Origin of the sequence: Stenotrophomonas sp. Pemsol, from assembly GCF_003586545.1 — a bacterium.
GTDB classification, from domain to species: domain Bacteria; phylum Pseudomonadota; class Gammaproteobacteria; order Xanthomonadales; family Xanthomonadaceae; genus Stenotrophomonas; species Stenotrophomonas sepilia.
In genome coordinates, this window is sequence record NZ_CP025780.1 from 666,308 (window position 1) to 720,256 (window position 53,949).

Below are 53,949 nucleotides of genomic sequence, written 5' to 3' on the forward strand. Positions count from 1 at the left end.
CTGCCATGCTCGACGGGTGCGAAGCCGAAACTCTGCGCCGCTTTACCTGTAGCATGCAGAACATAGAACATGTGGCCAGGCCCGGAAGTATCAGGAGTGCCATCGGGCGTCAGCTGCTGCTTTCCCGAATCGGGATCGAGCAGTGGGGTGCCGGGTGCGGCAATGACAATGTCCAGGCTGTAGCGGGGCTTGTTCATGGAAACTCCTTCGTTCCTTCGAATGAATGGTGTCACTTCCCTGCAGGACGCGAGGCGTGCACGACTAGCCTTGCCGAATAGTCTTGCAGTCCTGATATGGCATGGACCGTTTGAATCTGCAGCCGGTATCTGCTGTCGAGCTCCAGCGGCAGCGCTGTCACGTTCAGGAGGTAGTTGCCGTCGCTGCCTGATGCGAGCGAGGCATAGCGCCAGCTCTCAGAGTGGTGCCACGAGGGGAGCGGCTCAACACCGTTGCGCGCGCGTGCCTGATAGCTGTCCTGTGTTGCAATCTCCTGCCAGGTAGTGCCTTCCCGACGCTGCAGGGATACTTCGAATGGGATGTTGATACTTGCTATATCGGGCGTGCCCGTTGTGGCTGGACTTCGCCGCTGCAGTTCCAGCTCCACCGCATATGTGCGGTAGCTGGCAAAATTGCGCGCCGTGGTTTCGAACTCGAACTGCACCTGCTGGCCGGGCGCGTCCACGGCGATGGGCTGTGAGAGTTCCAGCGGCTCTGGCGGTGGGGGCGGCCCCTTGTCGGCGCAGGCAGCAAGCAGAGCGGTCAGGCCGAGCAGGCTGATGCGCTGCCGGTGTGTGATGCGGGTGGTCATGCAGATTTCTCTGGCTCCTTGCCGTGGCCAATTGAACCCTAACGTTGGCGAGGCAGAGCCCGCAAGCGCAGGGACCGCGGTGTGGTGCATTCACATGTCGGCGCGCGAGGCGAGCTCCTGCGTCACCGTGTCGCAGGGGGCAAACCCTGAACGGGGTCCAAGGTTGGGCACAGGCCCGTAGAATGGCCGGGTGCGTCATTCTGTCCTCCACCGCCGGTTCCAGGCCCTGGCTTGGCTTGCCATGCTGCTGGTGCTGCTCGCCCCGCTGGTGAGCCGCTGGCTGGCGCATGGTCACGTGGCTGCCGCTGCGCCGGTGGCCGCCATGGACCACGCAATACACGCAGAGCATGCGCAGCACGCGATGGAAGGGCACCACGACCATCACGCGATGGCGATGCCGCACGGCGAGACCGCAAAGAAGCCGCCCGCCGATCCGCATGCCGATCATGAGATGGGCGTGGATTGTGATTACTGCCTGATTGCAGCGCGGTTGATCACCCTGTTGGTGGCGGCAGTGCTGCTGTTGATGCCGATGGCTCCGGTGTGCCGCGCGTTGCGCGGTGCCGTGCAGGCGTTGCCGCAACGAATCGGCGGCACATTGGGCGCGCGTGGGCCGCCGGCACTGATGGCTGCCTGAGCCGCACGCGCGCTGCATTGAACGTTCTTCCATGAGGTTGCCGGCCACGGCCGGTGCCCGCACGCGCGTGTCTGTCCCTTTCTGATTGCTGCCCTGCCATTGCGGGGTGGCCTTGCATGCCGTGAAAAAATGAAAACGAACCCCAACCCCGCGTGCCTGCGCCGGGCGACGCTGCCTGTCCTGTGCGCGCTGCTCCTGCATGCTGCGCCCCTGCTTGCCGCCGACGCGGCACCCCCGACCACGCTGGAGACCGTGCGGGTGGTTGACACCCGCAGCGGCGAGCTGTCCTCCATTGCCAGCGCAGGCTCTGCATTGGGCCTGAGCGTGCTGCAGACACCGGCCAGCCTGACGGTGATTTCGCGCGAACAGCTGGATCAGCGCGGCGACAGCAACCTCAACGATGCGATCAGCCGGGCAGGTGCGATCAGTGCGATGCCGCACCCGGGCAACGGTCTGAGTGCGCTGTCCAGCCGCGGCTTCACCGATGGCGCCTCGGTGATGCGGCTGTACGACGGGCTGCGCCAGTACGGCGGCGTGGGCATCACCTTCCCGTTCGATACCTGGTCGATCGAGCGCATCGAAGTACTGCGCGGGCCGGCCTCGGTCATCCACGGCGACGGTGCGATCGGCGGGGTGATCAACATCGTGCCGAAGAAGCCCTCGCGCGGTGCCATCGAAAACGAGATCAGTGTGACCGTGGGCAGCGAGGACACCGCGCGGCTGGGCTTCGGCAGTGGTGGCGCGCTGACGCCCGAGCTGGCCTACCGGCTGGATGTGAGCGGCAACTACAGCGGTGGCTGGGTCGATCGGGGACGCAACGGCGATGCCACCTTCTCCGGCGCGCTGCTGTGGCAGCCGCGCACCGACCTGCAGCTGACCTTGACCCACGCGCAGGGCCATCAGAAGCCGATGCGCTACTTCGGCACGCCGCTGGTGGAGGGACGTCAATTGGACGTGCTGCGCCATCGCAACTACAACGTGGACGACAGCGAGATCCGCTACCGCGACCGCTGGACGCAGCTCGATGCGCAGTGGACGCCGAACGCGAACGTTGACTGGCGCACGCGCGTCTACCAGATCGACAGCCAGCGCGACTGGCGCAACGCCGAGGCCTATGTCTACAACCCGCGCACCGGCCTGATCGATCGCTCGGGCAACACCCAGATCACCCACAACCAGGACCAGACGGGGCTGACCTCGACGCTGCGCGTGCAGGGCAGCGTGGGTGACCTGCAGAACAGTTTTGCCGTGGGCCTGGACGCCAACCGTGCGCACTTCAAGCACACCAACAACACCTATGCCGGCAGCTCGGGCCCGGTCGACCCGTTCCATCCGGTGCCGGGGCAGTTCGCCAGCGACGCGCCGAACCTGCCGCGCTACCGCAACGCCGCCGAGCAGTACGCGCTGTTCGTGGAAGACCGGTTGGCGCTGAGCGAGCGCTGGTCGGTGCTGGCTGGCCTGCGCCATGATCGCGCGCGCATCGATCGCACCGATCTGATCAGTGGCCAGAACGCGTTCTCGAAAACCTACAGCAGCACCGGCTGGCGCGCCGGCACGGTATTTGCGCTGCAGCCGACGCTGAGCCTGTATGCGCAGTACTCGCAGGCGGCAGATCCGGTCAGTGGACTGCTGATGATCAGCCCCGCGAATGGAGCGTTCGATCTAGCCAAGGGGCGGCAGATCGAGGTGGGCCTGAAGCAGGCGTTCGACGGTGGCGAGTGGACGCTGGCGGCGTACCGCATCCGCAAGACCGGGCTGCTCAGCCGCGATCCGCTGGTGCCTGATCGCCGCGTGCAGGTGGGCGCGCAGACCTCGCGCGGTATTGAAGCGTCGTTGACCTGGAATGTCGCGCCGCACTGGACGCTGGATGCCAACGCGACGGTGCTGAAGGCCGAATTCGAGGACTTCCTGGAAACCACGGGTTCGCCGGCGGTGCTGGTATCGCGTGATGGCAACGTGCCGCCTAACGTGGCCGAGCGCCTGGCCAGTGCGTGGCTCAGCTGGCAGTTCGCACCGGACTGGAGTGCGGCGGGGGGCGTGCGTTACGTCGGCAAGCGCTACGCCGACAACGCCAACACATTGGAGCTGCCCGGCTACAGCACCACCGACCTGGCGCTGACCTGGCAGGCGGCACCGCGCACGCGGGTGAGCGCGCGCCTGTTCAACGTGTTCGACAAGGCGTACTACGCCACCGCGTACTACACCAGTACGCAGTGGTTGCTGGGTGCAGACCGGCGCGTCGAATTCACTGTTGACCATCGCTTCTGAGGACGCTGGCGATGACGTTGCGATCCACCGCCAAGCGCTGGACCTACCTGGTGCACCGCTGGCTGGGCATCGGCGGATGCCTGCTGATGCTGCTGTGGTTCGTCAGCGGCATGGTGATGCTGTTCATTGGTTACCCGAAGCTGACACCCGGTGAGCGGCTGGCGGCGTTGCCGGTGCTGGGTGAGGCCCGCGACCTGCAGGGGCTGTCGGTACTGCCGGCTGCCGTGCAGGCCGAGCCGGAGGCTGTGGCATTGACCACACTGCGTGGCGAGCCGGCGTATGTGGTGCGAAGTGGCAGCAACGTGGGCGCCTGGTCTGCCGTGACCGGCCAGGCGCTGCTGCCGGTGTCGGCACAGCGTGCCGAAGCGTCCGCTGCACAGTTCGCGGGCGGCCCGGCCTTCGTGGGTGCGATGCGCGTGGACGAGGACCGCTGGACGCATTCGCGCGCTTTGGATGCGCATCGGCCGCTGTATCGCGTCGAGGTGGGCGGTGAGCAACCGGGCGACCTGTATGTGTCCTCGCGTACCGGTGAAGTCGTGCTGGACGCGCCGCATATGCAGCAGCGCTGGAACTATGTGGGCGCCTGGCTGCACTGGTTGTATTTCCTGCGCATGCAGTCGGTGGACCCGGTGTGGACGTGGGTGGTGATCGTGCTGTCCGCACTGTGCACGCTGGCGGCGGTCAGCGGCATCGTGGTGGGTGTGTGGCGCTGGCGTTTCCGTGGGCACTATCGTTCCGGTGCGAAGACACCGTACGTCGAGCCGTGGATGCGCTGGCACCATCTGATCGGTCTGGTGGCAGCGGCCTTCGTGTTCACCTGGATCTTCAGCGGCCTGATGTCGATGAATCCACTGGGCGTCTTCAGCAGCACGCATGCTGCGATCGACGGTGGGCGCTATCGTGGCGGCGCGGTGGCGGTGGATGGCGCGTTGGGCGATCCGGCGAAGCTTCTGGCGGTGGCCGATGCTGAGTGCTTCCGGCCAGTTGAGATCCAGTGGCGGCGCATCGGTGGTGAGCTGTTCGCGGTGCTGCTGGACGGGCAGGGCGAGACCCGCATCGTGTCCGGCAGCGACGAGCATCTGCAGGTTGCGCACTTGCTGCCGGCCGCGTGGCTGCAGCAGAAGGCGCGGGCGCTGTCCGCTGCGCCGATGCAGGGCTTCGTGGTGCAGCAGACAGCGGATGCCTACTTCTATCCGCGTGCACCGGAAGCCATGAACGGCGCAGCAGTGCGCCGCTTCCCGGTGGCAGTGGTGGACTTTGGCGATGCGGAGGCGACGCGCGTCTATCTCGATCTGGCGACCGGCGATCCGTTGCTGACGATGGGGCATCGCGAGCGGGTGGGGCGCTGGTTGTTCTACTTCCTGCACAGCTGGGACCTGCCGGCGATGCTGCGCCAGGAAGGTGTCCGGTTGGCGGTGTTGCTGCTGCTGAGCGCTGCTGGCACCGCGCTGTGTGCCACGGCGACGGTGATCGGCTACCGGCGCGTGCGGATGAAGCTGCGGCGCAGGCGGCGTTGATGCCCTGGGCTACACCCGCAGCCAGCGCGTGGACACCGCCACCAGCAACAAGGCCGTGGCCACGCCGACGAACGCGGCGATCAGGCCGAAATGGTCTGCGGCGAAGCCGATCAGTGCCGGTCCGGCAAGGATGCCGGCAAAGCCGAGCGTGGACACGGCAGTGATCGCCAGCGCGCCGGGCATGCGGGTCTGGTGACCGGCCAGCGAGAACAGCGCGGGCGCGATGTTGGCGCAACCGAGGCCGACCAACACGTAGCCGACCAGCGACGCCTGCCACGGCGTGACCAGGGTCAGCACCAGCACGCCCGCAGCGGCAAGCAGAGCACCGAAGACGATCGCGCGCTGGCGGCCCACGCGCGCCACCAATGCATCGCCGAACAGGCGCGCGACCGTCATGGTCAGGGTGAAGGTCACATAGCCGATGCCGGCGAGGCTGGCGTCGGCGCGACGAACGTCACTGAGGAAGACCGCGCTCCAATCCAGCATCACGCCTTCACCGAGGAAGGCGACGAACGCCAGCACGCCGATGAACAACACGATGCCGTGCGGCAGGGCCAGCATCGGTGTGTCGTGCGGCATGCGTTCGCTGTGCCAGTGCGCTGCCGACAACAGCATCACCAGCAGCATGGCGCCAACGGCGATCAGCACCGATGCCAAGGGCGGCAGCTGTGCGGACAGCAGCACGGTCATGGTGGCCGCGCCGAGGAAGCCGCCGATGCTGAAGAAGGCATGGAAGCCGGACATCATTACGCGCCGTGCTTCGCGCTCGACGATGACGGCCTGTACGTTCATCGTGCAGTCCATCGCGCCCACGGCGGCGCCGAACACGAACAGCACCAGCCCCAGTTTCCAGGCCGAGCCGGCCAGGGCCAGGCCGGGCACGGTCAGGCAGATCAGCAGGCTGCTGGCCACCATCACCCGCCGGCAACCGAGGCGCGCGGCCAGCACGCCGGACAACGGCATTGCCAGCAGCGAACCGGCACCGAGGCAGAGCAGTACCAGCCCCAGCGTGGCGTCGTTGATCCCGGTGCGTGCCTTGGCGAACGGCACCAGGGTGGCCCACAGCGCGGTGGCGAAGCCGGGAATGAAGAACGCAGCGCGGGTCGCGTGCTGTTCGGTACGCGCGCGGTTGGCAAGGGACATGAGCGATACGGTCAGGGGGGAGTGGGGTGTACCGCGATGCCGGCGGCGCGGAAGCGCGCCGCCAATGCGGGCGGCGCGGTGGTGGTCAGCACCAGGTCGTCGATCTCGTCGAGGCTGGCGATCTGCCAGTGGCCGCGGGCACCGAGCTTTTCAGTAGTGGCGGCGACGATGACGCGGCTGCTGCACGCGACCATCGCGCGCTTCAGCGTGGCCTCTTCTGCATCCATTGCCCATACACCAGTATCGCCGTCCACCGCGCAGGGGCCGGGCAGGTACACGTCGGCGCGCAGGCGCTGCACCTGGGCCAGTGCTTCTGCGCCGACCGCACCGCCACCGCTGGCCAGGCGGCCGCCGATCAGCTGCACCGAGGTGCCATCAAGCATGCTGGCGGCCGTGGCGATCTGTGGCGCATTGGTGATCACCGTCAAGCCGAGGGCGGGCGGCAACTGCTGGGCGATCGCCAGGTTGGTTGAACCGGCATCGAGCAGTACAACCTGATTGGGTTGCAGCAACGCGCAGACGCGGGCGGCCAGCTCGGCCTTGTCGCCGCGGTCGCGGGTCAGGCGCTCGCGCAGCGGGCGTTCCTTGGGCGGTGGCAGCACGGCGCCGCCGTAGACACGCTGGCACAGGCCCTGTGCGGCCAGCTCGCGCAGGTCGCGGCGGATCGAATCTTCGGAGACGGCATAGCGGCGCGCCAGTTCGGCAGCGACCACGCGGCCCTGCTGGCGCAGTTCTTCGAGGATCTGCCGAGTGCGTTGGGCGGGGAGGGGGCTGGGGTCTGAGCTCATGCCATAAGTCTGCACATTCGTGCATAAATGTGCAACAACGTGCAATTGGCATCGGGGACACAGCGCGGCTGGACTGCCGGTGAATCCTCCCGCGCCCACGTCTATGGATCGCCCTCGCGGCCCGGCATCATGGCGGGGCACCTGGCATGGAATCCACGATGTCCCCCACCGTTCACCGCAAGCTGCGCATCGGCGCGGACCAGTACACCGGCCAGAAAGTGGTCGACCAGCAGTTCCACGAATGCGATTTTTCCAGCGTGGACCTGACTGCCACCGAGTTCATCAACTGCAGCTTCTATGACGCCGAAAGCCGCAGTGGCTGCCGCTTCAACGGCGCCACGCTGAAGGAAGCCAGCTTCCGCAGCTGCGACATCAGCATGTGCCACTTCAATTTCGTCAAGGCATTGGGCCTGGAAATCAGCGAGTGCCGCGCGCAGGGCGCGGATTTCAGCAACGCCAGCTTCATGAACCAGATCACCCCGCGCAGCGGGTTCTGCAGTGCCTTCATCAAGAAGTCGAACCTGCGCTATGCCAATTTCTCGCGGGTGACGCTGGAAAAGTGCGAGCTGTGGGAAAACCGCTGGGATGGTGCGAACGTCAGCGGCGCCAGCTTCGCCGGCTCGGACCTGTCGGGCGGCCAGTTCGAGGGCATCGACTGGAGCAGCGCCAACTTCACCGGCTGTGACCTGACCCACTCGGAGCTGGGTGAGCTGGACCTGCGCAGCACCAACCTGCGCGGCGCCACGCTGGATGTGCAGCAGGTGGCGCTGTTGATGCAGCGCATCGGCATCACCGTGGTGCCGTAGGCATCACCCGGCGTACGCCACCCAGCCCCTGAAGCTGAAGCCTGCATAGAACAGCTCCACGCCGTCGAAGCCGGCCTCCTGCAGCAGGGCGACCTCCTGTTCGGGCGCCAGCAGCGGCAGCCGCTCGGCAATGGCGTCGATCGCGCGCTGCGCATCGGCGTGGGCAACACCCGAGGCTTCGGCGAACGCGGCGTAGCGCTGCAACCAGCGGAGCTTGCCGGCCGGATCCTGCGGCACGCTGTGGTGCGCCACCACCAGCGGCGCGCCGGGCTGCAGGCGCCTGTGCAGCTCGCGCAGCGTGTGCAGGCGCTGCGCGGCATCGAGGAAGTGCAGGGTGAGCAGGCAGCTGGCACCATCGAAGCGCGCGTCCGGGGCATCGTCGATGTAGCCTTCCAGCAGTTCGACGCGTGCGTTCAACGGGCCCAGTGTCTGCTCGGCCAGCGCGAGCATCGGCGCGGCCGGATCCACACCCAGCAACTGCCAGCCCGGCTGCGCCTCGGCGAAGGCTTTCAGCTCCAGCCCGCCCCCGGCACCGAGTACCAGTACGCGGCCCTGCGCAGGAACACGTTCGGCCAGCAGCAGGCGGCTCATCTGCTGCAACGCGAGGAACCCAGGCACCTGGCGCAGTGGCGCTTCGGCATAGCGGGCCACCGCCTGTGGGTCGGAGAACGTGGACATGCGCGGATTCCTTCGACGGGGACAGACCACTGTAGCGCGGCGCGCAAGAGGCATTGCGCGCCGCTGCCGCAGAGACAGCACAGGGCTCAGGCCGCTGTGGCCTCAAGCACGTCTTCCAGCCTCACCTCGCCGAGGAAGCCACCACTGCTGGTTGCCGGCTGCTGCGCTTCGATGGCGTGGGCGAACTGCACGCCCGCGTCGTCCTGCAGGCGTTCGAACAGCTGCTGCACCCTGGGGAACTCGCGGCGGTCGACGACCTGGTGAAAGTCGTTCCAGCGCGCGATGCCGGCGAAGTAGGCATCGGCGAAGCTGCGCTGTTCGCCCAGCAGCCACGGGCCCGTACCGATCATCTGCTCCAGCGCCTGGTGGGCGTGGCGCACCTTGGTCGTGCCATAGGCACCCAGCACCTCGGCTTCATCACCTTCCGCATGCTCCAGTGCGTGCCAGAGCGGCGCGTAGGCACCGAAGAAGCTGGTGTTGAGATAGGCCAGCCGGTGGTTGAGGCGATCGAAGCCAGCCGTGCCCTGTGCGAAGCCCAGCCCCTGCGCGATGCCCTTCGCAGCCAGGTGGTTGAGGATTGCCAGGCTCTCGCTGAGCAGCTCGCCCTGCGGGGTTCGCAGGGTCGGGGTTTCGCCCAGTGGATTGAGGCGGCGGTAGTCTTCGCCCTGCACCTGGCCGGGCATGTCGATGCGGCACAGCTGGTAAGGCTGGCGCAGCCACTCCAGTGCAACGATGGAGCCGAACGAGCAGCCCGAGGGCACGCCGTAGAAGAGGATCGGGGTCATGGCAGATTTCCGGTTCGAGCCGCGATGCGGCGGGTGAGGAAAGCGTGCCAGCATGGACATTGCCGCTGAAGCCGTCCGAATGGCATCCTGAAGTCCACACGTGTGGACGTTGCGCATGCTCAACCTCAATGATCTGGCCCTGTTCGTGACCGCAGTGGAGCAGGGTGGTTTCGCCGCAGGTGGGCGCCATCTGGGCCTGCCGCGCTCGACCCTTAGCAAGCGCGTGGCGCTGCTGGAAGAACACCTCGAGGTGCGGCTGCTGCAACGCAGTTCGCGCCGCTTCGCGCTGACCGAGGTCGGCCAAGAGTTCTTCGAACGCGCACGCGCGGCGTTGTCGGAGGTAGAGGCTGCGGAGGCCATTGTCCGCGACCGCCAGGCCGAACCCAGCGGCACCGTGCGCATCAGCGCTTCGATTCCGGTGGTGCAGGGCGAGCTCGCCGCGTGCCTGCCCGCATTGGCCCGCCGCTATCCGCGGCTGCGCATCGAAGTTGAAGTGAGTGATCGTTTCATCGATCTGGCGCAGGAGGGCATCGACATCGCCCTGCGCAGCCACTTCGGTCCGCTGCCGGATTCCGGGTTGGTGCAGCGAATGCTCGGTAGCGAACGCATCGTGCTGGTGGCGGCCCCTGGTTATCTGGCAGCCGCGCCGGCAGTGGACACGCCCGAGCAGCTACGCGCGCATGCCGGCCTGCTGACCGCGCGCCATGCAACGCGCTGGACGCTGCACAGCGCCGACGCCGGCACCGTGCAGGTGGAGCCGCAGGTGGCGCTGGTCGGCAATGAATCGCAGCTGCTGATCGCGGCGGCAGAAGCGGGTCTTGGCATCACCGTGCTGCCCTACAGCCTGTGTGCGGCGGCCATCGCTGCTGGCCGCCTGCAGCAGGTCCTGCCGGCGTGGCATGCCGGCGAAGTCACCACCAGCGTGCTGCTGCCGCATCGTCGCGGCCAGCTGCCGGGCGTGCGCGTGGTGGTGGATGCGCTGGTCGCGCATTACCAGCTCATCGCAGCGCGCGTGCCAGTACCTGCCAGATCCTCGGGTCCTGGCACTGCGAGACGTTGAAACGCACATAGTCGGCCGCGCGCTGCGATTGGCTGAACGCGTTGCCCGGGGCCAGCACGATGCCTTCGCGCAGGCACTGCCGGGCCAGCGCGGCGGAATCGCGACCATCGGGAAGTTGGCACCAGAGGAACAGGCCGGCTTCCGGTTGCAGCCACGGCGTGATGCCCAGCGTCTGCAGTTTCCGCAGTGTGTGCCGGCGCGCGTCGGCCAGCCGCGAGCGTATCGACTGCATGTGGCGTCGGTAGCCACTGTCGGTCAGCGCGATGTGCATCAGCTGCGCGGCCAGATGACCACCGCCGAAGCTGGTCGCCAGCTTCAGGTCGGTCAATGCTTCGATCCAGTCATGACGTGCAGCGATGTAGCCGCAGCGCGAAGCGGCCGACAGCGTCTTGGAGAAACTGCCGACGTGGATCACCCGTGACAGCCCGTCGAGCGCGGCCAGCCGGGGCGCCGGCTGCAGTTCGAAGTCGGCGAAGATGTCGTCCTCGACGATGATCAACTCGCTGCGTTCGGCCAGGCCCAGCAGGCGGTGCGCGGTGCTGGCCGAAAGTACCGCACCGGTCGGGTTGTGCAATCCGGAATTGGTGATGTACAGCCGCGGCGAATGGTCCTGCAATGCACGATCGAACGCTTCAAGGTCCGGGCCGGTGGGTGTGTACGGCACACCCACTGCCTGTACCTGGTGCGCCTTCAGCAGCGCGTGGTAGTTGAAGTAGCTCGGATCATCGACCAGCACGCAGTCGCCGGGCTTGAGCAGGAAACGGCAGATCAGGTCGACCGCGTGCGTCCCGGAGTCGGTCAGCAGGATCTGCTCCATCGGTGCATCGATGCCGAGCGTGGCGCTGCGCCTCTGCAGCAGCTGGCGCAACGCGGGCAGCCCGAGTGGGCCGGCGTAGTCGACCAGGTGCACTGCATCGGCACGCGCCAGCCGACGCAGGCCGCGGCGCATGCCATCGTGATACAGCCAGTCACTGGGCAACCAGCCGCACCCCGGCTTGAGGTGGCCCGGCGGGGTTTCCAGCGACTGCCGCGACACCCACAGCGGGTCCACCGCGCGGTCCAGCCGCGGTTCCATCTCGGCCAGTGCCAGCGGTGCGGCCGGCCCATTGACGTAGAAGCCGGAACCGGCCCGCGCGCTGATCAACCCTTCGGCAGCGAGGCGTTCGTAGGCCTCGACCACGGTGGAGACCGACACGCCCATCGCTGCCGCCTGCGCGCGCACCGACGGCAGGCGGGAGCCGGGGCCATCCACCCGCGCGGTGATGCGGTTGCGGACGGCCTGGATGACCGATTCGATGCGGGTAAGCGGACGTGGCATGTCAGCACTGTAGTGGAAGTGTGGGCAATACAGTTCTTTGCGACTGTACTGGATTGTAGCTGGGGCGGTTCCGCCATGGATGCTTCCATACAGGCTCCGCCAGGCGTCGCCTGGCACTTCAGGATCACAGGCGTGGAACGGTCGGCGAGCGGTTGGATCAATGGCTTCATCGGGGTGGTGATTTTCGCGGGCTCGTTGCCGGCCACCCGCCTGGCGGTGCTGCAGCTGGATGCCGGGTTCGTCACCGCCGCACGCGCCACCATCGCCGCCGTGCTTGGCCTGGGCCTGCTGCTTATGCTGCGCCAGCCGTGGCCGCGGCGCGGTGACCTGCCTGGGCTGGTGGTGGTCAGCCTCGGCGTTGTGGTCGGTTTTCCACTGCTGACCGCGCTTGCGCTGCGCCACGCGTCATCGGCACATACCATCGTGTTCCTCGGCCTGTTGCCGCTGAGCACTGCGCTGTTCGGCGTGCTGCGCGGTGGCGAGCGGCCGCGTCCTGCCTTCTGGCTGTTCTCGTTGCTGGGCAGTGCCTGCGTGGTCGGCTATGCGGTGCGCAACGGCATCGAGGCCTCGCTGCAGGCCGACCTGCTGATGCTGGCGGCCATCGTGGTGTGCGGGCTGGGCTATGCCGAAGGCGGCCGGCTCGCCCGTCATCTGGGCGGCTGGCAGGTGATCAGCTGGGCACTGCTGCTGGCGTTGCCGGTGATGCTGCCGTTGACGGTGCTGATGCGCCCGGCCTCGTTCACTGCGGTCGGTGCCTCGGCGTGGTGGGCGCTGGGCTACGTGGCGGTGTTCAGCATGCTGATCGGCTTCCTGTTCTGGTACCGCGGGCTGGCGCAGGGCGGCATCGCCGCTGTCGGCCAGTTGCAGTTGCTGCAGCCGTTCTTCGGCCTGGCCCTGGCCGCGCTGCTGCTGCACGAATCGGTCAGCCTCAGCATGGTGCTGGTGACCGCGGTCGCGGTGATCTGCGTGGCAGGCGCCCGCCGCTTCAGTCGCTAGGAAAAAGGGGACGGAGGGGATTAAGTCGTAACTGGCCCTGCTGTGCCTGAAACGACTTAATCCCCTCCGTCCCCTTTTTATGAGGCGTCCTGGAACAGGTTGGCAACGGCGTAGTCGATGAACACCCGCAGGCGTGCACTGGGATGGCGCCCACCGGGCCATAGCAACGAGAACTGCCCCTGGTACGTGGGCAGCGCAGGCAGCACCCGTTGCAGGCGGCCATCGTCCAGCGCGTCAGCGGCGAGGAAGTCCGGCATCCAGGCCAGGCCCATGCAACCGATCGCAGCGGCCAGCACGGCTTCCATGTTGTTGCAGGTCATCGCCGTGGGAAGGCGCGCGCCGGCATCGCCTTCGATACCCGGCAGCTGCCACGGATGCAGCCTTCCGGTGGTGGGGTAACGGAAGCGCAGCGCGGTATGCATGCGCAGGTCGCCTACATCGCCGGGTGTGCCGTGCGCCTGCAGGTAGCCCGGCGCCGCACAGAGGATGAAACGAAAGCCACCCAGTCGCCGCGCGGTCAGGCTGGAATCGGCCAGTTCGCCGCTGCGTATCACCGCGTCCAGGCCTTCGCTGACCACATCGACGATGCGGTCGTTGAAGTCCAGTTCCAGCTGCACCTGCGGGTAGCGCTGCTGGAAGCCGGGCAGCACCGGCAGCAGGAAGCGGTAGCCGATGGTGGGCAGGCCGATGCGCAGCAGTCCGCTGGGGGCGTGCTGTCGTTGCGCCAGATCTGCCTGCGCTTCGGAAAGTTCGTCCAGCGCACGCCGGCAGCGTTGCAGCAGCAGTTCGCCTTCGTCGGTGAGGTGCACGCGGCGGGTGGTGCGCTGGAACAGGCGCGCGCCCAGGTCGAGCTCAAGGCGGGCGATGCGCTTGCCGACGGCCGAGGCTGACAGGCCGAGTACGCGGGCCGCACCGACGATGCTGCCTGCCTCCGCGGTGCGGACAAAGGCGAGCAGGGCGGAGATGGAGTCCATGGGGAGCATGATTGCGGAACGGTTGGACGTAATCAACGTCCATCGAGCCTGTTTTTCTGGAATAGCGGCCTGTCCATCATCAATGCCCCTGATGGATGGAGGCCCGCATGGCCCCGGATTCGATGCTCCCTGTACCTGTCCGCGCGCAGCAGCGCTGGGCCCTGCTTGCGGTCTGCCTGGCCGCGCTGGCGTTGCCGTTGTCCTTCACCGCCGGCGCCGTCGCGGTGCCGGTGCTGTCCCGCTCCTCAGTGGCATCGCCCACTGCGCTGGCCTGGGTGACCAACGCCTTCATGCTCACCTTCGGCAGCCTGCTGCTCGCTGCCGGTGGCCTGGCTGATCGCCATGGCCGACGGCGGATGTTCCTGCTGGGCACGGCCGGCTTCACCGTCGCGACGGCCGCTGTATGCCTGTCGCCTACGCTGCTGTGGCTGGATCTGGCGCGCGCTCTGCAGGGCGTTGCCGCTGCCGCAGCGCTGGCCTCGGGCACCGCTGCGCTGGCGCAGGGCTGGCAGGGACCGAGGCGTGCCCGTGTCTTCGCCCTGCTGGGCATGACATTCGGTGCGGGCCTGGCGCTGGGGCCGCTGCTCGCGGGCCTGTTGCTGCAGGCGCTGGGCTGGCGCAGCGTGTTCGCTGCAGGCGGTGTGCTGACGTTGGCGGCGTTCGCACTGGCCGCGCGCGCGTTGCCCGAAAGCCGGGGCGAGCGCGGACGGCTGGACATCGCCGGCATGCTGGGCTTCAGCCTGATGCTGGCGGCATTGACCCTGGCCCTGCTGTGGCTGGGAGAGTACGGCCTGCACGCCGGTCGCGTGCAGCTGGCGCTGTTGGCGACGCTGCTGTTGGGCGGCGCGTTCGTCTGTGCCGAACGGCTGCATCCTTCCCCGTTGCTGGACCTCTCACTGTTCTGGCAACCGGCGTTTCTCGGCGTCCAGCTGCTGCCGGTGGCGACCTGTCTGGGCTACGTGGTGCTGCTGGTCGTGTTGCCTCTGCAACTGCTGGGCGTGCATGGCCAGAGCACGACGCTGGTGGGACTGCAGATGCTGGCGCTGTCCGCGCCGATGCTGGTGCTGCCGATGCTGGCTGCGCGCTGGGCGGAGCGCGTTGGAAGTGCGCGGCTGTGCACGCTGGGACTGCTGGTCTGTGCCTCTGGCCTGTACCTGTTGTCGCGCCACGCATCGCAGCCGTCGCCCTTGCAGTGGGTGCCGTTGCTGATGCTGGTCGGTGCAGGGACGGCCTTGCCATGGGGCCTGATGGATGGGCTGTCGGTGAGCGTGGTGCCTGTACAGCGTGCGGGCATGGCCGCCGGCATCTTCGGAACCGTGCGGGTAGCGGGCGAAGGCATCGCCCTGGCCGCAGTGACGGCGCTGCTGGCGATGCTGGTCGACCAGCAGCTGCATGGGGCATCGCCCGCGTCGTTGGCGCGTGCCGGTGCCTATCTGGCGAGCGGGTCCCGCGACCAGGCGGCGGCACTGCTGCCGGCGATGAGCGGTGAGCAGCTGCAGCAGGTCAGCGCCAAGGCGCTGGCAACACTGCTGCGTGTACTGGCGCTGCTGACGGCTGTGTGTGCTGTGTTGTTGCACCTGTTGCTGCGGAAACGCAAAGGCACGTTGGCCGAGCATACGGCGTAGCAGGCTCATCGCCCCCTCCGCCGTCATCCCGTTGTCGTCTTCCGCTCACGCCGCCCATGCCCACCCGGGTCTAATGTTGATCGTCCCCGTCCCCCCACGGAGACCCGCCATGTGGCTGCTCGATCATCTCTGGCTTGGCCGTCGACCGCTTCCTCCCCCGGCCGCGGATGCGCCGCAGGCACCGCCGCGCCGGCCCTGGCTGAAACGACCCGCGCGGGCGGGGCGCAGCGGCATGGCGCCCTGGCAGAAGGTCGCCACGCCGCCGCGGCGCACGCGCCACTAGCCGGTGCGGTCTGACGGGTGGTTGACCCCGTCGCTGACCGGAATGACCCCCAGCGCGAACGGATCAATGCCCTCCAGGCAGGCCACGTTGTAGCCGTACTGGTCGGGGTTGGAGCGGCGCCGGTGATGGGTGTAGATGCCGCACACCCCGCAGAAGTAGTGCTCGGCCACATGGGTGTTGAACTGGTACTTCTGCAGGTGATGCTGCCCGCGCACCACCTGCAGGCCCTGGCGGGGGACGCTGGCGGCGATGGCACCCCGGCGCCGGCACATCGAGCAGTCGCAGCGGCGGGGATCGACGATGCCGTCCGGCAGGTCCAGCAGCAGCTCGACCGTGCCGCAGTGGCAGGTTGCGCGGTGCCGGGGTTGGACCGGAACGCCGGCCACGGAAGTGATGCCCATCGTTGCTCCTGTGAAGTGAACCTGGCCGCATGGACCGCCGCAGACGGTGCGCCGGCGTGCCTGAACAGGCCGTAGATGCCACGGTGAACCCGCTTGTGGCTAACTATGCGGCTTCGGGACCGCGACAGGATGCCAGTGAAAGCCGCAGGACGTTGGATGACAGGAAGTGCCATGGCGCTGGCAGCGTTGTGGGTGGCCGGGCTGCTGGCCTATCAGATGCCGGGGCCGGGCTGGCTGGCGAACGGCATTGCGGTGCTGTGGCTGCTGTTTGCGCTGTGGGCGTCGTGGCGGGTCGCGCGTGGTCGCAGCAACCGCCGCCTCGGCATGGCGTATGGCGCTGCGCTGGTGCTGGCCGGCCTGTGGTGGCTGCTGCTGACCCCACGCCAGGACCGCGTGTGGGCCGATGACGTGGCCCAGCGCCTGCATGTGGTGTCCTTCGACGGGCGCCACGTGGTGTTCGACAACGTGCGCGATTTCACCTGGCGCAGCGAAACCGACTACGACGCGCGCTGGGTGCGCCGCGAATACGACCTGGACCAGTTGCGCTCGGCCGATCTGGTGCTGTCGTACTGGATGGGCCCGGCGATCGCCCACACCCTCATCTCGTTCGGTTTCGAGGACGGTCGCCACGTGGTGTTCTCGCTGGAGATCCGCAAGGAGCGCGGCGAATCGTTTTCGGCACTGGGCGGGTTCTTCCGCAAGTTCGAGATGACCCTGGTGGCCTCGGAAGAGACCGACATCATCCGCACCCGCACCAACGCGCGTGGCGAGGATGTCTATCTGTATCGCCTGCACGGCATGGACCACGCGCAGCTGAAGGAACTGTTTGCCGCGTACATCGCGCAGGCGCGCGAACTGGATGCGAAGCCGGGCTTCTACAACACGCTCACCAGCAACTGCACCACCATCGTCTTCGACCTGGCCCGCCACATCGCGCCGCGCCTGCCGCTGGACTACCGCCTGCTGCTGTCCGGGTATCTGGCCGAGTATGCGCAGGAGGTCGGCGCACTCACCCCAGGCGTGCCTTATGCCGAGCTGCATGACAAGGGCCGCATCACCCAGCGTGCATTGGACCTGGGCAGCGGCGACCACTTCTCCACCGTGATCCGCCAGGGCGTACCTGGCACCGAGCAGGACCCGCAGTAATGACTCGACTCCTCCTGATCCGCTGGCAGCGTGCGCTGCCGGTGTTGTTCGCCGCCTTCCTGCTGCTGGGCAGCAGTGGTTGCGCGATGGTCACCGTCAAGCAGGTCAAATCCAGCGATTCGCTGGTCAACAAGCGTGCCGACGTGCTCAATACCGGCAAGCTCAGCCCCGCTGCGCGCGAGACGCTTAGCGCGGCAGGCCTGGACGAATCGCAGTGCGAGAAGGACTTCCTGGTCTGCCGCAGCACGCTGCTGATGACCGACGATCTCAATGTCGAGCAGCGGCTGTCGGCGCTGTCCGAACTGTGGGTGAAGGCCGCGCTGGCGCTGACGCCGAAGAATACCGCAGCCGGCGATCCGCCGATGAGCGACGCAGCGCTGGACGCTTGGCTGGAAGCCGCGCGCTACGCCTATGCCTACCTGTTCTACAGCGGCCGCTCACCATCGGATCGCGCCTTCGAAGACCGGCAGACGCAGGTGCGTGACTACTACAACTACGCGGCCGAGAAGGCGGCGGTGGTGCTGTTCGTCCGCGCGCGCGCCGCTGCGTTGGCTGGCGAGGACTACACGAAGCCGATCTCGGTTGGCAGCTGGTCGCTGGCTTCCAACTACCAGCAGCTGAACCTGAAGAGCATTCCCGCGCAGCTGGTGCCGGCCGGCACGGTCAGCTTCGTCGGGCTGCGCAGTACTTATCGCCGTGATGGCTTCGGTGCCGAGCTGGTGATGGTGATGGACCCGCCGAAGCTGGTCGCACCGGTGATCGCGCCTGAGGGCCCGAAGGCGGAGACACCGCAGGATGACGAAGAGGGCGCACGCCGTGGCCGCCGTCATCGGCATGACGATTCGGTGCCCGAGTTCAGCGAGATGTCCTCGATCAACGTCACCGCGTTGCTGCGCTTCGAAGGCAGCAGCCTGGACGATGTGATGCGGACGCGCCGGGTTGAACTGGATGCCTATTCGCCGGAAGCTACCGAGCGCATCACCCTGCACGGCGAACAGGTGCCGCTGGCCGGCAATTTCACCGCGGCCTACGGCCTGTGGCTTGCCCAGAGCGGTTTCGCCCGGCAGTCACTGCGCACCCTGTTCGGCATGAGCGAGGGCATCGGCGAGCCACACATCTACCTGATGCAGCCGTGGGACCCGAACCGCCGCATCATCTTCATGCTGCACGGCCTGGCCAGCAGCCCGGAAGCCTGGGTGAACCTGGCCAACGAGATCATGGGCGACCCCGAGCTGCGCCAGCAGTTCCAGGTGTGGCAGGTCTATTACCCGACCAACGCACCGATCGCGCTGAACCGCTACGAGATCGCCAATGCGTTCAACGACACGCTGAAGCACTTCGATCCCAATGGCAGCACGCGTGCATCGAAGGACATGGTCTACATCGGCCACAGCATGGGCGGCGTGCTCGCGCGGCTGCTGGTGAGCGATTCCGGTGACGTGCTGTGGAACGACCTGCTGGCCAACTATGACCTGAAGGGCGAGCGTCTGAAGCGCGTGCAGAACAAGCTGGGGCCGTTGCTGCATTTCAAGGCACAGCCGAACGTGGAGCGTGCGATCTTCATCGCTGCGCCGCACCAGGGCACCGATATTGCCGGCAACAAGGTCGGGCGCCTGCTGGGCCGGCTGGTGCGCCTGCCACTGACCATCCTCGGCAAGTTCGAGGACGTGTTCATGGCGCTGGCGCAGGCCGAGCAGCAGGTCGATGGCACGGCCAAGCCGAAGATTCCCAACAGCATCGACAACCTCAAGGCCAGCGACCCGTTCGTCAAGGCCGCAGCGCAGCTGCCGATCGAAGCGGGACTGAAGTACCACTCGATCATCGCCCAGCGCAAGCCGGAGCTGCCGGTGGACAAGTCCGATGACGGACTGGTGCCGTACTGGAGTGCGCACCTGCCGGGTGCACAGTCGGAGAAGGTCATCATTTCCGGCCACAGTGTGCAGGAGACCCCGCAAGCGGTGCTGGAAGTCCGGCGCATCCTGCACCGGGATATCGATGACGTGGGGACGGCGACCCGGTAGTGCCGGCCGCTGGCCGGCACTCTCCGCGCACGCGGGAATTCCGTGATGGTGCCGGCCAGCGACCGGCACTGCCGAAACCCGGCGGCGCTACACCCGCCGCGCGATCACCGCGGCCAGCACCGCCAGGCCGAAAGTGATCGCCAGGCACAGCAGGTAGCCGGTGTGCGGCGCGCTTTCCACGAACAGCGCGAACAACGCACCGGAGACCGCCAGCGCGGTGGTCACCGACAGGGCCTCGCTCAGCTGCAGGGCCGACGTGTTGGCACCCTGCTCATGCGCTGCTGACAGCGAAAGCGTGAGTACCGAGAGGCTGGCGTAGATCATGCCCATGCCGAAACCGGTGACCGTCCAGCCCACCAGGGCCACCGGCAATGGCACTGCATTGAACAACACCGCAAGCGTTGCGGCGATGCCGACCGTCATCATCGCCGTGCCGACGCGCAGCAGCTGCTGGCGTGACCAGCCGCGCTGCTGGTGACCCTGCAGCCAGGAGCCGGCGAACCAACCGAGTGCGCCGAGGCTGAGCACCGCGCCGGCCCAGCTGGGCGGGAGCCCGCGTTCGCGCTGCAGCAGCAGCGGCAGGTAGGCTTCGCAGGCGAAGAATGCGGCAGCGGCGACGCCGCGCAGTGCGATCACGCTGGGCAGGCCCCTGCGCAGGATCAGCGTTCCGGCCGGCAGCAGGCGATGCACGCATAGCAGCAGCGCCAGCATCGCCACGCCGATGCAGAGCAGGGCGGTCGGACCGTGCTGCTGGCCGCCGAAGTACAGCAGCAGCGCCGCCAGCGATGCACCACTGGCCCAACGTACGACGTTGCCGCGCCCCTCGTCGTCGTTGCTGTCGGCGGAGGGCTGCATGCGCGCCAGCGCAGGCCGCAGCAACAGGGCAGCAGGGACTGCCAGCAGCGGTACCGCCAGGAACACCCAGCGCCAGCCGAGATGCTGGACGATCAGGCCGCTCAGCGCCGGGCCGACCATCGAGGGCACCACCCAGCCCGCCGAGAATGCCGCGAACACCTTCGGCCGCAGGTGCTCGGGGTAGCTGCGGCCGACCATCACGTACAGCGAGACCGAAATCGCGCCCGCACCCAGGCCCTGCAGCAGGCGCCCGGCCACCAGCATGCCCATGCGCACGGCGAAGCCGGCCAGCAGCAGGCCCAGCACGAAGCAGGCCAGGCCGTACCACAGCGGCCGTGCCGGGCCCTGGCGGTCGGCCCAGCGTCCGGCCAGGGTCATGCCGATCACGCTGGTGGCCAGTGTGCCGCCGAAGGCCAGCGCGTACAGGCGCAGGCCGCTGAGTGCTTCGGCCACCGTGGGCATCGCGGCCGCGACGGCCAATGCTTCGAAGGCGTGCAGCGCGACCAGCGCGACCATGCCGAGGGTGGTGGCGCGGTAGCGCGCGGACAGGATCGATGTGTCAGCCGGCAGGCGGGTGTCGGCGGGAGAGAGGGTCGGGGTCATACCGGTCAGGGGCGGGCCGCGCTTGTCAACGGGCGGCGAAGATAGCAGCATGCCACCTCAACTATAGTTGAGGTCAAGCAATGGCATCCCAGGAACTCAGCGTTGGCGAGGTCTCGCAGCGCAGTGGCGTGGCCGTTTCCGCACTGCATTTCTACGAGCGCAAGGGGCTGATCAGCAGCCTGCGCACCTCGGGCAACCAACGCCGTTACAGCCGCGACGTGCTGCGCCGGCTGGCGGTGATCCGCGTTGCGCAGCGGGTGGGCATGCCACTGGAAGCGGTCGGCCGCGCCTTCGAGAGCCTGCCTGAAGGCCGTGCACCGACCAAGGCTGACTGGGCCAAGCTGTCCGCGCGCTGGCGCACCGAGCTGGAAGAGCGCATCCACATGTTGCAGCTGCTGCGCGATGAACTGACCGGCTGCATCGGCTGTGGCTGCCTGTCACTGCAGCATTGCCGCCTGGCCAATCCTGGCGACGTTCTCGGCGAACGCGGCGACGGCCCGATGCGCTGGGAATGAAAAAGGGGACGCGCTCCCGGTAGCGCCGGGCCATGCCCGGCGGACGAAAACGACTTGATCCCCTCCGTCCCCTTTTTCTTACCAGACCGTGATCGTCTCGCCGCTCTGGATGCCTTCCACCGCGCGCTGGAAGGCCAGCGCCGCGCGTTGCGCGCTTACCGCTTCAAAGCCCGGGAAGTAGGGGCCGTAGGCCGCCATCGATTCGATCAGTACGTTCGGGCTGACCACGTTGATGCGCAGGCCGCGCGGCAGCAGCTCCAGTGCGGCAGCGCGCACGAAGCCTTCCAGTGCGGCATTCACTGCGGTGGCGTTGACGCCGTCGCGGATCGGCTGCGCGCTGATGATGCCGCTGGTCAGGGTGATCGAGCCACCGGCATTGAGGTGGTGCTGGGCGGCCAGTGCCAGCCGCACCTGGCCCAGCAGCTTGTCCTGCAGGCCGCTGTTGAACTGTGCCGGCGTCATCTCCTGCAGCGGTCCGAAATGCACCGAGCCGGTGGTGGAGATCACCGCATCGACTGCACCGGTGCGGGCGAACAGTTCGGCGACGCTGGCGTCGTCAGTCAGGTCCACACGCAGTTCGCCACTGCGGCGGCCGGCGGCGAGAATCTGATGCTGTTGGCCGAGCTGACGGGCGACTGCCTGGCCGAGGGTGCCGCTGGCACCGACGAGGAGAATCTTCATGGCCGTTCCTTGCGTGAGGGAGTGAGCGCAGTCTGCGCCGTCACAGTGGGGTTAGGTAAGCGGCGTATGATTCGTAGATTCCTAACTCTGGATTAGCAATGGATACCCTTCGCTGCATGCAGGCCTTCGTGGCAGTGGCCGAGCGCGGCAGCTTCGCCGGCGCCGCCGAACAGCTGCAGGTGTCGGCGGTGATGGTGGGCAAGTACATCCAGCAGTTGGAAGCACATCTGGGCACCGCGTTGCTGCAACGGAACACCCGCCGCCAGCGCTTGACCGAAGCCGGCAGCGCCTACCTGGCCGGGTGCCGGCAGGTGCTGGAGCAAGTGCAGCAGGCCGAGGCCGATGTGGCCGGCCTGCAGGTACAGCCGCGTGGCCTGTTGCGGGTCAGCGCGCCCACCACCTGGGGCAGCTGCGTGCTGGCGCCGCAGCTGGCTGGCCTGCTGCGTGCGCAGCCGCAGTTGAATATCGAGCTGGACCTGAGCAACCGCCGCGTGGACCTGATCGAAGATGGCTTCGACGCGGCGATCCGGGTCGGGCCGTTGCCATCGCAGGAGGTGGTGGCGCGGCCGCTGCCGCCGTATGCGATGAGCCTGTGCGCGGCGCCGTCTTACCTGCGCAGGCGCGGCACGCCGCGAACACCGGATGACCTGCAGGGGCACGACTGCCTGAGCCATCTGGCCTGGCGCGGCGGGCATGGCTGGCAGTTGGCCAACGGCGAACAGGTCGACTGGGAGGCGCGGCTGAGCAGCAACGATGGCTTCGCATTGCGTGAAGCCGCCGTGGCCGGGGCCGGGCTGGTACTGCAGCCCACCGCACTGCTGGCGGCGGAGATCGCAGCGGGGCGGTTGAAGCCGCTGCTGCGCGACTACCTGCCCGAACCGCGGCCGATGCACCTGATCTACCTGCCCGATCGACGCCCGCGCCCGCGTTTGCAGTGCTTCGTGGATTTCGTCATGACCACGTTGGGGCAATGATCATCGGGATAGATGGGGTCAGATCCCTTTGCCGAGGCAAAGGGATCTGACCCCAGGGGATCAATCATTCGCCGCAGACAATTCCTGTCCACGCACCTGCGCGGCGCGCAGTGCCTTGTCCACCAGTGCCTCGAAGCCGCCAGCCTGGAAGCTCTCGATCGCGGCCTGGGTAGTGCCATTGGGTGACGTCACGCGGCGGCGCAGTTCTGCGGGGCTCTCACCGGCCTCATCCAGCATGCGCGAGGCGCCCAGCAGGGTCTGCACCACCAGCGTGCGCGCGGCGTCGGCCGGCAGGCCCTGGGCAATACCCGCCGCTTCCATCGCTTCGGCCAGCAGGAACACATAGGCCGGTCCACTGCCGGACACGGCAGTCACCGAATCCATCAGCGCCTCACTATCGATCCACACCGTGCGCCCGGCACTGGCCAGCACCTGTTCGGCCTGCGCGTGCTGCTGCGCATCCACCGATGCAGTGGCATACAGGCCGGTCACGCCGGCGCCGAGCAGAGCGGGGGTATTGGGCATCGCACGCACCACCGGCAGGTTGCCACCCAGCCAGCGTTCCAGCTGCGCGCTGGTGATGCCGGCGGCGATCGACACCACCAGCGGCCGGTTTGCCTGGGCCAGTGCCAGCAGCGACTGACAGACCTCACGCAGCACCTGCGGCTTCACCGCCAGCAGCCAGGTGCCGCCCTGTGCGCCGGCATCGGTGGCGTTGTCGTGGACCTGCACGCCGAAGTCGGCAGCCAGCGACTCGCGCAGCGCTGCAACCGGTTCGGCCACATGGATGTGCGCGGCCGGCACGCCCTGGCGGATCAGGCCGGCGATCAGGCTGCGCGCCATGTTGCCGCCGCCGATGAAGGTGATGGAATCAGCTGCCATGGATGTCTCCTTGGAAAATCAGGCCGGTCGCGCGCGCGCGCCGAACAGGGCGGTGCCGATGCGCACCAGGGTGGCGCCCTCGGCGATGGCTTCGGCGTAGTCGCTGCTCATGCCCATCGACAGCGTGTCGACCTGCGCGCGCTGGGCGGCCAGCGACTGGAAAAGTGTGCGCATGCGCACGAATGCATCGCGGCGACGCTCGGCCTCGGGCCATGGCGCGGGAATCGCCATCAGGCCACGCAGGCACAGCGAGGGCTCGGCGGCAATCGCAGCGGCCAGCCCCTCGACATCCTCCGGTGCACAGCCGTGCTTGCTGGATTCATCGTCGATGTTGACCTGGATCAGCACGTTCAGCGGGCCGCGTGCGGCCGGGCGATGGCGCGCCAGCGCCGTTACCAGCTTGGGCCGGTCCACGCTCTGCACCCAGTCGAAATGGGTGGCCACCGCCTCGGCCTTGTTCGACTGCAGGTGGCCGATCAGATGCCACTCCAGCGCCAGGTGCTGCAGCGCCTGCATCTTGGCCAGCGCTTCCTGCACATAGTTCTCGCCGAAGGCCTGCTGGCCCTGTGCGGCCAGCGCAGCCACGGCCTCGGCCGGTTGGGTCTTGGAAACGGCCAGCAGGCGCGGATCGGGCCGGCCGGCCGCCTCGGCGGCGGCATGCAGGTTGCTCAGTATCTGGGGCAGGGGAGTGGCCACGTAACGCGTTCCGTTGAATCAGGAGGCTATACTGCCGCCCGGGGAAAGATCCTTCCAGTCGAAGCCGTTATTGGGGAGTAGCCGCTCATGGATATCGCCGAACTGCTGGCGTTTTCCGTAAAGAACAAAGCGTCCGACCTGCACCTGTCTGCAGGCCTGCCGCCGATGATCCGCGTGGACGGCGACGTTCGCCGGATCAACATCCCGGCCCTGGACCACAAGCAGGTCCACGCGCTGGTGTACGACATCATGTCCGACAAGCAGCGCCGCGATTACGAGGAATTCCTCGAAGTGGACTTCTCCTTCGAGATTCCGTCGCTGGCGCGCTTCCGTGTGAACGCGTTCAACCAGAACCGTGGCGCCGGTGCGGTGTTCCGTACCATTCCGTCCGAGGTGCTCACCCTTGAGGACCTGGCCTGCCCGCCGTTGTTCCGCGAAGTGATCCAGCAGCCGCAGGGCCTGATCCTGGTGACTGGTCCGACCGGCTCGGGCAAGTCGACCACGCTGGCGGCGATGATCGACTACATCAACAAGAACGAATACGGCCACATCCTCACCGTCGAGGATCCGATCGAATTCGTGCACACCTCGCAGAAGTGCCTGATCAACCAGCGCGAAGTGCACCGTGACACGCATGGCTTCAACGAAGCACTGCGCTCGGCACTGCGTGAGGACCCGGACATCATCCTGGTCGGCGAACTCCGCGACCTGGAAACCATCCGCCTGGCACTGACCGCCGCGGAAACCGGCCACCTGGTGTTCGGCACCCTGCACACCAGCTCGGCGGCTAAGACCATCGACCGTATCATCGACGTGTTCCCGGCCGGCGAAAAGCCGATGGTGCGTTCGATGTTGTCCGAGTCGCTGCGTGCGGTGATCTCGCAGGCACTGCTGAAGAAGGTCGGTGGCGGCCGTACCGCAGCGTGGGAAATCATGGTCGGCACCCCGGCCATCCGCAACCTGATCCGCGAGGACAAGGTGGCGCAGATGTACTCGGCCATCCAGACTGGCCAGCAGTACGGCATGATGACCCTGGACCAGCATCTGCAGGACCTGGTCAAGCGCAGCCTGATCACCCGCAACCAGGCCCGCGAGTACGCCAAGGACAAGCGCCTGTTCGAGTAAGGCGGGACAGCGACGGGCGGCGCGCGCAATGGCGCGGCCGCTCCGTGTTGTTTCCTCCACCGACCGTTACCTGGTAAACCGCTTTCCGGGAGCCCGCCGTGAACACCACCGCGACCACCATCGATTTCACTTCGTTCCTCAAGCTGATGGCGCACCAGCGCGCCTCGGACCTGTTCATCACCGCCGGCATGCCACCGGCGATGAAGGTCAACGGCAAGATCTCGCCGATCACGCAGACGCCACTGACGCCGCAGCAGAGCCGCGACCTGGTCCTCAACGTGATGACCCCGGCACAGCGCGAGGAATTCGAGAAGACCCACGAATGCAACTTCGCCATCGGCCTGTCCGGTGTCGGCCGTTTCCGCGTGAGCTGCTTCTACCAGCGCAACCAGGTCGGCATGGTGCTGCGCCGCATCGAGACGCGCATTCCGACCGTGGAAGAGCTGAGCCTGCCGCCGATCATCAAGACGCTTGCGATGACCAAGCGCGGCATCATCCTGTTCGTCGGTGCTACCGGTACCGGTAAATCGACTTCGCTGGCGGCGATGATCGGTTACCGCAACCAGAACTCGACCGGCCACATCATCACCATCGAAGACCCGATCGAATTCGTGCACAAGCACGAGGGCTGCATCATCACCCAGCGCGAAGTCGGCATCGATACCGACAGCTGGGAAGCCGCGCTGAAGAACACCCTGCGCCAGGCGCCGGACGTGATCATGATCGGCGAGGTGCGTACCCGCGAAGGCATGGACCACGCCATCGCGTTCGCCGAAACCGGCCACCTGGTGCTGGCCACGCTGCATGCCAACAATGCCAACCAGGCGATGGACCGCATCGTCAACTTCTTCCCGGAAGACCGCCGCAACCAGCTGTTGATGGACCTGTCGCTGAACCTCAAGGGCGTGGTCGCGCAGCAGCTGGTGCCGTCGCCCGATGGCCGCTCGCGCAAGGTGGCGATGGAGATCCTGCTGGGCACGCCACTGGTACAGGACTACATCCGCGACGGCGAGATCCACAAGCTGAAGGAAGTGATGAAGGACTCGGTCCAGCTGGGCATGAAGACCTTCGACCAGAGCCTGTTCGAGCTGTACCAGGCCGGCGAGATCAGCTACGAGGACGCGCTGCGTTACGCCGATTCGCAGAACGAGGTGCGCCTGCGCATCAAGCTCAGCCAGGGCGGCGACGCGCGCACCCTGTCGCAGGGGCTGGATGGGGTGGAGATCTCCGAAATCCGCTGACCTGGCCGGCAACGGTCATGACCGGATTGATGAATTCCAGTCATGACCGACTGCGGTCCAGCCGGCTCAATCCATCGCCACCGCAGGCGTATCGTCAGCGCTCCCCCTCTGGAGTACGACGATGCAGACACGTGAACTCGGCCGCAGCGGCCTGAAGGTTTCCGCTCTGGGCCTGGGTTGCATGGGCCTGACCCATGCCTACGGCCAGCCGGTCGAACCGAGCCAGGGCATCGCCCTGCTGCACGCTGCCGTCGAGCGCGGCGTGACCTTCTTCGACACCGCCGAGGTGTACGGCCCGTACACCAACGAAGACCTGCTCGGCCAGGCCTTGGCGCCCTACCGCGACAGGCTGGTGATCGCCACCAAGTTTGGTTTCAAGGACGCGCGCACCGATGCCGGCCTGGACAGCCGCCCGGAGAACATCCGTGCCGTGGCCGAAGCCAGCCTCAAGCGCCTGCGTACCGACCATATCGATCTGTTCTACCAGCACCGCGTCGACCCGAACGTGCCGATCGAGGATGTGGCCGGCACCGTGCGCGACCTGATCGGCGAGGGCAAGGTCGGCCACTTCGGCCTGTCCGAGGCCAGTGCTGCCACCGTGCGTCGCGCGCATGCCGTGCAGCCGGTCGCCGCCGTGCAGAGTGAGTACTCGCTGTGGTGGCGCGAACCGGAGCGTGAGCTGCTGCCGACGCTGCAGGAGCTGGGCATCGGCTTCGTGCCGTTCAGCCCGCTGGGCCGCGGCTTCCTGACCGGTGCGATCAACGCCGATACCACCTTCGACGCCAACGACTTCCGCAATACCGTGCCGCGTTTCGAAGTGGAGGCGCGCCGCGCCAACCAGGCGTTGGTGGATCGCATCAGCACGATTGCGGCAGCGCGCGGTGCGACGCCTGCGCAGGTCGCACTGGCCTGGCTGCTCGCGCAGGCACCGTGGATCGTGCCGATTCCGGGCACCACCAAGGTTCATCGCCTGGAAGAAAACCTGGGCGCGGCCGACCTGCAGCTGGCGCCGGAAGAACTGCAACGCATCGCGCAGGCGCTGGACGAAGTGTCGATCGTTGGCGAGCGTTACAACCCGCAGCGTGCGGCACAGGCCAAGGGCTGATCACCGGGTGCGGACCGAGGTGGGTGCGGACCGTTGGTCCGCACACCTCATCCAGCCATCGGCCCGCGCAGCGCATCAAGCACCGTCCGCATCGCCACGGTCACGTGGCGGCGCGAAGGGTAATACGCGTAGTAACCATCGAAGTGCGGGCACCAGTCGTCCAGCACTGATTGCAGCCGTCCATCGTCCAGCATCGGCTGCACCTGGTCTTGCGGCAGCCAGGCCAACCCGCTGCCGGCCAGCGCAGCGGTGCGGGTCATGCCCATGGTGTTGAACGTCCACTGGCCGCTCACGCGCACGCTCAGTTCATTGCCGTCCTGGCCGAAATCCCACGGCATCAGCCCACCATGCGTAGGCAGCCGCAGGGTCACGCAGTTGTGCCCGGCCAGGTCGTCCGGGTGCCGCGGCACCACGTGCTGGCGGAAGTAGCTGGGCGCCCCGACCACGCGCATGCGCAGCGGCGGGCTGATCGGTACGGCGATCATGTCGCGCGCCAGCCGCTCGCCCAGGCGGATGCCGATGTCGTAGCGCTCGGCCACGATGTCGGCCAACCCGTAGTCGGCCGCCAGTTCCACCTTCAAATCCGGGTACTGCTGCAGCAGCGGCGCCAGCCTGGGCCAGGCGATGTACTCGGCGGCGTGGCCGGTGGCATTGATGCGGATGGTGCCGGCCGGGCGTTCACGGTACTCGGCCAGCGCGGCCAGCCCGTCCTCGATCTCGGCCAGGCGCGGGCCCAGGGTATCGAGCAGGCGGGCACCGGCTTCGGTGGTCGAGACGCTGCGGGTGGTGCGGGTCAGCAGGCGCACGCCCAGGCGCTGCTCCAGTCCGCGCATGGCATGGCTTAGCGCGGACTGGGACACGCCCAGCTGGGCGGCAGCCTTGGTGAAGCTGCCCTCGCGGGCAACGTGGACAAAGGCCTGCAGATCGTTGAGATTTTCGCGGGGCATGCGGGAATGATACGGCCGGGCTGCGCCCGGCACCTGCTTCAAGCCAAGGCAACGTCAACGTCAAATGCGTGCATTCCGTGGGATGGCGGGGTGGGTCCGGTTGAGGGGGGCGCCGTAAATACATGTAGCAACTGTGTTGACGGAGGGGCCTGGCCCCTCCATGAGACGGGCACGGTAGGCGGCCCACGCCGGCTCTCGACACCTACGCTGACAGATTTCCATCAGATAAGGCTCGGTCGCCGCTTGCTCGTGTGCGCTGTCCTGCGCACACGGCAAGACCGGGGTTGGGCGTCTTGCCCAACCCGCCCGAGGCATGCCTCGGGCCCATGCGGCTCACGCCCCCTCAACCGGACCCACCCCGCCTTCGACAGTTTCCCGCGAGCTGTTGGAACGGCATTCTGCTTTGGTGGGTGCCGACCGTTGGTCGGCACTGGGTCGGGCGTGTAGGGATGTCGATTTCAGGGACTGTGGTTCGTCGAATGCATGACTTCAACGGGAGCTGCAGATGAGCACTGACACCAAGCCGAAAGGCCCGGCCTCGTACTTCCCCTCCATCGAGAAGACCTACGGGCAGCCGGTGGCGCACTGGTTCGGCCTGCTGTCGAAAAAGAAGGGCCTCAAGCACATGGAACTGGTCAGCTTCCTGAAGAGCGAACACGGCCTGGGCCATGGGCACGCCAACGCGCTGGTGGCGCACCATCTGGCCGGCAAGGGGTGACCGGCGGCCGGCGGAGGGCGGGCTGGGGCGCATTCAGCTGAACGATTTCATCTGCAACTGTCATGCAGATCGTGTCTAATACCGCTCCCCACCTGCTGTTCCCCACCCGCATGTCCCTTCCCTCCCATGGCCCCGCGCCGTGCGACGACGCTGACGGCCACCTGGTCACCGCCGGTCCGCTGACCCCGCCGCCCGACAGCGCCGGCACCACCGCCGACGACAAAGCGCTGCGTCACTCGATCGCCGAGGACGTGCAGGGCATGGTGCTGGCCACGATGGTGGCCTCGCTGGGCCTGGCCATCTTCGCCAAGGGCGGGCTGATGATCGGCGGCATGGCGGGCATGGCCTTCCTGCTGCACTACGCGATGGGCTGGAACTTCGGCCTGGTGTTCGTGCTGGTCAACCTGCCGTTCTACTGGGTGGCGCTGCGGCGCATGGGCTGGGAATTCACCCTGAAGACCTTCGCCGCGGTCACCGCCTGTGGCGTGCTGACCGACCTGCTGCCGCGCTGGATCGACTTCTCGCACATCAACCCGCTGTACTCGGCGATTGTCGGCGGTGCGTTGTCCGGCCTGGGCATCCTGTTCTTCATCCGCCACCGTGCAAGCCTTGGCGGCATCGGCATCCTGGCGGTGTACCTGCAGCGCACCCGTGGCTGGAGCGCGGGCAAGGTGCAGATGTCCTACGACGCGTGCCTGATGGTGGCCGCGTTCTTCGTGTTGTCGCCGTCGAAGGTGCTGTACTCGGCCATCGGCGCGGTGGTGCTCAGCCTCGTGCTGATGTTCAACCACCGCCCTGGCCGCTACATGGGCGTGTGACGTTCAACGGTGTTGCCGGCCAGCGGCCGGCACTACCGGAACCCATGCATGGCAGCGCCGGGCCATGCCCGGCGGATATCCATCAGCGGGCGGCGGCCTTCAACCACGGCGGCGACAGCATCAGCAGCCGCGCATGCACCGGGCAATCCTCGGCGTGCGCACCGGGCAGGTAGCCCAGGCTCATCAGGAATTCGCCGGTGATCTCGCCGCCGGTGAAGCGGAAGGTCTTCTTGAACAGCTTCACCCAGTCGGCCTTGCTGCGCGGGTGGTGTGCATCCAGCCACGCCGCGAAGCTGCCATGGCTGGCCCGCAGCTGCTGGATCACCTGCGCGTTGTGGATCGCCGCCAGCACCTTCAGGCGGTTGCGGATGATGCCCGCGTCCGACAGCAGGCGCTCGATGTCCTGCTCGGCATACGCGGCCACGCGGTCCACATCGAAGCCGTCGTAGGCCGCGCGGAAGCCCTCGCGCTTCTTCAGGATCGTTTCCCAGCTCAGGCCGGCCTGGTTGATTTCCAGCACCAGTCGCTCGAACAGCTCGCGCTCGTCACGCTGCGGGAAGCCGTACTCGTTGGCGTGGTAATAGTCGTGCACCGGATGGCCCGGGGCGATGAGGCAGTAGCCGCTCATGGGGAAGGCTCGTTGGAATCAGATTCGGATTCGGGATCGATGGCCACCGCAGGGTGCCCGCCGATGGACAGCATCGGCCAGCGCGGTGGAATGAGCGTGAGTCTGCCGTCACGCAGGGCCTGGTTGATCGTCTCGGCCTGGCCGCTGACGGTGCCGAACAGCGCACCGGCCCGGCGCCACTGCGAATCCTTGCCACGTGCGTACAGCACGCAGTCCGGTCCACGGTGGGTGTTCAGCTCGCACAGCAGCACCTCGCCGGTACTATCGCCGTCCAGGTCGCGATGCACGATCAGGCAGTCGCGCTCGCTCTGGGCGCAGGATTCGCCATTGATCGATCGGGTGGCCAGAGCTTTCCACCAGTCGTCCGGTGGAGAACTGGATCCCTTGGCCCGCTTCAGCGCGCGCTGCAGGGCGGCCACGTCCTGCGGCCCCTTGTCGAGGCGGTGGCCGTCGTCCCAGCGTGAGGTGCGTGCCAGTGCTGCAGCGATCACCTGTGGCGCGTTGGCATCGGCGGTGATGGCCGGATCGCGCTGCAGTTCGCGCAGCGCCTGCACGCCACGGCGCCCCAGATCGAAGCGCAGCACGTTGACGTCGCTGCTGGTGATCGCCGGCGGGTCCGCGCGCAGCCGCGCCAGCTGGCTGGACAGGGTCAGCCGCACCGGGTCCAGCAGGGGCGAGTTGCCCAGCAGGGCCAGTGCCAGCACCGCCCAGCACATCCAGCGGTTGACCGGCTCCAGCATCTGCAGCCAGCGGCGCTGCCGGCGCAGCACCGCCAGCGCGTAGCCCACGGCATAGCCGGCCGTGGCCAATGCGACGAGCACCGCCCAGAAGCGATCCAGGGTCCAGCCGTACTGCGCCACGCGCAGGCCCAATGCATACAGTGCCAGCGCGGCGTAAACCGGCAGTGTCAGCAGGCTGGCTTCGACCAGCCTGCGCAGCACGAGAGGGTAGGGGGCACTGTCTTCCCCCTGCTGGTAGACCGCATTGGTGAACGTCACCAGCAGCAGCGACACCACCACCAGCAGGCTGGCGGCCGAACGGGTCTTCCACAGCGGCTCCAGCCCGGTAAGCGGCAGGCTCAGCACGAACAATACGGCGATGAACGACAGCAGCGGCAGCAGCCCGCGGCAGATCGCGAACAGCACCTGGCGGGTGATCTGGATCGCACGGTGCTGGGTGCGCCCGATCAGCACGCCGAACCCGGCCAGGCTGCCGGTGGCCAGTGCGATGAAAGCGTCCTGCCGGAACAGGTCGCGGAAGACATTCACGTCCAGCAGTTGGAACAGCGCTGCCCACAGCCACAGCAGCAGCCAGGTCAGCCCGGTGAACAGCGCCGCCAAAGCGAGGGTCAAACCGTTCTGCCAGGCGCGCTCGAACAACTCGGGGTAGCTGGCGCGCCAGTGCCCATGCTGCAGCTGGAACTGCCACCAGGGCAGGGCCACGAACACCGCCACGGCCATGCCCAGGGTCAACGGAAACTGCAGCGCGCCCGATTCCAGTGCGGTCTCGCCAGTGAGGTTCCAGCCGATCCAGCCGGCCAGCGCCAGCACCACCGTCGAGCCAAGCACGGCCTGCAGCCACAGGCGGCGCTGGCCCAGTTCCACCAGGCTCAGCGCCACTGCGCTGGGAATGGCCAGCACCCAGGCGTACCAGCAATAGCGCCAGCCGATATCGCGGAACGGCCACGCATCGGACAGCTCCTGCGCGGCATACAGCATCAGGCCCTGCAGCAGGGCAAGCAGGATGATGGCGCTGCGTGCCGGCAGGGTCAGGGGCGAAGAAGACGGCATCAATGACCTTCCGTGGCAAAGCACCATCCTAGCCCATCGTGGTTCGGCGCCATCGCGCGACCATCCCGCCCCCAGCAGGTAGAATGGGCCCATGCCTGTAATGCCGACCTCCCTTGCCGATCACCTGCTCGTCGCGCTGCCGTCGCTGCTCGACGCGACCTTTGCCCGCAGCGTCGCGCTGATCTGCCAGCACGACGAGAACGGGGCGATGGGCGTGCTGGTCAACCAGCCTTCCGAATACACGCTGGGTGAAGTGCTCGCGCAGATGGACATCACCACCGGTGATGGCGACCTGCAGGCGCGCATGGTGCTCAATGGCGGCCCGGTGCATCCCGAGCGCGGCTTCGTCATCCATGACGACGCGCGCGCGTGGGATTCCAGCCTGACCGTGGGCCACGGCCTGTACCTGACCACCTCGCGCGACATCCTCGAAGCGATGGCGCGCGGCGAAGGCCCGGCCAATGCGGTGGTCACCCTCGGCTGTGCCGGTTGGGGCGCAGGGCAGCTGGAAAGCGAGCTGTCCGAGAACAGCTGGCTGACCGTGCCGGCCGATGCCGAGCTGGTGTTCCAGCTGCCGCTGGAGCAGCGCTGGCAGGGTGCGGCTTCGCGTATCGGTGTCGACCTGTTCCGGCTGACTGACTACAGCGGCCATGTCTGAGCCCATCACGCCCGCACCGGATTCTGCTGCCCCGGCCATCCGTCGTGACGGCACGGTCCTGGGTTTTGATGTCGGCTCGCGGCGGATCGGCGTGGCCATCGGCAGTGCCTTTGCCGCGCATGCGCGCGCGGTGGCGGTGGTCGATGTGCACGGCAACGGCCCGGACTGGACCGCGATCGAACGCCTGCTCAAGGAATGGAAGCCCGACGGCCTGGTGGTCGGCGACCCGCTGACCCTGGACGGCCAGGACCAGCCCAACCGCAAGCGTGCGCAGGGCTTTGCCCGCCAGCTGCGGGAGCGCTTCAAGCTGCCGGTGGTGATGATCGACGAGCGTTCCAGCTCGGTCGAGGCTGCCCGCCGTTTCGCCGTCGAGCGCGCCGAAGGGCGCAAGCGTCGTCGTGATGCGGCCGCCCTCGACGCCGTGGCCGCGGCGGTGATCATCGACCGCTGGCTGTCGTCCCCCGACGACGCCACCCCCATTCCCTGACTGCACGACTCCCGCCATGACTGCCCAGCAAATCGATGCCTCCGGACGCCTGCGCCACCTGCTGACCCTGGAGGGCCTGCCACGCGAAACCCTGCTGCAGTTGCTCGATCGGGCAGGGCAGATCCGCGACGCCGCAGTCGGCCGTGTCGGCAACAAGCGCCACGTGCTGGCTGGTTCGGCGGTGTGCACGCTGTTCTTCGAGCCGTCCACGCGCACCCGCAGCTCGTTCCAGCTGGCCGCGCAGCGCCTGGGCGCCGACGTGCTGAACTTCGATGCCTCGACCTCGTCCACGCGCAAGGGCGAAACCGCCTGCGACACGCTGCGCAACCTGGAAGCGATGGGCGTGCGCGGCTTTGTGGTGCGCCACCCCGATGACGGCGCCGTGGCCGCGCTTGCCGACGCTGCGGGCGAGGGTACCGCGCTGATCAATGCCGGCGACGGCCGCAGCGCGCACCCGACCCAGGGCCTGCTGGACATGCTGACCCTGCGCCAGGCCAAGGGCCCGGATTTCTCGAAGCTGAAGGTGGTGATCGTCGGCGACGTGAAGCACTCGCGCGTGGCCCGCACCGACCTGCATGCGCTGCGCACGCTGGGCGTGGGCGAGATCCGCGTGTGCGGCCCGCAGTCGCTGCTGCCGGATGACGAGACCCTGAAGGGTTGCGTGGTCGGCGATGATTTCGACGCGATGCTGGAAGGCGTCGACGCGCTGATGATGCTGCGCCTGCAGCGCGAGCGCATGGAAGAAGGCCTGGTGCCGTCGCTGGAGCAGTACCACGCGCAGTACGGCCTGACCCGCGAGCGCCTGGCGCGTGCCGGCAAGGACGCTGCGGTACTGCACCCGGGGCCGATCAACCGCGGCGTGGAAGTGACCGACGACGTGGCCGATGGCCCGCAATCGTGGGTGCTGCGCCAGGTCGCCAACGGCGTCGCCGTGCGCATGGCCGTGCTGGAAACCTTGCTGGGCTGACCACTTTGGTGGGTGCCGACCGTTGGTCGGCACGGCTGATCTGTCCTCAGCCGATCCGGTGGGTGCCGACCGTTGGTCGGCACGGCTGATCTGTTCTCAGCCGATCCGGTGGGTGCCGACCGTTGGTCGGCACTGAACCATCAGTGCGGTGAAGTGCGGGCCTGGCCATTGAATGGTTTCGGGCCTACCTGTATTGACGTGTTGCCCGATAGAAGAGAGATACCGGCAGGCGCACGCTTGGGCCCATGAACCGCGCACGCCTACGCCTTGGCCGCCATTCCCGGATCGGGCAATCCTGCATCCTGACCACCGTCACCCAGGAACGTCGACGCTGCTTCGATGATGCCACTGTGGCACAGGAGGTGATGGATGTGTTCCGTCGCATTGATGATGAGGGCCTGACGCACTCACTTGCCTATGTGGTCATGCCGGACCACATCCATTGGCTTGTGGAGATCCGTGCGTTCTCGCTGGACTACATCATGCAACGCTTCAAATCGAGCAGTGCATTGCGGATCAACCGCATGCTGGGCAAGACAGGACCATTTTGGCAATCGAGCTATCACGATCACGCCATTCGTTCTGAAGAATCACTGTTTCGCCATGCGATGTACATCGTCGCCAACCCGGTCAGGGCGAACTTGGCGAGGTGAGTGGGAGAGTATCCGTATGCCTGGTGCCGATGGGAGATCGATGGGAGGTACCAAGCAATGGATTACCCCGAAGCGGAGAGATAGTGCCGACCAACGGTCGGCACCCACCCATACCCAAGCCGACCAACGGTAGGTATCCACCAACAGGTGTTTCCCAGCAGAAGCCGCGGTTCAGCGCTTCTGCGCGAACAGCCATGCCCACATTGCCGGGTCCGCGTAGGTGGCGTCCCAGGCATTGTGGTTGCCCTCCGGGTACTCGGTGTAGCGCACGTCGCGTGCAGCGGCGCTTTGGAAGGCGGCGTGCAGCTTGCGGTCGTCGTCCGGCGGCACCACGTCATCCAGCGCACCATGGAAGATCCAGATCGGTGTGTGCCGAAGCCGCTTGGCGATCACGGCATACGGATCGGATTCCTGGGCCACCTGTTCGACGAACAGGGTCGGACGCACCGCGCGCGGCGCCAGCACCGCGCCGCATACCGGCACGATCGCGGCGAAGCGCCCGGGTTGATCCAGCGCGATGTTCCAGCTGCCATAGCCGCCCATCGACATCCCGGTCAGGTACTGCCGCGAGGGATCGGCACCGAACTCGGCGATGGTGGCGTCCAGGGCGGCCAGCGCAACGCGGTTGTTGCGCCCGCTCCATTCCTGGCGGCCCGGCACCTGCGGGAATACGGCCAACGCGGGGAAGTCGGCCGCGTGCCTGCGCAGGTGCGGCCCCAGCCCGGCATGGGTCTGCTTGACGCCGTCGCCGCCACGCTCGCCGGATCCATGCAGGAACAGCACCACCGGCAGTGCGCCAGGCGTGCGCGCCGCGGTGGCCGGAATGAACACCTGGTAATAGGCGGTACGGCCATCCACTTTCACCGCACGCGATTCGAAGTGGCCGCGCGCGCTGTCCGGCTGCGAGGCGCAGCCGGCCATCATCAGGATCGCCAGCATCGGCAGCCAGCGCATCATCGTACGGACCATTGACGTTCCAGGAGCGGTGGGTTCAGCCGCATCCTAGTCCGCCGCAGGTCAATGCGGCATCATGCGCCGCATCACTGCGGGCGCGGAAAGCTGGCGATGATGTCCAGCTGTTCCTGGGCTTCGGCATTGCCGCTGGCGGCCGCGGCCTGCACCTGTGCCATGTCCGGATGCAGCACCACCAGCAACGGGTTTTCGCAGACCGGACAGGCGTACTCGGTGGCGTCCTCGTCCAGCTCCATCTCCATGGCACGCGAGCTGCCCTTCCATTCGCAGGCCGGGCAGGTGTGCTGCTGGTCGCGCCAGCCGGGCTGGAAATAGTTTTCGATCGTGGTGGCCATGAGGGTCCAGTTGGAATCGGGTCAGAGCCCCGCGCTGCGGGGATCCGACCCTGGGTCTTGGTGTGGGTCGGAGCTCCGCGTTGCGGGGATCCGGCCCGGCAGGGATCAGTGCAGCAGCACCAGCGTGGCCAGGCCGAGGAAGGTGAAGAAGCCCATCGAGTCGGTCACGGCAGTCAGGAAGATGCCACTGGCCAGCGCCGGGTCGAAGCCGAAGCGTTTCAGGGTCAGCGGCACCAGTACGCCGGCCAGCGCCGCAAACAGCAGATTGCAGGTCAGCGCGATGGCGATCACCGCCGACAGCCCGGGCGAGTGGAACCAGACCAGCACGATCAGTCCCAGGATCGAGCCGAGCAGCAGGCCGTTGAGCGCGGCCACCCGCACTTCCTTCCACAGCAGCGTGCGCGCGTTGGAGGCGCCCACCTGGCCCAATGCCAGGCCGCGCACCATCAGCGCCAGCACCTGGGTGCCGGCATTGCCGCCGAGGCCGGCCACGATCGGCATCAGCACCGCCAGCGCCACCAGCTTGTCGATCGTACCCTCGAAGTGGCCGACCACGCTGGAGGCCAGGAAGGCCGTGCACAGGTTGATCGACAGCCACATCAGGCGGCGGCGCATGGCGCGCCAGACCGGGCTGAACAGGTCCTCGTCCTCGTCCAGGCCGGCGGCGCCCAGCGCCTGGTGCTCGGCCTGGCCGCGGATGATGTCGACCACGTCATCAATGGTGATGCGGCCAACGAGGATGTTGTTCTCGTCCACCACCGGTGCGGAGATCCAGTCATGGTCGGAGAACTGCCGTGCCACTTCCTGGTCGCTCTCGCCGACGTCGATGGCCGGCTGCTCGTCGTCGATCAGGCGGTTGATCGGGGTGGTGTCCTCGTGGGTCACCAGTGCCGCCAGCGACACCCGGCCGAGATACTGGTGCCGCCGGCTGACCACGAACAGGTGGTCGGTGTGGTCAGGCAATTCGCCGCGCAGGCGCAGGTAGCGCAGCACCACGTCGACGTTGACGTCGGCGCGCACGGTCACCACGTCCGGGTTCATCAGGCGGCCGGCGCTGTCCTCGGGATAGGACAACACCTGTTCCAGCCGCTCGCGGTTCTCGCGGTCCATCGACTTGAGGACTTCATCGATGACCGTATCCGGCAGGTCTTCGACCAGGTCGGCCAGATCGTCGATGTCCAGGTCTTCGACCGCGGCGATGATCTCGTCCGGGTCCATGTCCGCGAGCAGGCTTTCGCGCACGTCCTCGCCGACGTGGACCAGCACCTCGCCGTCGTCTTCAGGATCGACCAGGCCCCACACCACCTCGCGCTTGCCCGGCGGCAGCGATTCAAGCAGGTTGCCGATCTCGGCCGGGGCCAGGGTGTTGACCAGGCGACGTACCGGGCCCAGCCGGCCGCTGTCCAGTGCATCGGACAGCATCCGCAGTTGGCGCGCAGTCTTGTCGTGGCGTACAGCTTCAGCCATCGCAGCTCCCGCGGGATAAGAAAAGCCGCGATCCCGGCAAGGATGCGGCAACAGGGGTGTTCAGCGCGTCATTATCGCAAGGCGATGTTTCACCGGATACCCCGCTGGCCTGCGGCCACCGGGGTCCACGCATTCAACCTTATCCCCCGCCTGTCGGCGCGCCCCTTGAACAACAAGGGGCTGCTTCTGCGGATCGAATCTGCGTCGGGCCAGCGGCCAGCGGTTCCACATGTTCCGCCGGGCCATGCCAGGCGAGCGCGTAGCGCGCAAATCAGGACGCGTCCGCCACCAGCGCCAGCCAGCGTTCGATGGCGCGGCGGTCGCGCGCGGTCAGCAGCTTCGGCGCGCGCGCGCGCAGCACGGACAGGTCGGCTTCGCGTATCGCGCGGCGTACCTCCAGCAACGTACCCGGATGCAGGCTGAACTCGCTCAGGCCCAGCGCCAGCAGCAGCGGGGTCATCCGGGCATCACCGGCCATCTCGCCGCAGACCGCCACCGGGATGCGGTGACGCGCGCCGGTCTCGATCACCATCTGCAGCAGCCGCAGCACGGCCGGGTGCAGCGGTGAATACAACTCGCCCAGCGCCTCGTTGTTGCGGTCGGCAGCCAGCAGGTACTGCACCAGATCGTTGGTGCCGATCGACAGGAAATCGACCAGGTCGATGAAGCTCTCCAGCGCCAGCGCAGCGGCGGGGACTTCGATCATCGCGCCCAGCGGTACGTGGTCGGACACCATGTGCCCTTCGCCGCGCAGCTGTTCGGTCAGTTTGAGCATGCGCCGGCGCACGGCCAGCAGCTCCTCGCGGGTGCTGACCATCGGCACCAGTACGCGCAGCTTGCCGTATGCAGACGCGCGCAGGATCGCGCGCAGCTGGGTGTCGGCCACTTTCGGCCGTGCCAGCGACAGGCGCACCCCGCGCAGGCCGAGTGCAGGGTTCTCTTCGTTGCTCAGGGTCAGGCCGGTACGGTCGGCCTTGTCCGCGCCCAGGTCCAGCGTGCGTATGGTGACCGGCCGCCCGCTCATGCCCAGCGCGGCATCGCGGTAGGTCTGGAACTGCTCTTCTTCGTCCGGCAGCTCATTGCGCTGCAGGAACAGGAATTCGGTGCGGTACAGGCCGAGCCCCTGCGCGCCCAGTGCATGCGCCTGGGTCACGTCTTCCAGCGATTCGGCATTGGCCAGCAGGGCAATGTCGACCTGGTCGCGGGTACGGCTGGGCTTGCTGCGCAGGCGGCCGAGCTCGCGCTGCTCGCGCGCATGTTCCTTCAGCCGGACGCGGTAGTCCCGCAGGTTGTCGGCCTGCGGGTTGACGGTGATGCTGCCGTCGGCGCCATCGATGATCAGCACATCGCCATCGGCGATGCGGCTGAGCAGCTGCGGCACGTTGACGATCAGGGGCAGGTGCAGGCTGCGCGCCAGGATCGCGCTGTGCGACAGCGCGCTGCCGGCGGCCGTGACGATGCCGACTACGCCCTGTGCCTGCAGCTGCGCCAGCTCGGAGGGCGCGATGTTGTCACAGACCAGGATCTCGCCGGCCAGGCCTTTCACTGCCGACGGCCGTTCGGGTTGCAGGAAGGCGTGGATGCGCCCGATCACATGGTCGAGATCGTCCATGCGGCTCTTCAGATAGGCATCGTCCATGCCATCGAAGACCTTGGCCAGGCGGTCGCGCTGCAGGCGCAAGGCATAGCCGGCGCTGTACGGGCCACTGCGGATCAGCTCGTCCAGGCCGTACAGCAGCTCGGGGTCGTCCAGCAGCAGCGCGTGCAGGTCGAGGAACTCGCCCACTTCCTGGTTCAGGGCGCCATGCAGGCGCTGGCGCAGCTCGTGCATTTCCGTACGCGCGGCATCCAGCGCCCGGTGCAGGCGCGCCAGTTCGGCCTCGACCTGGTGGGCGGCCACGCGCTGCTCGGCCACCTCCAGCGCATGCGGCAGTCGCACGCGTGCCCGGCCCATCGCCGTTCCTCGCGCGGCGCCGTGGCCGGCCAGCAGCTGTACCGGCCGTTGGCCGGAAGGGACCTGGCTGGCGCGTGCGCGCGGCACGCTCAGCTGTCCTCGTCGAAGCGGCGTTCGAACAGGCCGACCACCGCTTCCATCGCGGCGGCTTCGTCCTCGCCGTTGATGCGCACGGTGACCGGGGTGCCCTGGCCGGCGGCCAGCAGCATCACGCCCATGATGCTCTTGGCGTTGATCTCACGGCCCTTGGCGGCCATGGTCACGTTGCAGCGGAACGGCGCCAGGGTCTGCACCAGCTTGGCGGTGGCCCGGGCATGCAGGCCCAGGCGGTTGCTGACGGTGAGTTCTCGTTCAAGCATCGTCGACTATCGCTCCATTACGGGTACCCGCCGCGGCTGTGGCAGGCAGTTGATCCAGTCCCTGTTCCGGATAATTCATCACCCGCAGCAACATCGGCAGGCTCAGCGCCGATACCCGGCGAACCGGGGTCCCCAGCCGGGCCAGCTGCCCGGCAAGGTTGGCGGGGCTGGCGCCGTACAGGTCGGTCAGGATCAGCACGCCGTCACCTCCATCGACCCGCCGCAAAGCGGCCGAGGCGAGCGGGAGCAGGGCGTCCAGGTCTGCGTCGAACGGTACTTCGAAAGCTTCGGTTTTCAGCGGCAACTGCCGCAGGAGCCGGGTCGCCACGTCAAGCAGGGCGGTCCCGACCCCGGGATGTGTTACGAGGAGAATGCCACAGGTCATTACTGCACGTTAACAGGTCAAGGTGAATCGGCGATAGCAGCAGATGAGGGGTACTGTGTCCCGTATTCAGTGTTGCTCGGGTCGGGGCCCTTTTTCATTGAAAAAGGGATCCGACCCCATGCGTTTTTCGATGCCTGGCAGCGATTCATCCACGCATGGCGTGGATCTACCGTGTCGACCAAGGTCGACACCTACCAACAGCGCACGGAATCTGTCAGAGGCGGGGCAATGTGGGTAGGCAGGACCGTTGGCGCCATGGATGGCGCCATCGAGCCCCCATGGACGGGTTCACGGCGTGTCCTGCCTACCCACACCGCCCCGCCATCCCACGGAATGCCGCTTTTGCTGTTTCTGTTGCTGTTGCCGGCCAGCGGCCGGCACTACCAACGGGTGCCGGCCGCAGCCCGGCCGACCACCCTCAATCCTGTTCGCGGTGGTAGGTGGCCACGTCCTGCCAGCCCATCTCGCGGGCGTGCCGGGCCATGCGCTCGGCCAGGAACACCGAGCGGTGCTTGCCGCCGGTGCAGCCGAACGCCACGGTCACGTAGCTGCGGGTGCCATCCCCCAGTTTCGGCAGCCACGTATCGAGGAAATCCATCAGCTGGGCCAGGTAGCGCTGCACGTCCGGCTGCGCTTCCAGGTAGTCGCGCACGCCGGGTTCGCGGCCGCTCAGCGCGCGCAGGTCCGGGTCCCAGTGTGGGTTGGGCAGCACCCGCGCATCGAACACGAAGTCCGCCTCGGCCGGTACGCCGCGCTTGTAGGCGAATGATTCGAACAGCAGCGACAGGCCAGTGGCATGGTCCATCGCGAACTCGGTGATGATCCGCCGCCGAAGCTGGTGCACGTTGAGGGTGCTGGTATCGATCACCGCATCGGCCTCGCGGCGCAACGGTGCGGTCAGCTCGCGCTCGCGGGCGATCGCTTCGGGCAGCGACAGGCCCAGCTGGCTCAGCGGATGGCGACGACGGGTGTCGGCGTAGCGCTTGAGCACCGTTTCGTCGCTGGCCTCGAAGAACAGTACCTTCACTTCCACGCCGGCGTCGGTGGCCAGCTGCCGCCAGTCGCCCAGCTGGCTCAGGTCAGCCTGGCCGCGGACATCGATGCCTACGGCCAAGCGGCGCGGTGCGCTGCCGTCGTGGTTGGCCAGCAGGCTGCGCACGAAATCCGGCAGCAGGTGGATCGGCAGGTTGTCCGAGCAGTAGTAGTCCTGGTCCTCGAAGGTCTTCAGGGCGACGGATTTACCCGAGCCGGACAGGCCGCTGACGATGATCAGGGTCGGGGCGGTGGGGATTGCGGTGCTCATGGACAGGCTCTTCGAGGGGCAGGAGGATCAGGGAGTTCGCCGTTCCAACAGGTTGCTGTGGCGGGCGATGAACATGGCCGCCGGGTCAATGCCCTTGGTGCGCAGGATGTGCAGGCGGGTGGCGGCTTCGGTCAGCACGGCCAGGTTGCGGCCGGGCATCACCGGCAGGGTGATCAGCGGAACGTCCAGATCCAGCACATGGCGGGTGCCCGAGTCGCCGGTCAGGCGCTCGTAGCCATGCGGGGTGGGTTCGGTCATCGGCTTGGTCAGGTGAACGATCAGCCGAAGGTACTTGTTCTTCTTTACAGCCGTGTCGCCGAACATCTCGCGCACGTTCAGCACGCCCAGGCCGCGCACTTCCAGCAGGTCCTGCAGCAGTTCGGGGCAGGTGCCGTCGAGCACGTCCGGGGCGATCTGGGTGAACTCGGGGGCGTCGTCGGCGACCAGGCGGTGACCACGGCTGAGCAGTTCCAGTGCCAGCTCGCTCTTGCCCGACCCGGCCTCACCGGTGATCAGCACGCCAATGGAATAGATCTCCATGAACACGCCGTGCAGGATCACCCTCGGCGCGAGCGTGCGCGCCAGGTGGTAGGACAGGTGGTTCAGCAGTTCGTGGCCGCGCTTGGGCGACAACCACAGCGGCGTGCCGGATTCATCGGCGGCGGCGCGCAGGTCTTCGGGGCAGGCCTGGTTGCGGGTCAGCACCAGCGCAAGCGGGTGCGACTGCATGATCTTTTCGATGGTCTCCCAGCGCTGGCGCGGTTCCAGCGCATCCAGCCAGGACAGTTCCTCGGTGCCCAGGATCTGCACCTTGTTGGGATAGATGGCGTTGAGGTAGCCGGCCAGCGAGGGACGCCGCGAGACCGTGTTGCCGGCCTCCAGCTCGCGCTTCTCACCGGATTTGCCGGCGGCCCAGCGCAGCCCCAGCCGCTCGCGCTGCTGTTCGAACAGTTCACGGGCGGTGATGCTGGTATTCATGCGGCGCTCGCAGGTGGGGTCATGTCCAGCGCCTCGCGCAGGGCCCGGGCATCGCCGGCTTCACGCAGGGCCTGGCGGATATCCGGCGCGGAAAACAGCTCGGCCAGCTCGGACAGCAGCATCAGGTGCTGGTGGGTGTAGTGGGCCGGGACGGCCATCGCGAACACCAGGTCCACCGGCTCATCGCCGCCGAAGTCGACCGGGGTCGCCAGGCGCAGCAGCGCGCCACGGGGGCGGTCCAGGGTCGGTGCGCGGCCGTGGGGGATGGCGATACCGTGGCCGATCGCGGTGCTGCCCAGGGCTTCGCGCTGGCACAGGTTCAGATAGATCTGTTCGGCGTTGGCCTGGCGGCAGGCCAGCAACCCGGCGGCGGCCTGCAGGACGCTGTCGCGGTCGGTGGCCGCGCAGAGCTGGGTCTGCACGGCCGCCAGGAGGTCAGTCAGGGGCATGTCTGCGGGGAACGGTGGCGATCAGCCACCATTGTCACCCACCGGCAGCGGTGCGTGCTGCTGTTTTTTCTCCTTGTGCTTGATGACCAGGCGGTCAAGCTTGTCCGCAAGCAGGTCGATCGCGGCATACATGGTCTGGCCGCCGGCCTCGGCGTGCAGGGTCTGCCCCGGGATGTTGAGGCTGGCGTCGACGTGGTGTTCGGTCTTCTGCAGCTTGAGGGTCACCCGCGCTTCGCAGTGCTGGTCGAAGTGTTTTCCGATCCGGGCCAGCTTCTCCTCCACATAGGACTGCAGGGCCGGGGTGACTTCGACGTCTTTGCCAAACGTTTCGATGCGCATCGGGTTTCTCCTGTGTTCGGATGTGCCAATGAACCTCTCCGCCGGGCGCGGCGGCGTGTCAAGCGATTCTGACCCTTTCGTGCGAGGCGGAGATGTTCATGGCTTCACGATACTTCGCCACGGTGCGTCGCGCTACTGGAATTCCCGACGATTTGAGCAGGTCAGCCAGCTTGGCGTCAGAAAGCGGCTTGCGCGGGTTTTCGTCGTCGATCAGGCGCCGGATCATCGCCTGGATGGCGGTGCTGGACGCCTCGCCACCGCCTTCGGTATCGATGCCCGAGGCGAAGAAGGCACGCAGCGGCAGCGTGCCGCGCGGCGTGCGCACATGCTTGCGGGCGATCGCGCGCGACACCGTCGACTCGTGCAGGCCCAGTTCGGCGGCGATCTCGCGCAGGGTCAGCGGACGCAGCGCCTGTTCGCCGAACTCGAGGAAACCGGCCTGCTGGTGGATCAGGCTGCGCACCACCCGCAGCAGGGTTTCACCGCGCTGCTGCAGGCCCTTCAGCAGCCAGCGCGCCTCCTGCAACTGGCCACGCAGGTAGCCGGCGTCGGCCTCGCCACAGCGGCGGATCAGCTGTTCGTAGCCACGGTGGATCACCACCTTTGGCCCGGCATGGGCGGCCAGCGCCGCGCGCCAGATGCCGTTCTGCCGCCACACCACCACGTCGGGCACCACGTAGGTATCCTGCGAAAGCGGTGCGATCTGCGTGCCCGGGCGCGGGTCCAGCGAGCGCAGCAGCGCCACGGCAGTCTCGACCTCGTCTAGCGGCTGCTTCAACTCATGGGCAAGCCCGGCGACGCCGCTGCGCGGCAACCGTTCCAAGGGGCCTGCGGCAATCTGCCGCGCCAGGATCAGGCCGGGCGTGTCGCCGGCCAGCACATCCAGCTGCAGCAGCAGGCATTCGCCCAGCGTGCGTGCAGCCACACCCACCGGATCGAAGCGCTGGATGCGATGCAGCACGGCGAGGATCTCGTCCTCGTCGGCGTGGATCGCCGGCAACAGGGTTTCAGCGATGGTGGCCAGCGGCTCGCGCAGGTACCCGTCGTCGTCCAATGCATCGATCAGTGCCGCGCCGATGCTGCGATCACGCGAGGACAGATGCGACAGATGCAGCTGCCACAGCAGATGGTCGGCCAGTGTTTCGGTTTCGGCTACGCGCTCGGCAGCGCTGCCGTTGTCGTCGTCATCGTCGAAGCTGCCGCCACTGCCGGCAGCGCTCCAGTCGAGCTCGGCCGGTGCCCAGTCGTCGCCATTGTCGGCGCGTTCGGCCGGCGTGTCGGCGTCCGTGTTGTCGCCGCCTTCATTGGCGGCACTGCTGTCGTTGCTGTCGGCCCAGTCCAGCAGCGGATTGCTTTCCACGGCCTGGGCGATTTCAAGCTCCAGCTCGGTCGTGGACATCTGCAGCAGCTTGATCGCCTGCTGCAGCTGGGGGGTGAGCACCAGCTGCTGTCCCAACGATGTCTGCAGCCGAGTCTTCATGCCTGTGCCGAACGGAAGGAAAGGGACCCAGCACCTGCGGTCACAGCTTGAAGGAATCCCCAAGGTAGACGCGACGTACGTCAGCGTTGTCCAGGATCGCCTCCGGCGAGCCCTGGGCCAGCACGGTGCCCTCGGCGAGGATATACGCGCGGTCGCAGATTCCCAAGGTCTCGCGCACGTTGTGGTCGGTGATCAGCACGCCGATGCCACGCTGCTTGAGATGGGTGACGATGCGCTGGATTTCGCCCACCGAGATCGGGTCGACACCGGCAAACGGTTCGTCGAGCAGGATCAGGCGCGGCTGCGCGGCCAGTGCGCGGGCGATCTCGCAGCGACGACGTTCGCCACCGGACAGGCTGGCACCGAGCTGGTCGGCGACATGGCCCAGCTGCAGCTCGTCGAGCAGGCTGTTCAATTCGCGTTCGCGGCCGGCCGAATCCAGGTCTTCGCGCAGTTCAAGCACCAGGCGGAGGTTGTCGGCCACGGTCAGCTTGCGGAACACCGACGGCTCCTGCGGCAGGTAGCCCACGCCCTGCTTGGCACGGGTGTACATCGGGTCGCTGGTGATGTCCTTGCCGTCGAGCACGATGCTGCCTGCATCCGCAGCGACCAGGCCGACGATCATGTAGAAACAGGTGGTCTTGCCGGCACCGTTGGGGCCGAGCAAACCGACCACTTCACCGGCGTCGAGGGTCAGCCCGAAGTCCTTGACGACTTCGCGCTGCTTGTAGCGCTTGCGCAGGCCCTTGGCGACGAGCATTACTTCTTGCTCCCCGCCGGCTTGGCCGGCGTGCTGGCCGGAGCCGCTGCCTTGGGTGCGGCGGCCGGCTGTGCTGCCGCGTTCTTGTTCTTCGGCGGAATGACGGTGCGCACACGGCTGCCATCACCACCGGAGTTCATCTCCCCGGTGCGGGTGTTGTAGACCATGCGCTGGCCGGCATTGGTGCCGCGCGCGCTGGTGACCTTGTAGTTGCCGGTCAGGGTGATGATCTCGGTCTTGATGTCGTAGTCGATGCGATCGGCCACCGCGTCCATCCAGGTGCCATCGTCGAGCTGCTGCTTCATCGTGGCCTGCTTGCCGGTGAACACCGCACGCACGGCTTCGCCATCCTTCAGGTAGATCTCGGCTTCGGACGAGCGGAGGTCCAGCGTGCCCTGGGTGACGGTCACCCCCTGCGACAGCACGGTCTTGCCGTCGCCGGTCAGCACGCCCGACTGGGCGCCGGATTCGATGTTCATGTTCTCGTTGCGGTCGGTGGACTTGGCAAAGGCAGCGCTGGGAACAAGGAGACCGAGCGCGAGTACGGCTGCAAAGGGAATCTTCATCGGGGTCCGTTCTACCGGTGGGGCCGTCCGGAAAACCGGCGGCGGGTGGGGGGGCTGCCGTCCTTGCGCCGGTCCGGGGACGTCGCAGGAGGGCGGCGGAATCAGCGTCGGGGCGTGTAGCGGCCCTTGGACTGGCTGAGGAAATGATACGTGTTGTTCTTGGAATCCACCTCGAAGCCAACGCCGGACTGTTCCATGCCGGGGCGGGTCATGGTGACCCGCGCATCGGTGCGGGCACGGTTCTCCTTCGGGAACACGTCCAGGTGGTCGGTGCGGAACGTGGTCGGCACCACGCCCGGATCGGCCGGGCTGTCGCCAGCGACATTGCCACGCAGCTTCATTTCGTCGCCCTTGGCGCTGAGCCAGCCGGTCTCGGCGCGCAGGGTCCAGTGCTTGCCATCCTTGTCCGGCATCTCGAACAGTGGGGTGGCGATGTTGATGGTCTGGTCGCCACGCTGGCGTTCCAGCCGCGGTGCGCGCAGGGTGGTCGATTCCTTGCCCTGCTCATCCAGCGCGACGATCTGGAAGTCGTGCAGGATGTAGTCCACGCCGGCGTCCTGGCCGGCAGTGGCCGGGCCCTTGTCGCGGTTGCGCAGGGCGGCCCAGCTGCTGAGCAGGGCCGCCAGCAGCAGGCCGATGCCGAGCACGGTGCGCCAGTTCAGGGTGGGCAGGTTCATGCGCCGAACCTCGCCAGCACCGCGTCCACATGGCCCTGGGCGGCCAGCAGGATGTCGCACAGTTCACGGGCGGCGCCACGTCCGCCATCGGCGCGGGTCTGCCAGTGCACGCGCTCGGCGATCCACGGGTGGGCGTTGGCTGGCGCCACCGCCAGGCCGACCGCGCCCAGCGGCGCCAAGTCCGGCAGGTCGTCGCCCATGAAGGCCACCTGCTCCAGGCCGATGCCATGCTGTGCGCACAGCGTCTGCACGCTGGCCAGCTTGTCGCCCACGGCGATCTGGGTGTCGATGCCGAGGTCGGCGCCGCGCTTGAGCGCGGACTGGCTGTTGCGCGCGGTGATCAGCACGGGGTGGATGCCGTGCTGCTGCAGCAGTTTCAGGCCCAGACCGTCCTGCACGAAGTACGCCTTGCTCTCGTTGCCGTCCTTGTCGTAGTACAGCCGACCGTCGGTGAGGGTACCGTCCACGTCGAAGCAGGCCAGGCGGACGCGGGCCGCAGCGGCATGCAGGTGGGCGGGGAACGCGGGCAGCGGGGACCAGGGCATCAGGCGATCAGGCTCGGTGGGGGCGGGTGGGGCATTACAGACTGAATGGGGTCTACGGACTGTCGGTTAAACCACCCGGGCCCGCAACAGGTCATGAATGTTCAGGGCGCCGACCGCACGGCCCTGGCCATCGACCACGATCAGGCCGTTGATTTTCTGGGTCTCCATCTGCCGCGCGGCCTCTACGGCCAGCTGGTCGGCACCGATGGTGCGCGGGTTGCGGGTCATCACATCGGCGATCTTCGCGGTGCGCACGTCCAGCGCGCTGTCCAGCGCCCGGCGCAGGTCGCCGTCGGTGAACAGGCCGATCAGCACGCCATCGGCGTCGACCACGGCGGTCATGCCGAGCCGCTTGCGGCTCATTTCCACCAGCGCCTCGCTGAGGCTGGCATCGGCGCCCACGCTGGGCAGGTCCTCGCCGGTATGCATGACATCGGTGATGTGCAGCAGCAGGCGACGGCCGAGGCTGCCGGCCGGGTGCGAGCGGGCGAAGTCGTCGGCGGTGAAGCCGCGTGCGTCAAGCAGGGCTACGGCCAGCGCATCGCCCATCGCCAGCGAGGCGGTGGTGCTGGAGGTCGGCGCCAGCGCCAGCGGGCAGGCCTCGGCCGGCACGCTCACATCCAGGTGGATGTCGGCGGCCGTGGCCAGGCTCGACTGCGGGCGGCCGGTCATGGAAATCAGCACGTTGCCCTGGCGCTTGAGCACAGGCAGCAGCATCAGCACCTCATCGGACTCGCCCGAATAGGACAGGGCCAGTACCACGTCGGCTTCGGTGATCATGCCCAGGTCGCCGTGGCCGGCTTCGCCGGGATGCACGTAGAACGCCGGTGTGCCGGTGGAGGCCAGGGTGGCGGCGATCTTGCGGGCAATGTGGCCGGATTTGCCCATGCCGGTGGCGACCACCCGGCCGCGGCTGGCCAGGATCGCCTCGCAGGCCTGCTGGAAGGCCTCGCCAAGGCGGTCGGCGACGGCATCCAGCGCCTGCCGCTCGATCTCGAACACGCGGCGGCCACTGGCGACCAGGCCGGCAGGGTCGACGGAACGGGGGGGCAACAGGGATTCGGCCATGCGGACGCCACGCAGCGGAAGTAGAATGGAGGCACATTTTATTAGGAAAGCCCGTTGGACGCCGACACCATCCGCAATCTGATCGAAACCGGCCTGCCTGGCGCCCGCGCCGACGTGCAGGGCGATGATGGCGTGCATTTCGAAGCGACCGTGGTCTGCGAGGCGTTCGCCGGCAAGATGCCGCTGGCCCGCCACCGCATGGTCTATGCCACGCTGGGCGACCTGATGGGCGGCGCGATCCACGCGCTGGCGCTGAAAACCGTGACCCCGGCCGAAGCCGGCTGAACCGCAGAAGATCCCGAATACATGGCCAAGATCGTTGTGACCGGCGGCGCTGCGCTGCACGGTGAAGTGAGCATCTCCGGCGCCAAGAACGCCGTCCTCCCCATCCTCTGCGCGACCCTGCTGGCCGATGAGCCGGTGGAGATCACCAACGTGCCGCACCTGCACGACGTGGTCACCACTGTCAAGCTGCTGGGCGAACTGGGTGCCAAGGTCACCATCGACCAGGGCACGCTGTCGCGTGGCAGTGCGATCGTGGTCGACCCGCGCTCGGTCAACCAGCATGTTGCACCGTACGAGCTGGTCAAGACCATGCGCGCCTCGATCCTGGTGCTGGGCCCGCTGCTGGCCCGCTTCGGCGCGGCGGAAGTGTCGCTGCCCGGCGGCTGCGCGATCGGTTCGCGTCCGGTCGACCAGCACATCAAGGGCCTGCAGGCGCTGGGTGCCGAGATCGTGGTCGAGAACGGCTTCATCAAGGCCACTGCCAAGCGGCTGAAGGGCGGCCATTTCACCTTCGACATGGTCAGCGTCACCGGCACCGAGAACGTGCTGATGGGCGCGGTGCTGGCCGAAGGCACCACCGTCCTCGACAACTGCGCGATGGAACCGGAAGTGACCGATCTGGCGCATTGCCTGATCGCGCTGGGCGCGAAGATCGAAGGCCTGGGCACTGCCCGCCTGGTCATTGAAGGCGTCGAGCGCCTGTCCGGCGGCCGCCACGAAGTGCTGCCCGACCGCATCGAAACCGGTACCTTCCTGGTCGCTGCGGCGATGACCGGCGGCAAGGTCACGGTCAACCGTGCGCGCCCGAACACCATGGACGCGGTGCTGTCCAAGCTGGTCGAGGCCGGCGCGAAGATCGAGACCACCGAAGACACCATCACCCTGGACATGCAGGGCAAGCGACCGAAGGCGGTCAACCTGACCACCGCGCCGTACCCCGCATTCCCGACCGACATGCAGGCGCAGTTCATGGCGCTCAACTGCGTGGCCGACGGCGTCGGCGTGATCAACGAAACGATCTTCGAGAACCGTTTCATGCACGTCAACGAATTGCTGCGCCTGGGCGCGGACATCCAGGTCGAAGGCCACACCGCCATCGTGCGTGGCAGCGAGACCCTGAGCGGTGCGCCGGTAATGGCCACCGACCTGCGTGCCTCGGCCTCGCTGATCCTGGCCGGCCTGATGGCCAGCGGCGAGACCACCATCGACCGCATCTATCACCTTGATCGTGGCTACGAGAACATCGAAGAGAAGCTGTCTTCGCTCGGCGCCACCATCCGGCGCGTGCCATGATCCTGCGCGGCAAGTTCAGCCCGCGCCGCAAGGCGCTGCTGGCCCTGGTGCTGATCGTGCTGGCGTGGCTGGGCTATGCCTGGTACGCCAACATCGCCATCACCCAGGGCATCGAGCAGAAGGACATGGACTGGAACGGCGACGGCACGGTCTCGCGTGACGAGATCATCGAATCGTTCTACGCGGTCGCGGTGAACGACAGCCAGGACGGCAACCGCCATTGCCGCACCTTCATCTGGCGCAGCACCGGCGAGCAGATCCGCGTGGACTGCCGCACCGAGTTCAAGCCGGCCGCGGCCGAGCAAAAGAAGTAAGAACAACGCCCGCGAAAGCGGGCGTTTTTTTACGGTAGATCCACGCCATGCGTGGATGAAGGCGCCGGGTCGCTGTCGGGGTCAGAGCCCTTCCCGTTGGGAAGGGATCCGACCCCGGGCGCTCAGTTCATCGCCTTGATGGTCAGGTCCAGCGCATCGCGGCCGCTCTCACGCTGCAGCATGCGCGCCGGCACCGGGAATTCCGGCACGATCCAGGCGATCAGCTCCTTGTTGCCGTCGGCACGCGAGACCTTGGTGGCCTCGTAGCTCTTGCCGCCCACGGTGATCGATTCCTTGCCGATCACGCGGTAGGTCATGTTCTTGATGCGGCCTTCGTCGACCATGCGATAGGTCAGCGGCTTGCCGGCGGCCAGGTCGCGGGCGATCGCCAGATTGATCAGCAGCGCGTCCATGTCGCCCGTCTTCAACGCGATGGGGCCCGCACGGTCCGGCTTGATGTCGCCGGTCCAGGTGGCCTGGTTGCTGGTCCAGTTGTAGTTGGCCTGCACATTGCGCTTCTTCACCAGCAGGGCCGAACGGTCCTGGCTGCTGAGCGGGCGCAGCTGGCCGCGCACCTCTTCGAATACGGTGCTCTGGCTCAGGTCGGCCAGCTGGTTCTTCACCTGCAGCGTGTAGCGCCACTTGTTGGCTCCCTCGCTGCTCAGCGTCATGCTGCCATTGGCCTGCATGCCCATGTAGCTGGCCAGGTAATCGGCCTTGAATGGCTGCAAGGCCATGGCCGGCAGGCTGGCCACCGACAGTGCGGCTGCAGCGATCCAGGTGAGGGGGCGGGTCAGGGTGCTCATGCTCAGACTCCTTGGTACTCGATCAGGCGCAGATCGACGCGGTCTTCGCCGTCTTCGCGTTGCAGGATGCGCACCGGGGTGGGGACACCGTTGGCGATCCAGAGGATGGTTTCGTTGTTGCCGCCGTTGGTCCGGTAGACCCGCAGCGCGTTGTAGGACAGGTCGCCGACCTCGACGTTCTCGGTCTGCGGCGCGGCCTGGTAGTCGTGCTGGCGGACCTTGCCCATGTCCACGTAGCGGTAATGCATGGTGGCGCCCGGGCGGGCATCACGCATGATCGCCAGATTGATCAGCAGCGCGCTCTGGTCGCCCGGCTGCAGCGGGATCGGTTGCGCACGTTCCTTCTTGACGTCGCCGCTCCACTGCGCGGTGCCGGCCTGCCAGTTGTACGTGCCGACCGCCTTCTTGCCCAGGAACAGGCCCTTGCGCACCGTGCTCTGGCTGAGCGGCGCATAGACGCCGCTGCGCTCTTCGAACACCGTGCTCTGTTCGATGTTCAGGCCCAGCACGCTGGCAAAGCCGCGGCGGCCGACCACCTGCATGTCCACCCGCCACTGGTTGCCGCCGGTGTGGGTGACCTGCATGCTGGCGTCGCCGGCCTCCTTGCCTTTGTAGAAGGCCTGGTAGGTCGCGGTGAACGGCTGCAGCGGCGGCGGCTCCCAGGCCAGCGCCGGCGGCATCGGCACGGCCGGTTCCGCAGGCGGTTGGACTGCAGGCGCCGGCTGCGCAGGGGCCGCAGGCGCTTGCACCTGGCCCCAACCCACGCCGGGAAGCACGACAAGCGACAGCAGCAATGAAGTGGACAGCAGGGTCGTGGTCTTCATGGAGGACAGGAACTGCAGGAGGGGGGCAGGATGCCAGCCCCGCAGTCAGCGGGGCGTGTGCGTGGGCGTTACCGGTTCAGGTTCCCGGCGGAATCTAGGGCCAGTGGGCTAAACAGGGGGTGACCGTCCAGGTGCGGCTGCCCCTCCCGTTCAGTCAGGCGGCCGGCGCACAGCAGCTGGAGGGTGGCGATCAACAGGGGATGCTCCACCGCCAGCACGCGCGCGGCCAGGCTGTCGGCGTCATCGCCGGGCATCACCGGTACCCGTACCTGGGCCAGCACGGCGCCGGCATCCAGTTCGGGAACGACCAGATGCACGCTGGCCCCGTGCTCGGCATCGCCGGCGTCCAAAGCCCGCGCATGCGTATCCAACCCTTTGTGCAGTGGCAGCAGGGAGGGGTGGATGTTGACCAGGCGGCCATTGAAGCGCTGCACGAAGGCGGCGCCGAGAATGCGCATGTAGCCGGCGCAGACGATCCAGTCCGGCGCGGCCGCGGCCAGTGCATCGCCCAAGGCCTGCTCGTAGGCGGCGCGGTCGTCGAATTCCTTCGGCGCATGTGCCCAGCGCAGGCTGGCGCCGACCCGTTGCAGCGCGGCGGCGGCCGGGCGGTCGGAGAACACGCCGACGACCTCGGCGGGCAGGCGCCCGGCCGCGATGGCATCGAGGATGGCCTGCAGGTTGCTGCCGCGCCCAGAGGCGAGCACCGCGATGCGGGTGGGCGCGGTCATTGCGCGGCACTCCGGCGGATCAACGGCCAGCTCAGCAGGCTGCCCACGGTCGCCAGCAGCATGTCGGCATGGGCGTCCCACATGTCGCCCTGCTGCCCGTTGTAGGCCTCGGCGGCGTCCGGCGACAGGGCCAGCGCGATGGCCCACTCGAACCACTCGTAGACCAGGCTGGCGCACATCACTGCCATCACCGCCAGGGTGAAAGCCTGGCCGCGGCGCAGCGCCGGCCAGGCATGGCGTGCCAGCTGCAGCAGCGCAGGCGTGAAGCAGACGCCGAACAGGAAGTGGATAAGCCGGTCGAAATGATTACGCTGCCAGCCAAACGCCGCATTCGGCGACCAGCCGGTCAGCGCCTGCGCCCATGCGTCGTAGGGCACGTTCGAGTACAGCCAGCGCGCAGCCACGCAGTGCAGTGCAATGAAGCCGCAGATCGCGATGAAGGCACCGTTGCCCAGCCAGCCACCC

At 67.3% G+C, this 53,949-nt stretch carries 57 protein-coding genes and 2 pseudogenes (2 of these 59 only partly in view); 23 read left to right on the forward strand and 36 right to left on the reverse strand.

The window, feature by feature from the left end; all coding sequences use genetic code 11:
- A protein-coding gene (locus PEM_RS03035; protein ID WP_111127625.1) for an XVIPCD domain-containing protein crosses the window boundary here: on the reverse strand, nt 1-197 show its 5' end (the start). The gene continues 901 nt to the left of window position 1, outside the view; 197 of the gene's 1,098 nt are visible here — the first part of the coding sequence; it begins with the start codon at nt 195-197; its stop codon lies beyond the left edge, outside the window.
- Between the two features lie 32 nt (nt 198-229).
- Entirely contained in the window at nt 230-808 is a 579-nt protein-coding gene (locus PEM_RS03040) for a hypothetical protein (protein ID WP_050562684.1), read from the reverse strand.
- Nucleotides 809-1,049: 241 nt separating this feature from the next.
- Here PEM_RS03040 and PEM_RS03045 point away from each other — a divergent pair, with 241 nt between their 5' ends.
- The 3 genes from PEM_RS03045 to PEM_RS03055 all read left to right on the forward strand — a co-directional run bounded on the left by PEM_RS03045 (nt 1,050) and on the right by PEM_RS03055 (nt 5,230).
- Nucleotides 1,050-1,445, forward strand: coding sequence for a DUF2946 family protein (locus PEM_RS03045; protein ID WP_111127627.1), 396 nt, complete (start codon nt 1,050-1,052; stop codon nt 1,443-1,445).
- A gap of 129 nt (nt 1,446-1,574) precedes the next feature.
- Complete coding sequence (locus PEM_RS03050) at nt 1,575-3,713, forward strand: TonB-dependent receptor (RefSeq protein ID WP_162911572.1); 2,139 nt, start codon at nt 1,575-1,577, stop codon at nt 3,711-3,713.
- A gap of 11 nt (nt 3,714-3,724) precedes the next feature.
- On the forward strand, nt 3,725-5,230 hold the full coding sequence (locus tag PEM_RS03055; protein WP_111127629.1) for a PepSY domain-containing protein: 1,506 nt from the start codon (nt 3,725-3,727) through the stop codon (nt 5,228-5,230).
- Between the two features lie 9 nt (nt 5,231-5,239).
- Here PEM_RS03055 and PEM_RS03060 read toward each other — a convergent pair whose 3' ends face one another.
- Entirely contained in the window at nt 5,240-6,373 is a 1,134-nt protein-coding gene (locus PEM_RS03060) for an MFS transporter (protein WP_111127631.1), read from the reverse strand.
- Between the two features lie 11 nt (nt 6,374-6,384).
- Complete coding sequence (locus PEM_RS03065) at nt 6,385-7,161, reverse strand: DeoR/GlpR family DNA-binding transcription regulator (protein ID WP_053499766.1); 777 nt, start codon at nt 7,159-7,161, stop codon at nt 6,385-6,387.
- Between the two features lie 158 nt (nt 7,162-7,319).
- Between PEM_RS03065 and smqnr the strand changes: the two genes are divergently transcribed.
- Nucleotides 7,320-7,967, forward strand: coding sequence for a SmQnr family pentapeptide repeat protein (gene smqnr / locus PEM_RS03070; protein WP_065177962.1), 648 nt, complete (start codon nt 7,320-7,322; stop codon nt 7,965-7,967).
- A 3-nt stretch (nt 7,968-7,970) separates the two neighbouring features.
- Here the strand turns inward: smqnr and PEM_RS03075 are convergent, their stop codons facing one another.
- A complete protein-coding gene (locus PEM_RS03075) occupies nt 7,971-8,645 on the reverse strand; it encodes a class I SAM-dependent methyltransferase (protein WP_095377019.1) in 675 nt (224 codons plus the stop codon).
- A gap of 86 nt (nt 8,646-8,731) precedes the next feature.
- Nucleotides 8,732-9,430, reverse strand: coding sequence for a glutathione S-transferase family protein (locus tag PEM_RS03080; protein WP_111127633.1), 699 nt, complete (start codon nt 9,428-9,430; stop codon nt 8,732-8,734).
- Between the two features lie 115 nt (nt 9,431-9,545).
- Between PEM_RS03080 and PEM_RS03085 the strand changes: the two genes are divergently transcribed.
- Complete coding sequence (locus PEM_RS03085) at nt 9,546-10,490, forward strand: LysR substrate-binding domain-containing protein (protein ID WP_111127635.1); 945 nt, start codon at nt 9,546-9,548, stop codon at nt 10,488-10,490.
- On the opposite strand, the gene PEM_RS03090 is transcribed toward PEM_RS03085, so the two are convergent.
- Nucleotides 10,429-11,808 (reverse strand): PLP-dependent aminotransferase family protein, encoded by a 1,380-nt coding sequence (locus PEM_RS03090; RefSeq protein WP_111127637.1) that lies wholly within the window; start codon nt 11,806-11,808, stop codon nt 10,429-10,431. The genes PEM_RS03085 and PEM_RS03090 overlap by 62 nt on opposite strands.
- Nucleotides 11,809-11,940: 132 nt before the next feature.
- On the opposite strand from PEM_RS03090, the gene PEM_RS03095 reads away from it, so the two are divergent.
- Complete coding sequence (locus PEM_RS03095) at nt 11,941-12,804, forward strand: DMT family transporter (RefSeq protein WP_111127639.1); 864 nt, start codon at nt 11,941-11,943, stop codon at nt 12,802-12,804.
- 77 nt (nt 12,805-12,881) lie between these two features.
- On the opposite strand, the gene PEM_RS03100 is transcribed toward PEM_RS03095, so the two are convergent.
- Complete coding sequence (locus PEM_RS03100) at nt 12,882-13,778, reverse strand: LysR substrate-binding domain-containing protein (protein WP_065177959.1); 897 nt, start codon at nt 13,776-13,778, stop codon at nt 12,882-12,884.
- A gap of 107 nt (nt 13,779-13,885) precedes the next feature.
- Between PEM_RS03100 and PEM_RS03105 the strand changes: the two genes are divergently transcribed.
- Complete coding sequence (locus tag PEM_RS03105; protein WP_005415529.1) at nt 13,886-15,403, forward strand: MFS transporter; 1,518 nt, start codon at nt 13,886-13,888, stop codon at nt 15,401-15,403.
- A gap of 279 nt (nt 15,404-15,682) precedes the next feature.
- On the opposite strand, the gene PEM_RS03110 is transcribed toward PEM_RS03105, so the two are convergent.
- Nucleotides 15,683-16,087, reverse strand: a complete 405-nt coding sequence (locus PEM_RS03110; protein ID WP_005415530.1) for a GFA family protein — start codon at nt 16,085-16,087, stop codon at nt 15,683-15,685.
- A 171-nt stretch (nt 16,088-16,258) separates the two neighbouring features.
- On the opposite strand from PEM_RS03110, the gene PEM_RS03115 reads away from it, so the two are divergent.
- Nucleotides 16,259-17,233, forward strand: coding sequence for a DUF4105 domain-containing protein (locus PEM_RS03115; RefSeq protein ID WP_111127641.1), 975 nt, complete (start codon nt 16,259-16,261; stop codon nt 17,231-17,233).
- Complete coding sequence (locus tag PEM_RS03120) at nt 17,233-19,254, forward strand: alpha/beta hydrolase (protein WP_119706064.1); 2,022 nt, start codon at nt 17,233-17,235, stop codon at nt 19,252-19,254. Before PEM_RS03115 ends, PEM_RS03120 begins: the two co-directional genes overlap by 1 nt.
- 87 nt (nt 19,255-19,341) lie before the next feature.
- On the opposite strand, the gene PEM_RS03125 is transcribed toward PEM_RS03120, so the two are convergent.
- Complete coding sequence (locus PEM_RS03125) at nt 19,342-20,763, reverse strand: MFS transporter (RefSeq protein WP_095377014.1); 1,422 nt, start codon at nt 20,761-20,763, stop codon at nt 19,342-19,344.
- Nucleotides 20,764-20,792: 29 nt separating this feature from the next.
- Between PEM_RS03125 and soxR the strand changes: the two genes are divergently transcribed.
- Nucleotides 20,793-21,227: a redox-sensitive transcriptional activator SoxR gene (soxR, locus tag PEM_RS03130; RefSeq protein ID WP_005415534.1), complete on the forward strand. Its 435-nt coding sequence runs from the start codon at nt 20,793-20,795 to the stop codon at nt 21,225-21,227.
- Between the two features lie 78 nt (nt 21,228-21,305).
- Here the strand turns inward: soxR and PEM_RS03135 are convergent.
- Nucleotides 21,306-21,935: pseudogene (locus tag PEM_RS03135) on the reverse strand (short chain dehydrogenase); the annotation flags it as partial.
- Between the two features lie 71 nt (nt 21,936-22,006).
- On the opposite strand from PEM_RS03135, the gene PEM_RS03140 reads away from it, so the two are divergent.
- Nucleotides 22,007-22,882, forward strand: coding sequence for a LysR family transcriptional regulator (locus PEM_RS03140; protein ID WP_065197109.1), 876 nt, complete (start codon nt 22,007-22,009; stop codon nt 22,880-22,882).
- Nucleotides 22,883-22,942: 60 nt separating this feature from the next.
- Here the strand turns inward: PEM_RS03140 and proC are convergent, their stop codons facing one another.
- A complete protein-coding gene (proC, locus tag PEM_RS03145; RefSeq protein WP_065197108.1) occupies nt 22,943-23,764 on the reverse strand; it encodes a pyrroline-5-carboxylate reductase in 822 nt (273 codons plus the stop codon).
- A gap of 18 nt (nt 23,765-23,782) precedes the next feature.
- Entirely contained in the window at nt 23,783-24,460 is a 678-nt protein-coding gene (locus PEM_RS03150) for a YggS family pyridoxal phosphate-dependent enzyme (protein ID WP_065197107.1), read from the reverse strand.
- A gap of 87 nt (nt 24,461-24,547) precedes the next feature.
- Here PEM_RS03150 and PEM_RS03155 point away from each other — a divergent pair, with 87 nt between their 5' ends.
- From PEM_RS03155 to PEM_RS03165, 3 genes are all read left to right on the forward strand, one after another.
- Nucleotides 24,548-25,585, forward strand: coding sequence for a type IV pilus twitching motility protein PilT (locus tag PEM_RS03155; protein ID WP_004147099.1), 1,038 nt, complete (start codon nt 24,548-24,550; stop codon nt 25,583-25,585).
- Nucleotides 25,586-25,683: 98 nt separating this feature from the next.
- A complete protein-coding gene (locus PEM_RS03160) occupies nt 25,684-26,826 on the forward strand; it encodes a PilT/PilU family type 4a pilus ATPase (protein WP_005415539.1) in 1,143 nt (380 codons plus the stop codon).
- Between the two features lie 121 nt (nt 26,827-26,947).
- A complete protein-coding gene (locus tag PEM_RS03165) occupies nt 26,948-27,931 on the forward strand; it encodes an aldo/keto reductase (RefSeq protein WP_095377010.1) in 984 nt (327 codons plus the stop codon).
- Between the two features lie 47 nt (nt 27,932-27,978).
- Here PEM_RS03165 and PEM_RS03170 read toward each other — a convergent pair whose 3' ends face one another.
- A complete protein-coding gene (locus PEM_RS03170; protein ID WP_095377009.1) occupies nt 27,979-28,878 on the reverse strand; it encodes a LysR family transcriptional regulator in 900 nt (299 codons plus the stop codon).
- Nucleotides 28,879-29,383: 505 nt separating this feature from the next.
- Between PEM_RS03170 and PEM_RS03175 the strand changes: the two genes are divergently transcribed.
- Both PEM_RS03175 and PEM_RS03180 read left to right on the forward strand, forming a co-directional pair.
- Nucleotides 29,384-29,596, forward strand: a complete 213-nt coding sequence (locus PEM_RS03175) for a DUF4287 domain-containing protein (protein WP_099553959.1) — start codon at nt 29,384-29,386, stop codon at nt 29,594-29,596.
- Between the two features lie 110 nt (nt 29,597-29,706).
- Nucleotides 29,707-30,414: a YitT family protein gene (locus PEM_RS03180; RefSeq protein ID WP_005415543.1), complete on the forward strand. Its 708-nt coding sequence runs from the start codon at nt 29,707-29,709 to the stop codon at nt 30,412-30,414.
- Between the two features lie 82 nt (nt 30,415-30,496).
- Here PEM_RS03180 and PEM_RS03185 read toward each other — a convergent pair whose 3' ends face one another.
- On the reverse strand, nt 30,497-31,042 hold the full coding sequence (locus PEM_RS03185) for a DNA-3-methyladenine glycosylase I (protein WP_072168202.1): 546 nt from the start codon (nt 31,040-31,042) through the stop codon (nt 30,497-30,499).
- The gene (locus PEM_RS03190) at nt 31,039-32,832 is read right to left on the reverse strand and encodes a DUF4153 domain-containing protein (protein ID WP_111126892.1); all 1,794 of its coding nucleotides are present in this window, start codon (nt 32,830-32,832) and stop codon (nt 31,039-31,041) included. Before PEM_RS03190 ends, PEM_RS03185 begins: the two co-directional genes overlap by 4 nt.
- A 91-nt stretch (nt 32,833-32,923) precedes the next feature.
- Between PEM_RS03190 and PEM_RS03195 the strand changes: the two genes are divergently transcribed.
- The 4 genes and pseudogenes from PEM_RS03195 (at nt 32,924) to PEM_RS03210 (ending at nt 35,681) form a co-directional block, all read left to right on the forward strand.
- The gene (locus PEM_RS03195; RefSeq protein WP_049410646.1) at nt 32,924-33,490 is read left to right on the forward strand and encodes a YqgE/AlgH family protein; all 567 of its coding nucleotides are present in this window, start codon (nt 32,924-32,926) and stop codon (nt 33,488-33,490) included.
- Nucleotides 33,483-33,977 carry a Holliday junction resolvase RuvX gene (ruvX, locus tag PEM_RS03200; protein ID WP_005408378.1) on the forward strand — a complete coding sequence of 165 codons (495 nt, stop codon included), beginning with the start codon at nt 33,483-33,485 and terminating at the stop codon, nt 33,975-33,977. The genes PEM_RS03195 and ruvX overlap by 8 nt, the downstream gene beginning before the upstream one ends.
- Nucleotides 33,978-33,993: 16 nt before the next feature.
- Entirely contained in the window at nt 33,994-34,944 is a 951-nt protein-coding gene (locus PEM_RS03205; protein ID WP_065197103.1) for an aspartate carbamoyltransferase catalytic subunit, read from the forward strand.
- A 245-nt stretch (nt 34,945-35,189) separates the two neighbouring features.
- Nucleotides 35,190-35,681 (forward strand): annotated as a pseudogene (locus PEM_RS03210) (transposase).
- Between the two features lie 87 nt (nt 35,682-35,768).
- Here PEM_RS03210 and PEM_RS03215 read toward each other — a convergent pair.
- From PEM_RS03215 to PEM_RS03290, 16 genes are all read right to left on the reverse strand, one after another.
- Nucleotides 35,769-36,566 carry a prolyl oligopeptidase family serine peptidase gene (locus tag PEM_RS03215; protein ID WP_111126890.1) on the reverse strand — a complete coding sequence of 266 codons (798 nt, stop codon included), beginning with the start codon at nt 36,564-36,566 and terminating at the stop codon, nt 35,769-35,771.
- A 71-nt stretch (nt 36,567-36,637) separates the two neighbouring features.
- On the reverse strand, nt 36,638-36,904 hold the full coding sequence (locus tag PEM_RS03220; protein WP_005415551.1) for a hypothetical protein: 267 nt from the start codon (nt 36,902-36,904) through the stop codon (nt 36,638-36,640).
- A 105-nt stretch (nt 36,905-37,009) separates the two neighbouring features.
- Nucleotides 37,010-38,371 carry a magnesium transporter gene (gene mgtE, locus PEM_RS03225; RefSeq protein WP_049410631.1) on the reverse strand — a complete coding sequence of 454 codons (1,362 nt, stop codon included), beginning with the start codon at nt 38,369-38,371 and terminating at the stop codon, nt 37,010-37,012.
- A 271-nt stretch (nt 38,372-38,642) separates the two neighbouring features.
- On the reverse strand, nt 38,643-40,412 hold the full coding sequence (gene ptsP, locus PEM_RS03230; RefSeq protein WP_070490160.1) for a phosphoenolpyruvate--protein phosphotransferase: 1,770 nt from the start codon (nt 40,410-40,412) through the stop codon (nt 38,643-38,645).
- A 2-nt stretch (nt 40,413-40,414) separates the two neighbouring features.
- Nucleotides 40,415-40,684: an HPr family phosphocarrier protein gene (locus PEM_RS03235; RefSeq protein ID WP_005408385.1), complete on the reverse strand. Its 270-nt coding sequence runs from the start codon at nt 40,682-40,684 to the stop codon at nt 40,415-40,417.
- Nucleotides 40,677-41,069: a hypothetical protein gene (locus tag PEM_RS03240; RefSeq protein WP_005408386.1), complete on the reverse strand. Its 393-nt coding sequence runs from the start codon at nt 41,067-41,069 to the stop codon at nt 40,677-40,679. Before PEM_RS03240 ends, PEM_RS03235 begins: the two co-directional genes overlap by 8 nt.
- A gap of 418 nt (nt 41,070-41,487) precedes the next feature.
- Nucleotides 41,488-42,372 carry an RNase adapter RapZ gene (gene rapZ, locus PEM_RS03245; protein WP_005415554.1) on the reverse strand — a complete coding sequence of 295 codons (885 nt, stop codon included), beginning with the start codon at nt 42,370-42,372 and terminating at the stop codon, nt 41,488-41,490.
- Between the two features lie 27 nt (nt 42,373-42,399).
- Nucleotides 42,400-43,350: an HPr(Ser) kinase/phosphatase gene (gene hprK / locus PEM_RS03250; RefSeq protein ID WP_005408388.1), complete on the reverse strand. Its 951-nt coding sequence runs from the start codon at nt 43,348-43,350 to the stop codon at nt 42,400-42,402.
- Nucleotides 43,347-43,799: a PTS sugar transporter subunit IIA gene (locus PEM_RS03255; protein ID WP_111126888.1), complete on the reverse strand. Its 453-nt coding sequence runs from the start codon at nt 43,797-43,799 to the stop codon at nt 43,347-43,349. Before PEM_RS03255 ends, hprK begins: the two co-directional genes overlap by 4 nt.
- A 21-nt stretch (nt 43,800-43,820) precedes the next feature.
- Entirely contained in the window at nt 43,821-44,138 is a 318-nt protein-coding gene (gene raiA / locus PEM_RS03260; protein WP_005415556.1) for a ribosome-associated translation inhibitor RaiA, read from the reverse strand.
- A 58-nt stretch (nt 44,139-44,196) separates the two neighbouring features.
- Complete coding sequence (locus tag PEM_RS03265) at nt 44,197-45,618, reverse strand: RNA polymerase factor sigma-54 (protein ID WP_005415557.1); 1,422 nt, start codon at nt 45,616-45,618, stop codon at nt 44,197-44,199.
- 40 nt (nt 45,619-45,658) lie between these two features.
- Nucleotides 45,659-46,378 carry an LPS export ABC transporter ATP-binding protein gene (gene lptB, locus PEM_RS03270; RefSeq protein WP_005415558.1) on the reverse strand — a complete coding sequence of 240 codons (720 nt, stop codon included), beginning with the start codon at nt 46,376-46,378 and terminating at the stop codon, nt 45,659-45,661.
- Entirely contained in the window at nt 46,378-46,944 is a 567-nt protein-coding gene (gene lptA, locus PEM_RS03275; RefSeq protein WP_005415559.1) for a lipopolysaccharide transport periplasmic protein LptA, read from the reverse strand. The genes lptB and lptA overlap by 1 nt, the downstream gene beginning before the upstream one ends.
- Before the next feature lie 101 nt (nt 46,945-47,045).
- Complete coding sequence (gene lptC / locus PEM_RS03280) at nt 47,046-47,621, reverse strand: LPS export ABC transporter periplasmic protein LptC (protein ID WP_005415560.1); 576 nt, start codon at nt 47,619-47,621, stop codon at nt 47,046-47,048.
- Nucleotides 47,618-48,166, reverse strand: a complete 549-nt coding sequence (locus PEM_RS03285; protein ID WP_065177942.1) for an HAD hydrolase family protein — start codon at nt 48,164-48,166, stop codon at nt 47,618-47,620. Before PEM_RS03285 ends, lptC begins: the two co-directional genes overlap by 4 nt.
- Before the next feature lie 66 nt (nt 48,167-48,232).
- Nucleotides 48,233-49,234 carry a KpsF/GutQ family sugar-phosphate isomerase gene (locus PEM_RS03290; RefSeq protein ID WP_005415562.1) on the reverse strand — a complete coding sequence of 334 codons (1,002 nt, stop codon included), beginning with the start codon at nt 49,232-49,234 and terminating at the stop codon, nt 48,233-48,235.
- Between the two features lie 54 nt (nt 49,235-49,288).
- Here PEM_RS03290 and PEM_RS03295 point away from each other — a divergent pair, with 54 nt between their 5' ends.
- Genes PEM_RS03295 through PEM_RS03305 form a run of 3 tightly spaced genes read left to right on the forward strand, consistent with a single transcriptional unit; the run spans nt 49,289 to nt 51,126 of the window.
- Nucleotides 49,289-49,519 (forward strand): BolA family protein, encoded by a 231-nt coding sequence (locus PEM_RS03295; protein ID WP_005408396.1) that lies wholly within the window; start codon nt 49,289-49,291, stop codon nt 49,517-49,519.
- A 21-nt stretch (nt 49,520-49,540) separates the two neighbouring features.
- Nucleotides 49,541-50,812 (forward strand): UDP-N-acetylglucosamine 1-carboxyvinyltransferase, encoded by a 1,272-nt coding sequence (gene murA, locus PEM_RS03300; RefSeq protein WP_065185828.1) that lies wholly within the window; start codon nt 49,541-49,543, stop codon nt 50,810-50,812.
- The gene (locus PEM_RS03305) at nt 50,809-51,126 is read left to right on the forward strand and encodes a hypothetical protein (RefSeq protein WP_065185829.1); all 318 of its coding nucleotides are present in this window, start codon (nt 50,809-50,811) and stop codon (nt 51,124-51,126) included. Before murA ends, PEM_RS03305 begins: the two co-directional genes overlap by 4 nt.
- A 122-nt stretch (nt 51,127-51,248) precedes the next feature.
- Here PEM_RS03305 and PEM_RS03310 read toward each other — a convergent pair whose 3' ends face one another.
- The 4 genes from PEM_RS03310 to PEM_RS03325 form a co-directional block, all read right to left on the reverse strand.
- Nucleotides 51,249-51,932 (reverse strand): DUF3108 domain-containing protein, encoded by a 684-nt coding sequence (locus tag PEM_RS03310; protein WP_005415565.1) that lies wholly within the window; start codon nt 51,930-51,932, stop codon nt 51,249-51,251.
- A gap of 2 nt (nt 51,933-51,934) precedes the next feature.
- Nucleotides 51,935-52,756: a DUF3108 domain-containing protein gene (locus PEM_RS03315; protein ID WP_005415566.1), complete on the reverse strand. Its 822-nt coding sequence runs from the start codon at nt 52,754-52,756 to the stop codon at nt 51,935-51,937.
- Between the two features lie 68 nt (nt 52,757-52,824).
- The gene (purN, locus tag PEM_RS03320) at nt 52,825-53,484 is read right to left on the reverse strand and encodes a phosphoribosylglycinamide formyltransferase (RefSeq protein WP_065185831.1); all 660 of its coding nucleotides are present in this window, start codon (nt 53,482-53,484) and stop codon (nt 52,825-52,827) included.
- Nucleotides 53,481-53,949 carry the 3' portion of a DUF2238 domain-containing protein gene (locus tag PEM_RS03325; RefSeq protein WP_111126886.1) on the reverse strand. The gene runs 194 nt beyond the window's last position, so 469 of the gene's 663 nt are visible here — the last part of the coding sequence; the start codon falls outside the window, past its right edge; the stop codon is at nt 53,481-53,483. The genes purN and PEM_RS03325 overlap by 4 nt, the downstream gene beginning before the upstream one ends.

What these genes read in the sequence shown, in the direction of transcription:
- PEM_RS03040 (WP_050562684.1), bottom strand. Translation starts at nt 808, where the DNA reads ATGACCACCCGCATCACACACCGGCAGCGCATCAGCCTGCTCGGCCTG.
- PEM_RS03045 (WP_111127627.1), top strand. Translation starts at nt 1,050, where the DNA reads ATGCTGCTGGTGCTGCTCGCCCCGCTGGTGAGCCGCTGGCTGGCGCAT.
- PEM_RS03050 (WP_162911572.1), top strand. Translation starts at nt 1,575, where the DNA reads ATGAAAACGAACCCCAACCCCGCGTGCCTGCGCCGGGCGACGCTGCCT.
- PEM_RS03055 (WP_111127629.1), top strand. Translation starts at nt 3,725, where the DNA reads ATGACGTTGCGATCCACCGCCAAGCGCTGGACCTACCTGGTGCACCGC.
- PEM_RS03060 (WP_111127631.1), bottom strand. Translation starts at nt 6,373, where the DNA reads ATGTCCCTTGCCAACCGCGCGCGTACCGAACAGCACGCGACCCGCGCT.
- PEM_RS03065 (WP_053499766.1), bottom strand. Translation starts at nt 7,161, where the DNA reads ATGAGCTCAGACCCCAGCCCCCTCCCCGCCCAACGCACTCGGCAGATC.
- smqnr (WP_065177962.1), top strand. Translation starts at nt 7,320, where the DNA reads ATGTCCCCCACCGTTCACCGCAAGCTGCGCATCGGCGCGGACCAGTAC.
- PEM_RS03075 (WP_095377019.1), bottom strand. Translation starts at nt 8,645, where the DNA reads ATGTCCACGTTCTCCGACCCACAGGCGGTGGCCCGCTATGCCGAAGCG.
- PEM_RS03080 (WP_111127633.1), bottom strand. Translation starts at nt 9,430, where the DNA reads ATGACCCCGATCCTCTTCTACGGCGTGCCCTCGGGCTGCTCGTTCGGC.
- PEM_RS03085 (WP_111127635.1), top strand. Translation starts at nt 9,546, where the DNA reads ATGCTCAACCTCAATGATCTGGCCCTGTTCGTGACCGCAGTGGAGCAG.
- PEM_RS03090 (WP_111127637.1), bottom strand. Translation starts at nt 11,808, where the DNA reads ATGCCACGTCCGCTTACCCGCATCGAATCGGTCATCCAGGCCGTCCGC.
- PEM_RS03100 (WP_065177959.1), bottom strand. Translation starts at nt 13,778, where the DNA reads ATGGACTCCATCTCCGCCCTGCTCGCCTTTGTCCGCACCGCGGAGGCA.
- PEM_RS03105 (WP_005415529.1), top strand. Translation starts at nt 13,886, where the DNA reads ATGGCCCCGGATTCGATGCTCCCTGTACCTGTCCGCGCGCAGCAGCGC.
- PEM_RS03110 (WP_005415530.1), bottom strand. Translation starts at nt 16,087, where the DNA reads ATGGGCATCACTTCCGTGGCCGGCGTTCCGGTCCAACCCCGGCACCGC.
- PEM_RS03115 (WP_111127641.1), top strand. Translation starts at nt 16,259, where the DNA reads ATGGCGCTGGCAGCGTTGTGGGTGGCCGGGCTGCTGGCCTATCAGATG.
- PEM_RS03120 (WP_119706064.1), top strand. Translation starts at nt 17,233, where the DNA reads ATGACTCGACTCCTCCTGATCCGCTGGCAGCGTGCGCTGCCGGTGTTG.
- PEM_RS03125 (WP_095377014.1), bottom strand. Translation starts at nt 20,763, where the DNA reads ATGCTGCTATCTTCGCCGCCCGTTGACAAGCGCGGCCCGCCCCTGACC.
- soxR (WP_005415534.1), top strand. Translation starts at nt 20,793, where the DNA reads ATGGCATCCCAGGAACTCAGCGTTGGCGAGGTCTCGCAGCGCAGTGGC.
- PEM_RS03140 (WP_065197109.1), top strand. Translation starts at nt 22,007, where the DNA reads ATGGATACCCTTCGCTGCATGCAGGCCTTCGTGGCAGTGGCCGAGCGC.
- proC (WP_065197108.1), bottom strand. Translation starts at nt 23,764, where the DNA reads ATGGCAGCTGATTCCATCACCTTCATCGGCGGCGGCAACATGGCGCGC.
- PEM_RS03155 (WP_004147099.1), top strand. Translation starts at nt 24,548, where the DNA reads ATGGATATCGCCGAACTGCTGGCGTTTTCCGTAAAGAACAAAGCGTCC.
- PEM_RS03165 (WP_095377010.1), top strand. Translation starts at nt 26,948, where the DNA reads ATGCAGACACGTGAACTCGGCCGCAGCGGCCTGAAGGTTTCCGCTCTG.
- PEM_RS03170 (WP_095377009.1), bottom strand. Translation starts at nt 28,878, where the DNA reads ATGCCCCGCGAAAATCTCAACGATCTGCAGGCCTTTGTCCACGTTGCC.
- PEM_RS03175 (WP_099553959.1), top strand. Translation starts at nt 29,384, where the DNA reads ATGAGCACTGACACCAAGCCGAAAGGCCCGGCCTCGTACTTCCCCTCC.
- PEM_RS03180 (WP_005415543.1), top strand. Translation starts at nt 29,707, where the DNA reads ATGTCCCTTCCCTCCCATGGCCCCGCGCCGTGCGACGACGCTGACGGC.
- PEM_RS03185 (WP_072168202.1), bottom strand. Translation starts at nt 31,042, where the DNA reads ATGAGCGGCTACTGCCTCATCGCCCCGGGCCATCCGGTGCACGACTAT.
- PEM_RS03190 (WP_111126892.1), bottom strand. Translation starts at nt 32,832, where the DNA reads ATGCCGTCTTCTTCGCCCCTGACCCTGCCGGCACGCAGCGCCATCATC.
- PEM_RS03195 (WP_049410646.1), top strand. Translation starts at nt 32,924, where the DNA reads ATGCCTGTAATGCCGACCTCCCTTGCCGATCACCTGCTCGTCGCGCTG.
- ruvX (WP_005408378.1), top strand. Translation starts at nt 33,483, where the DNA reads ATGTCTGAGCCCATCACGCCCGCACCGGATTCTGCTGCCCCGGCCATC.
- PEM_RS03205 (WP_065197103.1), top strand. Translation starts at nt 33,994, where the DNA reads ATGACTGCCCAGCAAATCGATGCCTCCGGACGCCTGCGCCACCTGCTG.
- PEM_RS03215 (WP_111126890.1), bottom strand. Translation starts at nt 36,566, where the DNA reads ATGGTCCGTACGATGATGCGCTGGCTGCCGATGCTGGCGATCCTGATG.
- PEM_RS03220 (WP_005415551.1), bottom strand. Translation starts at nt 36,904, where the DNA reads ATGGCCACCACGATCGAAAACTATTTCCAGCCCGGCTGGCGCGACCAG.
- mgtE (WP_049410631.1), bottom strand. Translation starts at nt 38,371, where the DNA reads ATGGCTGAAGCTGTACGCCACGACAAGACTGCGCGCCAACTGCGGATG.
- PEM_RS03235 (WP_005408385.1), bottom strand. Translation starts at nt 40,684, where the DNA reads ATGCTTGAACGAGAACTCACCGTCAGCAACCGCCTGGGCCTGCATGCC.
- PEM_RS03240 (WP_005408386.1), bottom strand. Translation starts at nt 41,069, where the DNA reads ATGACCTGTGGCATTCTCCTCGTAACACATCCCGGGGTCGGGACCGCC.
- rapZ (WP_005415554.1), bottom strand. Translation starts at nt 42,372, where the DNA reads ATGAGCACCGCAATCCCCACCGCCCCGACCCTGATCATCGTCAGCGGC.
- hprK (WP_005408388.1), bottom strand. Translation starts at nt 43,350, where the DNA reads ATGAATACCAGCATCACCGCCCGTGAACTGTTCGAACAGCAGCGCGAG.
- PEM_RS03255 (WP_111126888.1), bottom strand. Translation starts at nt 43,799, where the DNA reads ATGCCCCTGACTGACCTCCTGGCGGCCGTGCAGACCCAGCTCTGCGCG.
- raiA (WP_005415556.1), bottom strand. Translation starts at nt 44,138, where the DNA reads ATGCGCATCGAAACGTTTGGCAAAGACGTCGAAGTCACCCCGGCCCTG.
- PEM_RS03265 (WP_005415557.1), bottom strand. Translation starts at nt 45,618, where the DNA reads ATGAAGACTCGGCTGCAGACATCGTTGGGACAGCAGCTGGTGCTCACC.
- lptB (WP_005415558.1), bottom strand. Translation starts at nt 46,378, where the DNA reads ATGCTCGTCGCCAAGGGCCTGCGCAAGCGCTACAAGCAGCGCGAAGTC.
- lptA (WP_005415559.1), bottom strand. Translation starts at nt 46,944, where the DNA reads ATGAAGATTCCCTTTGCAGCCGTACTCGCGCTCGGTCTCCTTGTTCCC.
- lptC (WP_005415560.1), bottom strand. Translation starts at nt 47,621, where the DNA reads ATGAACCTGCCCACCCTGAACTGGCGCACCGTGCTCGGCATCGGCCTG.
- PEM_RS03285 (WP_065177942.1), bottom strand. Translation starts at nt 48,166, where the DNA reads ATGCCCTGGTCCCCGCTGCCCGCGTTCCCCGCCCACCTGCATGCCGCT.
- PEM_RS03290 (WP_005415562.1), bottom strand. Translation starts at nt 49,234, where the DNA reads ATGGCCGAATCCCTGTTGCCCCCCCGTTCCGTCGACCCTGCCGGCCTG.
- murA (WP_065185828.1), top strand. Translation starts at nt 49,541, where the DNA reads ATGGCCAAGATCGTTGTGACCGGCGGCGCTGCGCTGCACGGTGAAGTG.
- PEM_RS03305 (WP_065185829.1), top strand. Translation starts at nt 50,809, where the DNA reads ATGATCCTGCGCGGCAAGTTCAGCCCGCGCCGCAAGGCGCTGCTGGCC.
- PEM_RS03310 (WP_005415565.1), bottom strand. Translation starts at nt 51,932, where the DNA reads ATGAGCACCCTGACCCGCCCCCTCACCTGGATCGCTGCAGCCGCACTG.
- PEM_RS03315 (WP_005415566.1), bottom strand. Translation starts at nt 52,756, where the DNA reads ATGAAGACCACGACCCTGCTGTCCACTTCATTGCTGCTGTCGCTTGTC.
- purN (WP_065185831.1), bottom strand. Translation starts at nt 53,484, where the DNA reads ATGACCGCGCCCACCCGCATCGCGGTGCTCGCCTCTGGGCGCGGCAGC.